The 49,732-nt window shown below is 41.1% G+C and carries 48 protein-coding genes, 2 pseudogenes and 1 riboswitch; of the genes and pseudogenes, 21 read left to right on the top strand and 29 right to left on the bottom strand.

Going from position 1 to position 49,732, the window contains the following annotated elements:
• Positions 1–475: 475 nt before the first annotated feature.
• A complete protein-coding gene (locus F0227_RS19940; RefSeq protein ID WP_171755009.1) occupies positions 476–922 on the top strand; it encodes an RNA-binding protein in 447 nt (148 codons plus the stop codon).
• On the opposite strand, the gene murI is transcribed toward F0227_RS19940, so the two are convergent.
• Positions 891–1,691, bottom strand: coding sequence for a glutamate racemase (gene murI / locus F0227_RS19935; protein ID WP_171755008.1), 801 nt, complete (start codon positions 1,689–1,691; stop codon positions 891–893). The two genes, F0227_RS19940 and murI, sit on opposite strands and share 32 nt — an antisense overlap.
• Before the next feature lie 99 nt (positions 1,692–1,790).
• On the bottom strand, positions 1,791–3,746 hold the full coding sequence (locus F0227_RS19930) for a TonB-dependent receptor (protein WP_171755007.1): 1,956 nt from the start codon (positions 3,744–3,746) through the stop codon (positions 1,791–1,793).
• Between the two features lie 34 nt (positions 3,747–3,780).
• A riboswitch (cobalamin riboswitch) is annotated at positions 3,781–4,003 on the bottom strand.
• A 235-nt stretch (positions 4,004–4,238) separates the two neighbouring features.
• Here F0227_RS19930 and trmA point away from each other — a divergent pair.
• The gene (gene trmA / locus F0227_RS19925; RefSeq protein WP_171755006.1) at positions 4,239–5,348 is read left to right on the top strand and encodes a tRNA (uridine(54)-C5)-methyltransferase TrmA; all 1,110 of its coding nucleotides are present in this window, start codon (positions 4,239–4,241) and stop codon (positions 5,346–5,348) included.
• Positions 5,349–5,410: 62 nt separating this feature from the next.
• Here the strand turns inward: trmA and F0227_RS19920 are convergent, their stop codons facing one another.
• Positions 5,411–5,788, bottom strand: coding sequence for a YijD family membrane protein (locus F0227_RS19920; protein ID WP_171755005.1), 378 nt, complete (start codon positions 5,786–5,788; stop codon positions 5,411–5,413).
• 2 nt (positions 5,789–5,790) lie between these two features.
• Complete coding sequence (gene fabR / locus F0227_RS19915; RefSeq protein WP_171755004.1) at positions 5,791–6,414, bottom strand: HTH-type transcriptional repressor FabR; 624 nt, start codon at positions 6,412–6,414, stop codon at positions 5,791–5,793.
• Between the two features lie 214 nt (positions 6,415–6,628).
• On the opposite strand from fabR, the gene sthA reads away from it, so the two are divergent.
• On the top strand, positions 6,629–8,029 hold the full coding sequence (sthA, locus tag F0227_RS19910; RefSeq protein WP_171755003.1) for a Si-specific NAD(P)(+) transhydrogenase: 1,401 nt from the start codon (positions 6,629–6,631) through the stop codon (positions 8,027–8,029).
• Between the two features lie 163 nt (positions 8,030–8,192).
• On the opposite strand, the gene F0227_RS19905 is transcribed toward sthA, so the two are convergent.
• The 3 genes from F0227_RS19905 to F0227_RS19895 form a co-directional block, all read right to left on the bottom strand.
• Positions 8,193–9,026, bottom strand: a complete 834-nt coding sequence (locus tag F0227_RS19905) for a class I SAM-dependent methyltransferase (protein ID WP_253822140.1) — start codon at positions 9,024–9,026, stop codon at positions 8,193–8,195.
• An 82-nt stretch (positions 9,027–9,108) separates the two neighbouring features.
• Entirely contained in the window at positions 9,109–9,732 is a 624-nt protein-coding gene (gene lexA, locus F0227_RS19900; protein WP_171755001.1) for a transcriptional repressor LexA, read from the bottom strand.
• A gap of 125 nt (positions 9,733–9,857) precedes the next feature.
• A complete protein-coding gene (locus F0227_RS19895; RefSeq protein WP_171755000.1) occupies positions 9,858–10,334 on the bottom strand; it encodes an Lrp/AsnC family transcriptional regulator in 477 nt (158 codons plus the stop codon).
• A 114-nt stretch (positions 10,335–10,448) separates the two neighbouring features.
• Between F0227_RS19895 and F0227_RS19890 the strand changes: the two genes are divergently transcribed.
• Both F0227_RS19890 and plsB read left to right on the top strand, forming a co-directional pair.
• Positions 10,449–11,399 (top strand): nucleoside recognition domain-containing protein, encoded by a 951-nt coding sequence (locus F0227_RS19890; RefSeq protein WP_171754999.1) that lies wholly within the window; start codon positions 10,449–10,451, stop codon positions 11,397–11,399.
• A 268-nt stretch (positions 11,400–11,667) separates the two neighbouring features.
• Entirely contained in the window at positions 11,668–14,097 is a 2,430-nt protein-coding gene (gene plsB / locus F0227_RS19885; protein ID WP_171754998.1) for a glycerol-3-phosphate 1-O-acyltransferase PlsB, read from the top strand.
• Positions 14,098–14,246: 149 nt separating this feature from the next.
• Here the strand turns inward: plsB and ubiA are convergent, their stop codons facing one another.
• Both ubiA and F0227_RS19875 read right to left on the bottom strand, forming a co-directional pair.
• The gene (gene ubiA, locus F0227_RS19880; RefSeq protein WP_171754997.1) at positions 14,247–15,101 is read right to left on the bottom strand and encodes a 4-hydroxybenzoate octaprenyltransferase; all 855 of its coding nucleotides are present in this window, start codon (positions 15,099–15,101) and stop codon (positions 14,247–14,249) included.
• Complete coding sequence (locus F0227_RS19875; RefSeq protein ID WP_171754996.1) at positions 15,102–15,641, bottom strand: chorismate lyase; 540 nt, start codon at positions 15,639–15,641, stop codon at positions 15,102–15,104. It abuts the gene before it with no gap.
• A gap of 127 nt (positions 15,642–15,768) precedes the next feature.
• Between F0227_RS19875 and F0227_RS19870 the strand changes: the two genes are divergently transcribed.
• The gene (locus F0227_RS19870; RefSeq protein ID WP_171754995.1) at positions 15,769–16,182 is read left to right on the top strand and encodes a flagellar basal body-associated protein FliL; all 414 of its coding nucleotides are present in this window, start codon (positions 15,769–15,771) and stop codon (positions 16,180–16,182) included.
• A gap of 20 nt (positions 16,183–16,202) precedes the next feature.
• Here F0227_RS19870 and glpG read toward each other — a convergent pair whose 3' ends face one another.
• From glpG to ftsY, 6 genes and pseudogenes are all read right to left on the bottom strand, one after another.
• The gene (gene glpG, locus F0227_RS19865) at positions 16,203–17,030 is read right to left on the bottom strand and encodes a rhomboid family intramembrane serine protease GlpG (RefSeq protein WP_171754994.1); all 828 of its coding nucleotides are present in this window, start codon (positions 17,028–17,030) and stop codon (positions 16,203–16,205) included.
• Entirely contained in the window at positions 17,031–17,351 is a 321-nt protein-coding gene (gene glpE / locus F0227_RS19860) for a thiosulfate sulfurtransferase GlpE (RefSeq protein ID WP_171754993.1), read from the bottom strand. It lies immediately after the preceding gene.
• Positions 17,352–17,742: 391 nt separating this feature from the next.
• A complete protein-coding gene (rpoH, locus tag F0227_RS19855; RefSeq protein ID WP_171754992.1) occupies positions 17,743–18,600 on the bottom strand; it encodes an RNA polymerase sigma factor RpoH in 858 nt (285 codons plus the stop codon).
• Positions 18,601–18,775: 175 nt separating this feature from the next.
• Positions 18,776–19,720, bottom strand: coding sequence for a permease-like cell division protein FtsX (ftsX, locus tag F0227_RS19850; protein WP_171754991.1), 945 nt, complete (start codon positions 19,718–19,720; stop codon positions 18,776–18,778).
• The gene (ftsE, locus tag F0227_RS19845; protein WP_171754990.1) at positions 19,710–20,384 is read right to left on the bottom strand and encodes a cell division ATP-binding protein FtsE; all 675 of its coding nucleotides are present in this window, start codon (positions 20,382–20,384) and stop codon (positions 19,710–19,712) included. The genes ftsX and ftsE overlap by 11 nt, the downstream gene beginning before the upstream one ends.
• A 46-nt stretch (positions 20,385–20,430) precedes the next feature.
• Positions 20,431–21,872 (bottom strand): annotated as a pseudogene (ftsY, locus tag F0227_RS19840) (signal recognition particle-docking protein FtsY).
• 180 nt (positions 21,873–22,052) lie between these two features.
• Between ftsY and rsmD the strand changes: the two are divergent.
• Positions 22,053–22,652 carry a 16S rRNA (guanine(966)-N(2))-methyltransferase RsmD gene (gene rsmD, locus F0227_RS19835; protein WP_171754989.1) on the top strand — a complete coding sequence of 200 codons (600 nt, stop codon included), beginning with the start codon at positions 22,053–22,055 and terminating at the stop codon, positions 22,650–22,652.
• On the top strand, positions 22,649–22,915 hold the full coding sequence (locus F0227_RS19830; protein WP_171754988.1) for a DUF1145 domain-containing protein: 267 nt from the start codon (positions 22,649–22,651) through the stop codon (positions 22,913–22,915). Before rsmD ends, F0227_RS19830 begins: the two co-directional genes overlap by 4 nt.
• Positions 22,916–22,943: 28 nt before the next feature.
• Here F0227_RS19830 and F0227_RS19825 read toward each other — a convergent pair whose 3' ends face one another.
• The 9 genes from F0227_RS19825 to F0227_RS19785 form a co-directional block, all read right to left on the bottom strand.
• Positions 22,944–23,528: a YhgN family NAAT transporter gene (locus F0227_RS19825; RefSeq protein ID WP_171754987.1), complete on the bottom strand. Its 585-nt coding sequence runs from the start codon at positions 23,526–23,528 to the stop codon at positions 22,944–22,946.
• Positions 23,529–23,598: 70 nt separating this feature from the next.
• Positions 23,599–23,835, bottom strand: a complete 237-nt coding sequence (locus tag F0227_RS19820) for a YecH family metal-binding protein (protein WP_171754986.1) — start codon at positions 23,833–23,835, stop codon at positions 23,599–23,601.
• A gap of 159 nt (positions 23,836–23,994) precedes the next feature.
• Positions 23,995–24,618, bottom strand: coding sequence for a lysoplasmalogenase (locus F0227_RS19815; RefSeq protein ID WP_171754985.1), 624 nt, complete (start codon positions 24,616–24,618; stop codon positions 23,995–23,997).
• 207 nt (positions 24,619–24,825) lie between these two features.
• A complete protein-coding gene (locus F0227_RS19810) occupies positions 24,826–25,191 on the bottom strand; it encodes a DUF4145 domain-containing protein (RefSeq protein ID WP_171754984.1) in 366 nt (121 codons plus the stop codon).
• A gap of 122 nt (positions 25,192–25,313) precedes the next feature.
• On the bottom strand, positions 25,314–26,330 hold the full coding sequence (locus F0227_RS19805; protein ID WP_171754983.1) for an acyltransferase family protein: 1,017 nt from the start codon (positions 26,328–26,330) through the stop codon (positions 25,314–25,316).
• Between the two features lie 131 nt (positions 26,331–26,461).
• A complete protein-coding gene (gene arsJ, locus F0227_RS19800; protein WP_171754982.1) occupies positions 26,462–27,688 on the bottom strand; it encodes an organoarsenical effux MFS transporter ArsJ in 1,227 nt (408 codons plus the stop codon).
• Between the two features lie 56 nt (positions 27,689–27,744).
• Positions 27,745–28,248: a cyclin-dependent kinase inhibitor 3 family protein gene (locus tag F0227_RS19795; protein WP_171754981.1), complete on the bottom strand. Its 504-nt coding sequence runs from the start codon at positions 28,246–28,248 to the stop codon at positions 27,745–27,747.
• Between the two features lie 11 nt (positions 28,249–28,259).
• Complete coding sequence (locus F0227_RS19790; protein WP_171754980.1) at positions 28,260–29,261, bottom strand: ArsJ-associated glyceraldehyde-3-phosphate dehydrogenase; 1,002 nt, start codon at positions 29,259–29,261, stop codon at positions 28,260–28,262.
• A gap of 46 nt (positions 29,262–29,307) precedes the next feature.
• Positions 29,308–29,646: a metalloregulator ArsR/SmtB family transcription factor gene (locus F0227_RS19785; protein ID WP_171754979.1), complete on the bottom strand. Its 339-nt coding sequence runs from the start codon at positions 29,644–29,646 to the stop codon at positions 29,308–29,310.
• A gap of 201 nt (positions 29,647–29,847) precedes the next feature.
• Between F0227_RS19785 and F0227_RS19780 the strand changes: the two genes are divergently transcribed.
• From F0227_RS19780 to F0227_RS19765, 4 genes are all read left to right on the top strand, one after another.
• On the top strand, positions 29,848–30,786 hold the full coding sequence (locus F0227_RS19780; RefSeq protein WP_253822139.1) for an alpha/beta fold hydrolase: 939 nt from the start codon (positions 29,848–29,850) through the stop codon (positions 30,784–30,786).
• Positions 30,787–30,860: 74 nt separating this feature from the next.
• A complete protein-coding gene (locus F0227_RS19775; RefSeq protein ID WP_171754977.1) occupies positions 30,861–31,679 on the top strand; it encodes a Cof-type HAD-IIB family hydrolase in 819 nt (272 codons plus the stop codon).
• A gap of 129 nt (positions 31,680–31,808) precedes the next feature.
• Positions 31,809–32,849 carry a hypothetical protein gene (locus tag F0227_RS19770; RefSeq protein ID WP_171754976.1) on the top strand — a complete coding sequence of 347 codons (1,041 nt, stop codon included), beginning with the start codon at positions 31,809–31,811 and terminating at the stop codon, positions 32,847–32,849.
• Positions 32,842–33,474, top strand: a complete 633-nt coding sequence (locus tag F0227_RS19765) for a DTW domain-containing protein (protein ID WP_171754975.1) — start codon at positions 32,842–32,844, stop codon at positions 33,472–33,474. The genes F0227_RS19770 and F0227_RS19765 overlap by 8 nt, the downstream gene beginning before the upstream one ends.
• A 127-nt stretch (positions 33,475–33,601) precedes the next feature.
• Here F0227_RS19765 and F0227_RS19760 read toward each other — a convergent pair whose 3' ends face one another.
• The 4 genes from F0227_RS19760 to hemC are packed head-to-tail and all read right to left on the bottom strand — an operon-like array spanning position 33,602 to position 37,800.
• The gene (locus F0227_RS19760) at positions 33,602–34,783 is read right to left on the bottom strand and encodes a heme biosynthesis HemY N-terminal domain-containing protein (RefSeq protein ID WP_171754974.1); all 1,182 of its coding nucleotides are present in this window, start codon (positions 34,781–34,783) and stop codon (positions 33,602–33,604) included.
• Positions 34,783–36,072, bottom strand: a complete 1,290-nt coding sequence (locus F0227_RS19755) for a uroporphyrinogen-III C-methyltransferase (protein ID WP_171754973.1) — start codon at positions 36,070–36,072, stop codon at positions 34,783–34,785. The genes F0227_RS19760 and F0227_RS19755 overlap by 1 nt, the downstream gene beginning before the upstream one ends.
• Positions 36,062–36,859, bottom strand: a complete 798-nt coding sequence (locus F0227_RS19750; protein WP_253822138.1) for a uroporphyrinogen-III synthase — start codon at positions 36,857–36,859, stop codon at positions 36,062–36,064. The genes F0227_RS19755 and F0227_RS19750 overlap by 11 nt, the downstream gene beginning before the upstream one ends.
• A 5-nt stretch (positions 36,860–36,864) precedes the next feature.
• Positions 36,865–37,800 (bottom strand): hydroxymethylbilane synthase, encoded by a 936-nt coding sequence (hemC, locus tag F0227_RS19745; protein WP_171754972.1) that lies wholly within the window; start codon positions 37,798–37,800, stop codon positions 36,865–36,867.
• Positions 37,801–38,144: 344 nt separating this feature from the next.
• Here hemC and F0227_RS19740 point away from each other — a divergent pair, with 344 nt between their 5' ends.
• The gene (locus tag F0227_RS19740; RefSeq protein WP_171754971.1) at positions 38,145–40,676 is read left to right on the top strand and encodes a class I adenylate cyclase; all 2,532 of its coding nucleotides are present in this window, start codon (positions 38,145–38,147) and stop codon (positions 40,674–40,676) included.
• Between the two features lie 9 nt (positions 40,677–40,685).
• Here F0227_RS19740 and cyaY read toward each other — a convergent pair whose 3' ends face one another.
• Complete coding sequence (gene cyaY, locus F0227_RS19735; RefSeq protein ID WP_171754970.1) at positions 40,686–41,000, bottom strand: iron donor protein CyaY; 315 nt, start codon at positions 40,998–41,000, stop codon at positions 40,686–40,688.
• On the opposite strand from cyaY, the pseudogene F0227_RS19730 reads away from it, so the two are divergent.
• The 8 genes and pseudogenes from F0227_RS19730 to yiaY all read left to right on the top strand — a co-directional run bounded on the left by F0227_RS19730 (position 40,980) and on the right by yiaY (position 48,288).
• Positions 40,980–41,196, top strand: a pseudogene (locus F0227_RS19730) (lipoprotein). The gene cyaY and the pseudogene F0227_RS19730 sit on opposite strands and share 21 nt — an antisense overlap.
• 18 nt (positions 41,197–41,214) lie before the next feature.
• The gene (lysA, locus tag F0227_RS19725) at positions 41,215–42,468 is read left to right on the top strand and encodes a diaminopimelate decarboxylase (protein WP_171754969.1); all 1,254 of its coding nucleotides are present in this window, start codon (positions 41,215–41,217) and stop codon (positions 42,466–42,468) included.
• Between the two features lie 9 nt (positions 42,469–42,477).
• Positions 42,478–43,308 (top strand): diaminopimelate epimerase, encoded by an 831-nt coding sequence (gene dapF / locus F0227_RS19720; RefSeq protein ID WP_171754968.1) that lies wholly within the window; start codon positions 42,478–42,480, stop codon positions 43,306–43,308.
• Between the two features lie 30 nt (positions 43,309–43,338).
• A complete protein-coding gene (locus F0227_RS19715) occupies positions 43,339–44,046 on the top strand; it encodes a DUF484 family protein (RefSeq protein WP_171754967.1) in 708 nt (235 codons plus the stop codon).
• A complete protein-coding gene (gene xerC, locus F0227_RS19710) occupies positions 44,018–44,956 on the top strand; it encodes a tyrosine recombinase XerC (RefSeq protein WP_171754966.1) in 939 nt (312 codons plus the stop codon). The genes F0227_RS19715 and xerC overlap by 29 nt, the downstream gene beginning before the upstream one ends.
• Positions 44,957–44,959: 3 nt before the next feature.
• Positions 44,960–45,676, top strand: a complete 717-nt coding sequence (yigB, locus tag F0227_RS19705; RefSeq protein WP_171754965.1) for a 5-amino-6-(5-phospho-D-ribitylamino)uracil phosphatase YigB — start codon at positions 44,960–44,962, stop codon at positions 45,674–45,676.
• A 138-nt stretch (positions 45,677–45,814) separates the two neighbouring features.
• A complete protein-coding gene (locus F0227_RS19700; protein WP_171754964.1) occupies positions 45,815–46,789 on the top strand; it encodes a sensor domain-containing diguanylate cyclase in 975 nt (324 codons plus the stop codon).
• 350 nt (positions 46,790–47,139) lie between these two features.
• Positions 47,140–48,288, top strand: a complete 1,149-nt coding sequence (yiaY, locus tag F0227_RS19695; protein WP_171754963.1) for an L-threonine dehydrogenase — start codon at positions 47,140–47,142, stop codon at positions 48,286–48,288.
• Positions 48,289–49,732 lie beyond the last annotated feature (1,444 nt).

Genomic DNA, 49,732 nt, shown 5'->3' with positions numbered 1-49,732 from the left:
ATTGAAACCGTTGTTGATTTCGTGCCCGAAAGCAGAGAATCATCTTCGATTGTCATCAACGAGTGCCCACACAGATTGATAGGTTTAAATTGTTAAAGAGCGTTTAACTGAACATGCTATTTCTCAAGCCTGAAGCAGTTAGGGATGCGTATTCTACGCTTCCAATTTTGTGAGTCAAGAAGTTTTTAAAACTCTTTTCTCAACCTAAACAAGATAATGAATTTAATCGCTCATCTCGTGTTGGTGTGGCGCATTATAGGGAGGAATTTATTACTAGCAAGATCTTTTTGCGAAATAATTTTTAACTGCTGAAAAAAACAGCAAACCAATATAATTTGAATAAAATTTCAACATTTGAACACCGTCACACCAATAGGTTGGCAATTAGTCAGGGTTAAACGTAAGATTCAAAAGCTATTTAATAAATCATTAAAAAGCTTTTATTCTATTAACTCACTAAATGTTGTATTCATTTATGGACTCTAAAAAAACTATTTTCTTAATTATCACTGTTGCCATATTAGGAACCGTTGTCTTTTCTCAAATAATGGTTTCTCCGGCAATATCTTTTATCATCGGTGTAATTGCTACTGCTGCTGTGCTAAATATTTCTAGTTCTACTTCTTCTACAGTATCAAAAGGCAAACCTTCTACAAAAACACTTTACGTAGGAAACCTCCCTTATAAGGCAAATGAAGCAAACGTGCGCCAGTTATTCTCGGAGTATGGTGAAGTATTTGCAGTTCGCTTAATGAAAGATAAGCGAACAGGAAAAAGACGTGGTTTTGGTTTTGTTGTTGTCGCAAGCAGTGACGCAGAAAAAACCATCTCTTCTTTAAATGACAAAGACTATATGCAACGGACTTTAAAAGTTCGTATTGCTAATGATCCTAAGCATCCAGAATCGGAAGCGTCTCAATAATATCAAAACCTAATTTTGATAGTGTTAAATTTAGTGCAGCCTCTTCAAAGGGGGTTGCACTAGAATATATTTTGTTCTTCTCTCTATTTTCTATTTCAGTTGACGACGATATTAGTGTCACCACTCTTCGTGCGATAGCATCCCCAGAGTCAACCAATTTAGTACTCTCTCCTAATACTTGAGATATCTCTTCCTTAATCAAAGGAAAATGTGTGCAACCTAGCACGACCACATCAACACTATTTTTTAATGGCGATAATATCTGTGTCAGCAAATGTATGTTTACTGAATGTCCTCTCAACTTCATCTCTGCCATATCCACCAGTTCAGTAGAGCCAATAAGTGTTACTGGTATATTCTGCGAAAACTGAGCAATGAGTTGATGGGTGTATTCTCTCTCTACTGTTGCGGGAGTGGCTAAAAGACCAATTGCTGTTTTTGCTAGGATTGCGGCCGGCTTAATTGCAGGAACAACACCAACAATAGGTATTTCAAATTTTTCTCTGAGGGTTGGCAATACCACTGTACTTGCTGTATTACACGCAATCACCACCATATCTATCGAATATTGCTTGATAACATAAGAGAGTAAATTCTCTACCCTTTTAATCAGCGTGTGGCGAGAAAGTTCTCCATATGGATAGCCTTGATTGTCAAATACGTATAGGTAGTTGCAATTAGGTAACGACTTTTGGATTTGTTGATATACAGAAATCCCTCCCATTCCAGAATCAAAAATAAGGATCGTAGGGTTTGGATGATCTGTCATGCGAATTTCATTTAAAAGAGAAGAATGGCGTCATAATACTGAATCGTATTGCCATGACAAGAAATAACGAGAAGCCACCTAGGTGGCTTCCATAAATGATTAAAACTGATAAGCGGCTGTTACCAGAAACTTACGACCATCACCTGCGTAATAAGAAGTATGGCCATACGCTTGAGAAACGTACTGTTTATCCAAAACATTATCAATACGAAGGCTGGCAGTCCATGCATCAAGGGTATAGTTTAATGCCAGATTTGCGAGCCAGTATGACGGCAGTTTTTTATCGCTGTTGCTATTATCGCTGCTGTGGAAGCGCTCACCAACATACGCACCTTCAATATAAGTTTGTACATCCTCGGTGATATCGATGTCTGTAAAGAGCCTTCCAGTATGTTCCGAAACCCAAGGAACCTTTTTGTCTTTGTTTTCACCACCGATAAACTTGGCATTCACATAGTTATATTCAGCCCCAACAAGAATCGAGTCTATTAGATACTTATCAAAATAGAGCCCTACGCCATTTCTCTCTGATTTAGCAGCATTAACATTGGCACCATTACCGCTAGCTCCTGTCGGTTTCTCCGCGTTGCGATCATAAACAATTTCATCTTTTAATCGCAAATTATAGGCATCAAACTTTACCAGGTAGTCATCACCGATATGGTTCCAACCTGCTTCAAAAGAGTAACCTAGTTGTGGTTTTAGTCCTTTAACACTTGCCGGTGTTCTGCCCTGTTCATCCGTTTTAGCAAAGCGATAGTTAGATTCAGCTCTAACGTAATAACGAGTATTCGCAGTTGGACGAATATTGATCCCCAGTTCCGCTGCGGTTGCATCTTCGTTCAGTTTTTCGCCACTGACATAAGTTTGTGCATCGGTAATATCATCCTGTACACGCCCATAACGACCACCAGCAACGACCGCAACATGATCGGTCATTTTATAGTTGAACTGGCTATAGACACTAGTTAGTAACTGTTCAACTTCTCTGCTAATAGAGGAGCTCTTATATTTGTAATCATTTCGACCTACATCTAGTCCTATAAGAGTATTGAGTTTTTGCCCAATAATACCTTCTAACTTAAATGCTCCAGAGATATTGTCGTTACTGGTATTAAATCCGCTATTCCAAGAGACACCTGTGGCAGACATCCTATCCAGACTCACATCAGCATTGGTCGCCCATTTTTCAGATACGTCTTGTCCATAACCAATACGAAGTGCTCGAGTAATTTCATGGCGATGGTCATCAGGCTTAGTTTCATCAGCTTTGGTTGGATCTTTATGAAACTGCTCCTCAGTCATGCTACCAGCGTACTCTCTGTTGTTGTCGTAATAGCTAACTTCGCTGTAAAAGGCCTTGTCACTATTTTGGTAGTCCAACCTTCCCAGCAACATACCCGACTTTCTGGCATTGTGATCACGATAATTATCACTGTTATCCTGACTTGCTGAAACTGAATAACGCCAGTTATCCACTAAAGAGCGAGAAATAGAAACACTACCAGCACGGGAGTTCATGTTGCCTGCAGATAACGAAATATCTCCACTGTCACGGCTGTTATTTAGAGTGATAATGTTAATTACACCACCAACAGCCTGATCACCATAAAGAACGCCTGCACTACCAGATAATATTTCTATACGTTCAACTTGATTGAGCAGTATGGTATTTAACTTCGGGCTAGATAAGTCTTGTTTGTTAAGACGGCGGCCATCCACCAAGATAAGCGTATTGTGTGCAGCTTGACTGCCGCTAAACCCTCTTATTGAAAAAACTGGCCCGCTGTTGCTATCCGAAACTTGTATTCCAGCACGTGAGCGCAACAAACTATCAAGAGATTTAGCACCACTGCGCTCTATCTCTTCTTTACCAATCACTTGAATATTGGAGGGAATATCCGCAATGCTATTAATATTGTCACTTTTTCCAATGATAACCATGGTTTCTAGAGCGTTTGTTGTAGAAGTTGAAGTTTGAGTCTCTTCAGCGTGTATTTGAGGGGCGAGCAAAAGCAGCGACACTACTTCCGTCGCAATCAACGTTTTTTTCATTATTCTGTCCTAAATCGCGTATATCCTAATTAGTGATCACTCACTACTTACTGGCAGGTATTCGGACTTTAGAGCATGATATTGTGACAACATCGCCTTACATCTCACTTCCCGCTATTTCCTTAATTAGCAGTGTGTGGGTTTCCCCGTAGATGCTCGTTCTCTATTACCGCTGCGCGTCAGTTCTGGAGTTTCACCAGATTCCCTTAAAACAGTTACTTGATAGTAAACTGTCTACCAGCGGACATGATAATAAGTATCAATACCGTTACTGTCTAGTGTTAAAATTGACAACAACAACTTAATTGGCCAAATAAGGTTTAGCTTCGCGTTGCTATACTAAAGTTCAGCGGCACAAAATCGTTACCCATAAAACGGATCATTTAGAACCGCTTATTGAGGTCACAAGGCTATAGAATTTAATATCAATACTGGACAAGTGATAAAGATTGAATAAAATCTGCCCTCCTTGTAAATGTAAAAGGCATATCTATGACCACGCTTGACGTAAATCCAAAAAGCTATCAGCAGCAATTATCTGAAAAGGTCGCACGACTAAATCAACAGTTTGCCCCATATGATGTGCCGAACTTAGAAGTGTTTGACTCTCCAGAGCAACACTACCGCATGAGAGCTGAATTTAGAGTTTGGCATGAGGGCGAAGAGCTTTACTACATAATGTTCGACCAAAAAACTCGTGAAAAATATCGCGTTGATCAGTTTCCTGCCGCCAGCCGTTTAATTAATGACTTGATGCCGCTACTTCTAGAGGCGATGAAAGGAAATGACACTCTTAGACGCAAATTATTTCAGGTTGATTTTTTGTCGACACTTAGTGGAGAGATACTAGTATCACTGCTTTATCACCGCCAGTTAGACGACGTTTGGCTTGAAGCGGCTCAGGAATTGAAAAAGCAACTCAACAATGAAGGGTTTAACTTAAACATCATTGGTCGAGCTCGTAAAATGAAACGGGTACTGGATAGAGATTACGTCATTGAAAAACTAAAGGTTCATGGCGAAGAGTTGATCTATCAGCAAGTCGAAAACAGCTTTACTCAACCAAATGGTATCATTGCACAAAAGATGTTGGAGTGGGCAGTAGACTGTACTGATGATAGCCACGGAGATTTACTTGAGCTCTATTGCGGTAATGGTAATTTCTCTTTAGCACTAGCCAAAAACTTTGATCGCGTGCTAGCTACTGAGCTGGCAAAACCATCGGTAGACTCTGCACAATTTAATATTGCAGCCAACAAAATCGATAATGTGCAAATCATTCGAATGTCGGCTGAAGAGTTTACTGAGGCAATGGAAGGGAAGAGAGAATTCCGTAGGCTAAAACAGCAGAACATCGATTTGAGCAGTTACAACTGCAATACTATTTTTGTCGATCCCCCTCGTTCTGGAATGGACATTGATACTTGTAAGATGGTTCAAGGCTATGAACGAATTGTGTATATCTCATGCAATCCAGACACATTAAAAGAGAATTTGGATTTGCTTAGCAAAACTCACAACATCACTCGTTTTGCTCTGTTCGATCAATTTCCTTACACCCACCATATTGAGACAGGTGTTTTTCTTGAGAAAAAGGCTTAATACTCAACAAAAAAACGAGCTCTTATGAGCTCGTTTTCTACATTTGTTTGATTCTTATTCTGCTACTTCTGTTCTTTACGATTTAAATAGCCCATTTTTTTTCCAACCCACATCAATAGCAGCATGGTCACCAAAATAGCAAAGAAATTTGAGCCTACTTCTGGGTACTTTGCTTTTAAAAATGCAGAGTGACCAAAAGCACCGACAAAGAAACAAGCCAATCCCAACAAAGGAATATCTTCTGCAACTGGATTGGTTAGGTAGTTTTGATAGAGCATTTGCGCCGCAAGGGCCAGTGCGATAAGTGGAAAAATAGAGAATGAAACTTCACTCAGTGTTACTGAAGATAACAGCGCATTGCCACACATACCGGCAATAACAGCCAACAGTAGAGTTTTTCTTTCTGAATATTGATTTACGGGTGTTGAGTCACTAGACATAATTATATCCTATTCTTTTGTCGTTCACGTTCTTTTCTATACCAGTATGCGCCTTTAGCTACCATACGTAACTGCATAACAAGCCGCTCGGTAAGTTCTTCTCTTTCATGCTTATTAAGATCTAACGCTTCTGCTCCAGAGCTAAATACTAGAATAACCGAAGCCTCTGCCTGAATGCTTGCTTCTTCTTTATTCATGCCAGTGCTGATCAAATATTCAGTCATCTCAGCAACAAAATGTTGCATTTCTCTGGCTACCGCTGCACGAAAATCGGCAGAAGTCCCTGAGCGTTCTCGAAGCAATAATCGAAATACATTTGGGCTACTTTCAATAAATTCCATAAAGGTCTCTACTGAAGTCCTTATTACACTCCCTTCTTTAACAATTCTCTGTCGAGCTTGTCGCATAAGTTGACGAAGAAGTAATCCTCCTTCATCAACCATGGTCAAACCAAGTTCATCCATATCTTTAAAATGACGATAAAAAGAGGTCGGCGCTATGCCAGCTTCTCTCGCCACTTCTCGTAAACTAAGATTAGAAAAACTTCGATCGGCACTCAATTGACTAAAGGCGGCATCGATTAATGAGCGGCGGGTTTTTTCTTTTTGCTGAGCACGTATTCCCATAGCTTTATTAATACCAAATTAACCAATGACAGTCGGATACTATAACTCGAAAAACCCGTTTAGAAAAATGACAAACAAATTCATTGCGGCTAAGAGCTTGATTTCGTGAACTCCGTGATCATTACCACTGTATAACGTGCTGAGCATTTACCTAAACGATTATTAGGTTAATATCTCGCTATAACAATGTTAAAAATCATGGAAGAACAAGATAATGACTCAATCAACTCACTTTGATGTAATTGTAATCGGTAGTGGTCCAGGCGGTGAAGGGGCAGCGATGGGATTAACCAAAGCTGGATTGAATGTCGCAATCATAGAAAAAGAATCAAGTGTTGGTGGTGGTTGTACCCACTGGGGAACGATTCCTTCAAAAGCACTAAGGCATGCAGTTAGCCGAATTATTGAATACAACGGCAACCCTCTGTTTTCTCATAACAATTCCAGTTTACACTCTACGTTTTCCAATATATTAAGTCATGCAAAAACCGTTATTGATAAACAGACACGTTTAAGACAAGGTTTCTACGATAGAAATCAGTGCAGCCTGATTTTTGGTAAAGCGCAGTTTATCGATGACAATACAGTTTCGGTTATGCAAGCAGATGGCAGCCTTGATTACTACAGCGCTGATAAATTTGTCATCGCGACTGGATCACGACCTTACCAACCTGATGATGTCGATTTTAATCACTCTCGTATTTATGACAGCGATACGATTCTCTCTTTAGAGCATGATCCAAGGCACATCATCATTTATGGTGCTGGCGTCATTGGCTGTGAGTATGCTTCTATCTTCCGGGGTCTAGACGTTAAAACCGACCTCATTAATACTCGAGATCGCTTACTCTCTTTTCTTGATAATGAAATATCCGACGCGCTTTCATACCACTTCTGGAATAGTGGCGTCATTATTCGTAATGATGAAACATATGAAAAAATTGAAGGAACGGATGACGGCGTCATTGTTCACTTACAATCAGGCAAGAAAATGCGCGCAGATTGTATCCTATACGCGAATGGAAGAACCGGTAATACAGACAAGTTAAACTTAGAATCCGTTGGGCTGACTCCAGATTCTAGGGGATCACTACAAGTTAATAAAAAATACCAAACAGGCAAAGAACACATCTATGCTGTGGGTGATGTCATCGGCTATCCGAGTTTAGCAAGTGCTGCCTATGATCAAGGTCGTTTTGTTGCACAGATTATTACTAAAGGTAAAGCAGACAACCACTTAATCGATGATATTCCAACCGGTATTTATACCATTCCGGAGATAAGTTCCGTTGGTCGTACAGAGCAAGAGTTAACTTCGGCTAAGGTACCGTATGAAGTTGGACGTTCATCATTCAAGCATTTAGCTAGAGCTCAAATTGCTGGAAAAGATATCGGCAGCTTAAAGATACTGTTCCACCGAGATAGTAAAGAAATCCTTGGTATTCACTGCTTTGGTGAAAGGGCTGCGGAAATCATCCATATCGGCCAAGCCATCATGGAACAAAAAGGTGAAGCAAATACCATAGAGTATTTTGTCAACACCACATTTAACTATCCAACAATGGCAGAAGCTTACCGCGTAGCAGCGCTAAACGGTCTCAATCGACTGTTTTAACAGTTATAGAGCTAAGCGCGACATTGTGCTTAGCTCTATCATTCAATCTATTTGTCATCGACGTCTATCAGGCGATGACATAGCAAAAAATGACTGTCGCTCAAGTAAAATATCCATCTAAATAACCAGACTTAAACGTTCTACCACTTCTGAGATAGGTAACCTACCAACGGAATTCGATCAAACTTGGCGTAAGCCTATGCTTTAAAGACGGGAATTTCGCAATGACTTTATGCCATAACTTCCAGCGGCCACACTCTTGATCAACGGGAGAGAAACTTTTCGCTGACTTTATCCACGGCAGCCATTGTAGAAATGAGTCTGTCGCTGATCGAAAACCATGTTGATAATTAATAGAGCCCATTTTTTGCCCCAGTACCGTCGATGATTTATCCCCAGCAACAACAAAACACGCTTGAGCATTAACAAAGTAGCGACCTAAGACTTGAACAAATGAAGCAATTTGATTTATTGAGCAATCTAGCAGAGCTTGCTCGCAGACGATTAAGACGGGTGCTGAGTTAGGAATGACTAATGAGTCAAGCCAATCAAGGTGATCAACTGAGCCACAAATTAATTGATAACGTTCATTTTTATGAAAAAGCCGTTGTCGCCAAACAAGATTTTCAGAGACATCCAGTTCGATCCAGTGACATGAGCCGTTATCCAATCGATAAAAGCGAGTATCCAACCCCGCTCCAACATTCAATACCCATGCTTTGGGGTGCCGGCGCAAGAAATCATTAACTTTGTCATCACAGAGTTTTGTTAACGTCGCATGCAACAGTTGCTTTTGGTCGATATCTCCAGAAGTACACTCAGTAGAGAGCTGACATTGTCGGCACGCTTTGGCGGCAATTGGGTCATAAATCAGGCCGTTATCCACTAAACTCTCTCTGCTCCTCAACCACATTGGTTGCAACAGCCGAGTTGGAATCTGATAGTTTTGGTTGGATTCAGCCTTCGAAGATGAAGGCGTATTGTGTAATAAATTCATTATCATCTTCTTTAAACAAATAAAGCAGATGATAATGATTATTATTTAGAATTGCAACAGAAGAAATTTTGCTTTGTTACTATTACATCCAGTCAGTATTGCGAATAATACCAACGGCAATGCCTTCTATCGCTAGGTGTTGAGAGGTTAAATCCACTTTAATTGGAGAGAACTCTTCGTTCTCCGCATGCAACAACACGGTAGCACCTTGTCTTTCTAGTCGCTTAACCGTGACATCATCATCAACACGAGCAACAACAACCTGTCCATCGCGAACATCTTGAGTCTTATGCACAGCCAATAGGTCACCATCCATAATTCCGATGTCCTTCATACTTTCGCCACTGACTCTCAATAGAAAATCAGCTTGTGGGCGAAACATGTTCGCATCGACTTGGTAATGCGCTTCCACATGCTCTTGTGCAAGAATAGGTGAGCCAGCTGCTACTTGCCCAATTAATGGTAAGCCTGCGTCTTCGTTTGCTGCCTCATCTTGCAACAAAATTCGAATACCACGTGAGGCTCCCGGTATAATCTCGATCGCTTGTTTTTTTGCCAGTGCTTTCAAATGCTCTTCTGCAGCATTTGCAGAACGAAAACCAAGCTCTTTGGCAATTTCAGCTCGAGTTGGTGGCATACCTGTTACTTCAATTTTGTCTTTAATTAGCTCAAATACTTGTTGCTGTCGGGGCGTTAACGGCTTCATAAGTCACCTGTCTTTTTATACAGTTAACTGTGAGTATATCCAGTATTTATTATCTTGCAATGAAAACCTGTTATTTTTTAATCACATCATAAATTTGGGGTCGAACGAGGTGATCTATTTGCTGTTTATGACTCATCCCATGCGTAGACATTAGTTTGCGTTGTGTACTTCGCTCTATTCATTGAAATGTGCGTCTTAAATGAACGGACATTGTCATTGTTATAAAACACCTCTTCTCGTAAGGTATCAAAAGCCGCCATATTAGGTACTTCAATGATCAAAACAAAATCCACTTCGCCGGTCACTTGATAGCACTCCTTCACTTGCGGAATACCCTGTATATGCTTCATAAATGCGTTGTTAAGATCTTTTCGGTCTCTCTCCATATAAACCTCAATAACCATATGTAAGCATGAGCCGAGCTTTTCAGGGTTTACTATAGCGACTCGCTCACTTATTACTTGCTCCGCTAACAGTCTTTGTACCCTTTTTAGACAGGCTGGCGGGGATAGAGCAACACGCTCAGCTAACTCTACATTGGTAATGGAGCAATCCTCTTGCAACATCTTCAATATTGCCTTATCAATGCGATCAAGAAACATTATTAACTTTTCCTAACAAAAAATTGAATATATATAAATTATAGACCAACATAATTGCAATTATTTCTAACAAAGTCGCATAAAATAACCACAATTCATACAAAGGATTGGAATATGTTGTCGACACTAAACTACTCTAAATTTATCAGCTTCTTTAAAGAGGTCACTCATGTCTATTGGGTGCTGATAAAGGTAATGGTACCTGCCATTGTTATTGTTAAAATACTCGATCACTTTGGTGCGACAGAGTTATTGGCTCACTATTTATCACCCGTGATGCAATTGGTTGGACTACCTGAAGAGATGGGTATTGTTTGGGCTGTCGCACTACTGACTAATGTCTATGCCGCGATGATCGTCTTCTACAATATTGCGTTAAACCAGATGGTCACGGTCGCTGATATTACGGTCTTAGGAACCTTAATTCTTGTAGCTCACTCACTGCCGATTGAAGGTGCTATCGCCAAGGCACTCGGTATACGATGGCGTTATACGCTACTTATTCGTGTTGGCGGCGCGTTAGTGTTGGCTTTTATTCTTCATCACACTTACTCATATTTTCAATGGCAGCAACAACCCATTGATCTTATCTGGCAGCCCGGTTCCAGCCACTCTTTATCCATTGTTGAGTGGTGTATTGAACAGCTACAGCTGCTGGTTTCTATCTTTTTTATTCTTCTGGCACTGATTTCACTATTGCGATTGCTCCGACTACTTGGGATTGAAGCCCTATTACACAAACTGTTAATGCCACTGCTGCGCAGTTTGACTCTAGGGAAAGAAGCGGCAAACATTACCGTTATTGGCATGACATTGGGAATATCATTTGGCGCAGGGCTTCTCATTGATGAAGTTAAAAAAGGACATATTAGCAAACGAGATACCTTATTGGTGATGGGCTTTTTAGGTCTATGTCATAGCATCATTGAAGATACCATTTTAATTCTATTACTGGGGGCAGATATTAACGCTATTCTCTGGGGAAGATTGATTTTTGCGGTGGTGGTGGTCGCCATATGGGGAAGGCTATTAAAACAGAACAACGCTTCTATCCCTCTTACCTAAATCCGTTCCTTTCATGACATCACAATGCGTACCACTCTATCGATGCTGGTACGCTTTCAAACAAAATTATTCTCATCAACTGCTGTTTTTCGTGCTAATAGACAAAATTGTGATTAAAGATTCATCATCATGCTATTTTCTAATAAAAGGTTAGACCAGTTTCTGATATCCTTGCAGCGCAAAAAAGCTTGCTATAAAACGCAATCTCTAGAAACCCCTATAGTAAGTGAACCATCGGCATACTGAATATACTTGAGGCGAAAAGCACATGTCTTCTGAACGAATCATTCCCCGTTCGCTATTGAAACTTCCTCTTTCTGTTTTTGTAAAGAGTACCGTGATCCCATCACAGCCTATTAACGACTTAAAGATAGATATCAATAAGCCGATCGTTTATGCACTTCCGTTTCGTTCCAATATGGATTTATTTACTTTAAGAAGAAAAGCACTGGAACTTGGCTTGCCCGATCCTCTATCTCCTCTGGAGATTAACGGCAAACAGATGGGACGTTACGTCAATATCATTTCTCGCCCACGCGTACTGCGAAACGATAAACATGTGCCTAGCGCTTCTATCGAGCTGTTTAGTGAACTGCTCGCGATGCATGATGAAGACCCAGATTTGGATGTTCAACTGATCCCAATTACGGTGATGTGGGGACGGAAACCAGGTAAGGAAGAAGATTTACGCCCCTATCTCAAAGCGATGAACGCACCACAAAAAGCGATGTCACTGTTGCTAGCAGGTCGCGACTGTATGGTTCGTTTTAGCCCAGTAGTGTCATTGCGGTACATGGCAGATTCTCACGGAACGGACAAATCCATTGCTCACAAGTTAGCACGAGTCGCCAGAATTCATTTCTCTAGACAGAGAATGGCGGCGTCTGGCCCTAACTTGCCAGTTAGAGGTCAACTATTTGATCGCTTACTAAATTCAGAAGTGATACGAAATGCGATTGCCGATGAGGCCGCAAGTAAAAACATTAGTCTTGAAAAAGCACAAAAAGAAGCTCACTCCATTATTGATGAAATAGCCGCCAACTTCTCTTATTCCCTAGTAAAAAAAGGCGACAAGATTCTAGGCTGGTTATGGAACAAACTCTACCAGGGTCTAAATATTAGTAATGCAGCAACGGTGCGAAGGTTAGCTCAAGACGGTCACGAGATCGTCTATGTTCCTTGCCATCGTAGCCATATGGACTATTTACTACTCTCTTATGTGTTGTATAACGAAGGAATGGTCACTCCGCATATTGCAGCAGGTATCAACTTAAACTTTTTCCCTGCTGGCTTTATTTTCCGTCGAGGTGGTGCATTCTTCATTCGTCGCAGCTTTAAAGGTAACCGACTCTACTCAACTATCTTTCGTGAGTATCTTGCCGAACTGTTTAGTAAAGGCTATTCCGTTGAGTATTTTAGTGAAGGTGGCCGTTCGCGTACTGGGCGTTTACTGCAGGCTAAAACCGGCATGCTCGCTATGACCATTCAAGCCATGTTAAGAGGCCTAGATAGACCTGTAACACTGGTACCGGTTTATATCGGTTACGAACATGTCATGGAAGTTTCAACCTATGCGAAAGAGCTTCGAGGTAAAAGAAAAGAGAAAGAGAATGCTGGCCAAGTGATAAAAACGCTTCGTAAGCTGCGTAATTTTGGCCAAGGTTATGTCAACTTTGGTGAACCGATTCCTTTGAATCAATACCTCAATGACCACGCACCCGAATGGACAAAAGATATTGATCCATTAAATGCGCCACGACCTGAGTGGATGACACCTGTAGTTAATCAACTTGCGGTTAAGATGATGACTCATATTAACAATGCTGCTGCTACAAACGCACTTACCCTTTGCGCGACAGCACTGTTAGCTTCTAGACAACGGGCTTTAGCAAAAGACACCTTGGTATCGCAAATTGATTCTTACTTATCACTGCTTAAAAATGTCCCTTACTCTGATACAACTACACTGCCAGAGAAGAGTCCAGAAGAGCTGGTAAAACACGCGCTCACGTTAGATAAGTTTGTGGTTGAGTCCGACACCATGGGGGATATTATCTCTCTAGATCGTCAACAATCAATTTTAATGACTTACTACCGTAATAATATTATTCACCTGTTTGCCCTCCCTTCACTCATTGCACAATTAATTGTTCAGAATGAAAGCTTATCGGTTGATGAGATTAAAACATCAGTAACACAATTATATCCATTCCTTAAGAAAGAACTGTTTTTGCGTTACGACACTGAACAAGTGACTGAAGTCGTTGAGTCCATTATTGAAGAGTTAGCTAGACAACAGTTAATCATCGCAAAAGATGGCCAAGTCACACTTAACGACCTGAACATTCAATCGCTAATGTTGTTAGGTAGAACAATTACCGAAACACTGCAACGTTACGCCATTGCCATTAATCTTCTCGGCTCCAATCCCGATTTAGATAAGTCTCAGCTAGAGAAGAAAAGTCAGGAAGTTGCCCAGCGCCTAGGTAGGCTGCACGGTATCAACGCCCCTGAATTTTTTGATAAAGGGGTATTTAGTTTCTTGTTCAATACCTTAAAAGAAGAGAAGTATATTGATATAAGTGGTAAGTGTTGCGTTGAAAAAACGCAATCACTGGCAGATATGCTTTCTAATCTGGTTTCTACTGAGGTAAAACTAACCATTCAAGAAAGTCTTTACCAAGAAAATGAAGAGTGATGGCATGTACTGAGGAGCTCTGCTCCAATTAGCCGTAATTTATCGTCGCACATAGAAAACAAAAAGGTTCTGAATATCAGAACCTTTTTGTTTATATAAACGTGTGAACGAGACTATTTAGCCGCAACTCGAGATAAATGAACAAAGCACTAGAACGTACTCACCAATAAGCTGGCCGCCATAACCAAACCAACCTGGTTATTATTAAGAAAAGCTTTAAAGCAGTTATCTCGTTCTCTTTGTCTAATTAAGAATTGCTGATACACAAACAACCCTGCAGATACCAACACTCCCCAATAGAATGCTTGGCCGAGCTGTAACCACATACCTAAGCAGATAAAGAGAATTAAGGTAATAAGTTGCAATAAACCGATGATCATTTTATCAAAACGACCAAATAGAATGGCAGTAGACTTTAACCCCACCACCACATCATCATCTCGATCCACCATCGCGTACTGAGTATCGTAAGCTACCGTCCAGATGGCATTGATAATAAAGAGCAACCACACCTGAGGAGGCAATTCATTGGCTTGAGCCGCCCATGCCATTGGAATCGCCCAACTAAACGCCAAACCAAGAAACAGCTGAGGTAAATGGGTAAACCGCTTCATAAAGGGGTAGATAAAAGCGAGAACAATACCAATGAAAGAGAGCTTAATCGTCAAAGCATTCATGGTGAGTACAAGCAGAAAGGAGATAACCGCCAATAAGACAAACAGGATAATCGCTTCTATTGGCGTCACAGCACCAGAAGGTAGTGGTCGAAACTGCGTGCGTTTTACATGACCATCAAAATCTCGATCAGCAAAATCGTTAATGACACACCCTGCAGAGCGCATCAATACAACGCCCATAACGAACACCACCAATACATCCCAGTTTGGTAATCCGTTGGCAGCTATAATAAGAGACCACAATGTTGGCCACAACAGTAGCAAAGACCCTATTGGTTTATCCATTCTCATTAATAACCAATAAGATCGTGCCTTGGCAAAGCTCATCTATACTTTCTCCTTTGAATAGATGGGGGCATGAGGCAAAAACAGTTCCGCCACTAACATCGGTTTATCGTTCATCCATAATCTCGATCGTCTTGCAATCAGTTTACCAGAAGGGGTATCAACCCAGCCGACCTGTAATGCATCTCTAGAAACATTATCAACACTAAAAACCGTCAACCCTAAAGGTATATCACCCTGTTCTGCTAAATCATAAGGTTGCTTATCCAGTGAGCTGGCAGGAATGAGAGTTCTACCGACAACCCACTCTTCTTCATCACCAAACAAAACCACTTCGCGAAGCAGACATTGATCATCTGACAGCAGTGTTTTCTCACTCTCAGATATAGATTTAGCGGGAATCATAATGTTGTTTAATAAATTAACGGTGAGTTTTTCACATTTTTTTTCTAAACGACGAGACAAAGATCCCTTTTCAAGCAACCAAGGTAGCGAAACTTTATCAGAGGGTTCAAACTGGTTAATATCTTGCCAATCAATTTTTCCGAGAGCAGCAATGTAAAGCGAAATCAGCTCATTCATAGTTGTTTTTATTAATTAATGCTTGGGTTTTAGTAAAAGAAGCCGCAAAATACGATCATACCTTTGCGCTACATTGTAGCAGAACAAAGGGATTCGATAATCGGAATAAAAATAAAGAATCATAAATATGCTGACACGTTACCTCGTACTATTCATTTTTGCCTGCAGTTCACTGTTTTCTCTCTCCGCTTTAGCGGAAGAAGAAGCTGACCAAGGGCCTACTTTTGCCTATTATACGCTTGAACCAGATATGACGACCAATATTTATACTAAGGGAAAAGTCCTTAGTTATCTTCAAGTTCGTATTGATCTGATGGTTGCGGATAACAGTTATATTGCTGATCTGGAAGCTCATGATCCTCTTATTAGAGACACGATTGTTGAGATCATTGGAAAACAGTCAGCAGATCAGGTCAAAACCCTTGCTGGAAGGGAAGAGCTTCGTAAAACTCTATTAGATGAACTCAATAGTCTATTATTGGTGGAGACTGGACGAACGCTTATTGCCGATCTACTTTTTACCAAGTACTTATACCAGTAACTGCATTCGACAGCCAGTTATCACGACGATTTTTGGCTGTCTAACCATCCTAGTACTACACCGGATAACAAACCCACCAAATGCGCGGTATTGGCAATCGCCATATAAGGTTGAACGTAGCCCAATACCAACCAAACCAGCATAAAGACGACGATTGGTTTCGGTACGGCCAATCCTTTTTGCGGTGCACGACTGCCTAAAAGCCAAGTGTATCCAAGCAAGGCGTATACTACACCAGATAACCCACCAAAATTAGCATCCTCGACCCAATACTGGCCTGCTCCAGACAATGCGGCAGAAACCAAAAATATCTGCAATAGCTTTAGTGTTCCAAGCCGTTTTTCAATATCGCCACCAAGCTGCCACCACCAAAGAAGGTTAAAGGCAATGTGCATCACTGAGAAATGAAGTAATGCGTGAGAAACCCAGCGCCAAAGTTGCCATTTCTGACTGTCGTATGCAGGAAAATGAAGAGAAGAAAATATCGCTTGAGCCAAGCCTATCTGTTGCGCAATGAACAATACAATAGCAACCGTCATTAGCAGTAATGTTAACGGGCCAGCTTTCGCTTTTATCATATTCAACATACTGGGTGTATGATAAGAAAACTTACGGGTACGACTATCGGCCATCTCCCAAGATGCCGCTAGGTACTTCCTGTCTGCTGGATTTTGCAGAAACTGTTTCAGTTCAGACTCAGCTTCAAGTTGAAACTGATCCTCTTTGAGCCAAAGTGCAACTTTGCCTCCTTCTTCCGGCATCATATCAATATCAATATGTCGTGACGCCATATAATCTATGAACGCTTGAGCAACCCTAGGGTTATCAATCACCAATAACTTAAGCATTTACCCTCTCTCTGTTGGAAGACCTGCCATATGCCATGCAGAAAAGCCACCAATCACACTATACACGTCTTCGTATCCTTGATTCACCAAGTATTCTGCTGCACCTTGGCTGCTGACACCGTGATAACACATCACAAGTACCGGCTGTTGGTAATCAATTTCATTCATAAACTCAACGATATTGTCGTTAGTAAGATGACGGGCCGACGCAGCATGGGATGTGGCGAAAGAACCCATATCTCTAATATCAACCATGACAGCATTATCTTCATTCAATAGCTGCTGTGCTCCCTTTGAGTCTATTTGCTTGAAACTACTCATGCCTTATCCTTTTTAATGGTCAAAATGTTATATGCAAAATGGCAAAATGTATGTTCACCATTTTATCCACTTACTGATCAATAAATCATCATCTGTGGATAAATTTGTGGATTGCGTTGATAAAGTGTTTTTGATATCAAAGATCCACAATATGTAGTAATGATCTTTCTTTATCTGTGAGTATGTCCATAATTATCCCCAATGGAATAATGGCTCTTAAACCAGTCTATACTACAGTTCCCTACAGCTCGTTGAACATTTTCCCACAGAGTTATACACAGATTGAAATGACATTTGATCTCAATTTATGATCATTTTCAACCCTAGTTATTGGGTATAAAAAAACCGAGATCAATCGATCTCGGTTTTTTATAAATACATTCGTTGGAGTTTAGAACTCACCTACAGCCAATTTCAATTTCTTCATGGCATTTTTCTCTAACTGGCGAATTCGTTCTGCTGAAACATCATAAGTTTCAGCTAACTCTTGCAACGTTGACTTGGTATCTGTCAACCAACGAGAACGTACAATATGCTGGCTACGTTCATCTAACGTTGCCAAAGCGTGGCTCAAACGGTTATTTGTATGAGCTTCCCAGTTGTCTGCTTCAATATTATCAGCCACATCGGAATGCTTGTCTTCCAAATACAACACAGGCGCAGCATAACCGGCACTTGAATCGTCATCTTCCGTTGGCATTTCAAACGTCGCATCCTGAGCGGCTAAGCGAGATTCCATCTCTCGAACTTCCGATGGCTCAACTCCCAACTCTCTAGCAACAGTTTCAACTTCACTATTATTAAACCAACCTAAACGTTTCTTAGATTTACGTAGGTTGAAAAATAGTTTCCGTTGAGCTTTGGTGGTGGCAATTTTTACAATGCGCCAGTTTCTCAATACATATTCATGTATTTCTGCTTTAATCCAATGCACTGCGAACGAAACCAGTCGAACACCAACTTCCGGGTTAAAGCGTTTTACCGCTTTCATTAATCCAATATTACCTTCCTGAACAAGGTCAGCCATTGGCAATCCATAACCGGAATAACCACGTGCAACATGAACAACAAATCGAAGATGAGAAAGAATAAGACCTTTCGCCGCTTCAATTTCACCTTTGTAATGTAATCGTTCGGCCAGCTCACGCTCTTCATCAGCAGTTAGCATTGGGTAGCTGTTTGCTGAACGAATATAGCTATCTAAGCTATCTTGTGAAACTAAAGCCATTTGATACGGTTGCTTTGCCATTCAATTCCTCAATAATCTTACCAAGAGTAATATTTTACTTCTAAACCCATCAATATTGAACCTAATCAAAGAAAGTTTCAATAAGGGGATGCTAATTATCCATAGATATTTCAGCTTAACAAGGCCGAAAGTGAATATCTTATATGGATAACACCATCTTTATGACAAATTACGGTTAAACTGGTTCAATTTCTCTTAAATGTTTACGTGCAGACAATTTAGCGGCAATAAAACCAAGAAAAGTGCCTAGCATGAGTAGCAACAAAGATTCATCCCAATTTAATCCCATCAAGCGGAATTGGCTGTCATACAGTAATGCCAAGTCTTCCACAGCACCATTTAACAAAACAGTGATAACCGCCGTTAACACCCATGCACATAAAGCACCAATTGAGCCAAACCACATACCAGAGTAGAGATACGGACGTAAGATGAAGCTGTCAGTCGCACCTATCAGCTTCATGACTTGAATCTCATCTTTATGCGCTAACACTGTAAACCTAAGGGTATTCCCCACAATCAAGAATACCGATGCCAACATTAATACAGCCAAAGTAATAGCAACCGTGGTCGCCAAATTTTGGATGGCGGTTAATCTCGCTAACCAATCTTCATCCAATCGTACATCGGTAATATCATCTAATTGCTGACTTAACTGAGCGATGTTACGAATATCGCTATTTTGCTCGCTGGCGGGTTGTATAACGAGAACAGCAGGCAGCGCATAGTCACTCAATATAGAAATGGCTTGCTCAAACCCAGAATACTCACTTAAATCATTAAGACCTTGCTGAGAAGAGATATATTGCACACTAGCGACATTTTCCCAGCTTTCCATTTGGTCTTTTATCACCATAACTCGCGCTTCAGAGATACCTTCTGCCACATAAGCACTTACACGAGATGGTGTTGTGACACCTTCAGCAACTTTAGCGATATTCTTACCCACCAAATAGCCGCTAGCAGGTAGAGCCAGCGCCATCGCGATGACCGCTAATGTCAATATGTTACCTAAAGGCCTAAGCCACAAACTTGCCAGCGATGCTTTCGCTTGTCGAAAATGAACTTTAAAAAATCCGTCATGTTCAATAACAGACTTGGCGCGATTTTTATTGGCCATACCCTTCAACCTCGCTCATAAAGCCTTGATTAAGTTCAAACCTGCGATGCTGAGGCCGGCTATTCACTAAGCTAATATCATGAGTCGCGATAATGATAGACACACCTGCGCGATTAAACTCTTCAAATATCTGCATGGTACGATTAGAGAGCTCGGGATCTAAATTTCCTGTTGGTTCATCTGCTAATACGAGTGCAGGTCGGTTAACGACCGCTCTAGCGATACCCACCCTTTGCTGCTCACCACCAGACAATTGGCTTGGCAGACATTTTGCCTTATCGAGCAAGCCAATTTTATCCAGTGCCGCGGATACCCTATGTTTAATGTCTGTCTCTCTTGCCGACTCAATTCTCATAGGTAAGGCGACATTTTCAAAGACAGAACGATCCATTAACAGTCGGTGATCCTGAAAAACGATACCTATGTTTCGCCTTAAAAAAGGAATGTCTTTGCTAGAAATCTTAGTGATGTCATGACCATTAAAATGAATACTTCCGTCAGAGGGACGTTCCATAGCACAAATCAATTTCAGTAAAGTACTTTTTCCGGCACCAGAGTGCCCACCTAAGAAAATCATCTCACTTTTCCTTAGATGAAAATCCACCTTTTGTAGTGCTTGGCGGCCTCCGCGATATGCTTTACTTACTTGTTGAAATCTAATCACCCATCTTTCCTCTGACGTAATCTATAACCTACAGAATTTGACCCAATTACTCTTCTCGGCTAAACAAAGCTTCTATAAAGTCATCTGTATTGAACGGTCTTAAGTCGTCGATACCTTCACCAACACCAATATAGCGAATTGGAATAGTGAACTGATCAGCAATGGCAAAGATAACACCACCTTTTGCTGTGCCATCCAATTTTGTCAACGTAATACCCGTTATAGGAGCCACATCACTAAATAGCTTGGCTTGGCTAATGGCATTTTGGCCTGTTCCGGCATCCAGAGTTAACATGATTTCATGAGGTGCTGAATCGTCAATCTTTTTCATTACACGAACAATTTTTCGCAGCTCTTCCATCAAGTTGCTCTTGTTCTGTAATCGACCTGCTGTATCCGCAATAACAACATCAACACCGCGTGCTTTCGCAGCTTCAATTGCGTCATAAATAACAGATGCGCTATCTGCGCCAGTATGTTGAGCAATAACAGGAACATCATTTCTCTCTCCCCACACTTGCAGCTGTTCAACGGCTGCAGCTCGGAAAGTATCTCCGGCGGCAAGCATTACGGATTTACCTTGAGCTTGGAACTGTTTTGCTAACTTGCCAATGGTCGTCGTTTTACCTACGCCATTAACCCCTACCATCAAAATAACATAAGGGCTCTTTTGAGTATCAACAGTCAACGGTTGATCTACATGAGACAGTATTTCACTCATCTCTTCTTTTAATAGGCCGTATAACGCTTCACCATCTTTAAGATCTCTTCGAGAAGCTTTTTCAGTTAAGTTTGAAATGATTTTTAATGTTGTATCCATACCAACATCGGCAATCAAAAGCTGCTCTTCTAGCTCTTCAAATAGGTCGTCATCTATTTTCTTTCCTTTGAACAAACCAAAGAAACCGGCACCAATATTTTGCTTGGTACGAGATAAGCTGCGTTTAAGACGGGCAAAAAAGCCTTCTGTTGGCTTTTCTTGTTCTACCACTCGCGGAGATGACTCTTCTGACTCTACTCTTCTGACTCTTCTGACTCTTCTGACTCTTCTGACTCTTCTGACTCTTCTGACTCTTCTGACTCTTCTGACTCTTCTGACTCTTCTGACTCTTCTGACTCTAGGGCAGAATGAGCGCCATCTTGCTCAGATGCAACCTCAACCTCTTCATTACTGACAGACGTTTCATTGATATCATCTTCAGAATGCAACTCTTCAACCACCACAGAGGACTCAGACTGATGCTCAATTTCTTGTTCATCAGCCGCTAACTCACTATCTGCTTGTTGTTCGAGTTCGTTATCGCGAGTGCTATCCTGCTGCTGACTCGGTTCTATCTGTTCTAGATCCGTCTGCTTAACTTCGTCCTGCTCAACTTCAACTTGCTCTTGCTGATCCGTTGTTTCATTCTGAGTTGTCTCTTGGTCTTGCTCATCTTTATCACCAAAACCAAGCCATGAAAATAATCCGCGTTTTTTCTTTTCCGTCATCTGGAGAAATCCTAGATTTTACTGCTACTGTTATGAGTCTTAGTTTCAACTCTTGACTCTGCTTCTTGCTCTGTTTCGTTATTGAAACAGAATTAATGCACAAAGTACTGAAATCTTTTGACAATGATTGGTACACTTCGAACTGGTTATAGTATCACTTTATTCGCGGTCAAAAAATCTATGGTAAGACGTCGTCCACAAAACTCTCTCACAAAAAAGGCATCTATCGGCTCTGTTCGTATAATTTCTGGGCTCTGGCGCGGTAGAAAACTTCCCGTGCATAATGCTGAAGGCTTACGCCCCACTACCGATAGAGTAAAAGAAACAGTATTTAACTGGCTTTCACTCGATCTCCCTCACGCAAAATGTCTTGATCTATTTGCGGGCTCTGGAGGTTTAGGCTTTGAGGCCGCGTCAAGGCAAGCAGAGCAAGTTGTCATGCTAGAATTAAACTCCGCAGCGCATCAACAGTTACTCACTAATATTGCCCTATTGAAAACAGATAAAATTACAGCAATACAAACAGATGCTCTACACTATTTAAACCAGCAAGGCACAGCCCATGATATCGTGTTTATCGATCCTCCGTTTAGGCAGGGTCTGCTAGAAGAGACCATACAACGCCTTGAAGAGAATGGATGGCTAAGTGATGAAGCCATGATATACATAGAAACAGAGAAAGAACTTACCTTGCCAGCCATACCCGTTCACTGGAGCTTATACAGAGAAAAGGCCGCAGGACAGGTAAGTTTTAGACTTTATCAAAGGAACAGCAAATGAAAATACTAATTATGTTGGCAAAGATCTCCATTGCCTTTGTGTGGATGGTTCTAATTCTAAATTTATTTATGCCTTTTCCCGGTAAAGCAGCCATCGCTCTTTACATTATGACGGCATTTTTATTTATGATGCATGCGGTGCAAATGCTCATTTTCATCGGAGCTTTTGGCGACAAAATTGAGATCAGTGGATGGGAAAAATGGTCCATATTAATTTTTGGTATTTTTTCGCTGCTTGATATCAGACGAAAACATATGATGTAAAAAAAGCGCATAATAAATGCGCTTCTATCTATCCCATATAATCTTTAATACCGTCTAACAACATTTGCATAGAGATCATTACTAACAATAACCCCATTAAGCGCTCAACGGCTTTTAAGCCTCGTTCCCCCAGTAACTTATGGAAAAAGTTGTAAAACATAAGAACAACGAAACTCGCTCCCCATGCAATCAACAAGGCTGCCGCCCAATCACCTAAGCGGTCGGGCTCTTGGCTGGAAAGTAACAATAGAGAAGCCATGACCGATGGTCCCGCGATCATAGGGATTGCCATAGGAACAATATAGGGCTCTTCACCAGCGGCGAGTCCTGTAACCCCACCCGGTTGAGGAAAAATCATTCTGATCGCAATAATAAACAAAATGACTCCACCAGAGATACTCAAGGTTTCAGGCTGAACATGTAAGAAATTAAGTACTGTCTGACCACCAAATAGAAACGCCATCAATATCACCAAAGCAATACAGAGCTCGCGAACCAATATAATTCGGCGTCTTTTAGGGTCAATATGTTTAAGAATGGAAAGGATAACTGGTAGGTTTCCTAAGGGATCCATAATTAAAAACAGCATGGTTGCTGCTGACAATAATTCCATCGCTATTTACATCTCAACAATTAATGGTGGTATGAATTTAATAATACTCATAAATCCGTGTTGTTAAACATCAATGTGCGCATTTGTTAGCAGCACAAGAAGAGAACTTACCTGCTACGCAGGAAACTTTCTGTTTACTGATAAAGAAATCAAACAGGGTATCAAAGTCTAATCCTTCACTTTGACAAGTATGGAAAAGCACATCTTTACCATACTTTTCAGTAAGGTAAGATTTTAGTTCTTCTCTAGTAAGGGAGTTTTCAGAAAGAATATCGAGAACAGTGTGCCCATGAATTTGCTGTGCCATTAAAACCTCCTAGCATTAAAGCATAGAGAATACAGCGAATAGCACAAAATATCTTCTATTTACGAAAAGATAAGATATTTCAACTCGCGTTTATTTTAAAAATAAATATAAAACGGATATCAGTTAGTAACAAGCCACACTAAAAAGTGTCGACAAGTCTTAAATGATAACGGAAGCAACCATAAATGCGTGGCCAAGGAAAAGCCCAGCGGTAGAAAGTATATCTGCCCGAATGGTTGAACGTCGATAGATGTTGAGCGCCCTAATCAATGTCGCAATAATGAAGACTGAACAAGAAACGCAAGCAAACAAATTATTTGCTGTTGGATCGACTAACCATACTGCGATTGAAGCCCATACCATTTGCACAAGAATAAGCCCCATAACAGATACAGGGAGCACCACTTTATCCAGTCGAGGTAGCAGCATTAATACCACCATTACTGCTGCTGCAAATAAAATAGAGGGTAACCACCAGCTAATTTCTCCGTTAAAGGGCAGCCATAACGCTTTGCTATAACAGAGAAAAGCAATGATGAACATGCTAAAGGCAGCTTTAACTTTTGCTTTAGAGAGCGACCAAAAAAAATCAGCACAAATGGAAAGTAATAAACCGAGGGCAACCCAAACAAATTGTGGCTTTTCACTACCTGATACCACTAGGGTAGCGAATAAAAAAAGAAGCGTGATAGGCTTAGAGATGTAAGACAGTCTTTTATTCTCATGATTGACCGTTGAGATATGAATTAAACCAGACAGTCCGACGATTAGCCAGCTCCACATAGTGCTTCCTCTTTGTTACGAAGGTCGCCAGTGTAGGAAAATAGATATGTTAGTCCAGTAACTAATCGCAATAGTTGGATCTAAGCAGCTAAATTACTGGCTAGCTGAAACCAATTAGATCGAACAAGTAACATGGTTAACATTTAATTAACCATGAGAGCATTGGCTAAAATGTTTTTAACGCATCATCGCATCGATGATGCGTCGTTATAAGTGTGCAGAAAGTTTGTCCCAATGAGCGTAATAAAAACCTAACGCAGCAAGAGTAATTAGTGCCATTAATGACACAGCAATGCACCAAATAAACCGACCAGCTCGTGGGGTTAACTCTTTCTCACAGGCGTCGCACACAGATAAAAACGCCTTTCTATCATCTAAACGAAAATCATCTTCATGCACGATCTTATTTCTTATTGTCGCAATATAACGCAACCGACTAATAACATCATGAGGCAATCTCTCTTCAGTACTGGTAATCAGTTGATGAAGCCCTTTACCTTCAGCATGATATTGAACTCTCAATAGTTTCTCTATCCGACGAGTGCGCTTAACGACTTTTTCAATATCTGACATCGTAATATCCCTCTACACTCAAGTTTCCATTCCATAACTTAAGTATAAGTAAATTCTCATAAATACGGGAACATCTTTACAAAAAATAACAAAAACCGGCTACTCATAGAGAGCACATGCCCCTATGGAAGCAGCCATCGCGTTTTTGATGAGCGTGACAATAACCAGCTGCTCGCTAGAGCTAAACTTCCGCTGACCGCTACCCACAGAGGGATTTCCCATGCCGGATGACCTTGATCCCAACCAAACGCTTTTACTGGCCATAAGAAAAGTGGATGAAGTATATAAATCCCTAAACTATGCTGGCTAATAAAACATACGGCTTTATTAAATTTGTCCGGCAACTGACGGTTGGCAACATATCGGCACAACATAAACAACATTGACGCTATCACAACGGTATTAATCGTTTTGTAAGATAGCCATCTTGCTACGGTGTACTGGCCGGCGTCCAAACTTAGTGAGGTCACCATCGCTATCGTCAATAACCCAGCGACTAACCCAGCCAAAGTGATTAATACCACATTGGCTCTCTTTAATGGCACCTTTTGATACAACAGGTAACCAAGAGGTAAGTAACCACTATAGAGCCACATCTGATTGCTCCAAGGCCCATCAATTTTTGCCAGATACAACACGGTTGTGAACAGCCATAAACCAACGTAGAGCACTAACCAAGACTCATGCTGCTTTTGTACTGCTGCTTGAAAGAAAGGGATAACAAAATAGAGAGGAATAAAGTAATAGAAAAAACCAAGATGGTAATAGGTAGCGGAGGTCGCACTATTTAGTAGAGCACCTTCTACCTCTTGAGCTATAAAGCCTTGCGCAGTCCAACCTGACAAATAAGCATAAAAAAGCGACCAAACCAAGAAAGGCAACAGTACTTTCCCTAAGCGTCGCTTTAAATAATATGGAAGATTAAACTCTCTTCGATCACTCAACATAAGCGCCCCTGTAATCAAAATAAATACAGGGACAGCCCAACGACTTAAACTGTTAACAGAAATTGCGGTAAACCATTCATCAAATGAAATAACACCAAGCTCATGCCGGTATGGCGCTAAAACATGAATAGCTATAACCGCTATCGCAGCAACACAACGTAATAGATCAAAAAAGAAAACACGCTCTTTCATAAATTCACTTAAGCAATAGTACTCGCCTAACTATAACAACTTATGCATATCATTGGTCAGAACCAAGTAAGAAAATAGTCATGCAGCTTATCGTGATAATTAGTGTGTCTCCGCCAAAATAAAAGCACGCGTTATGATCTTACCTCATGAGATGAATGCGAATTAGGCAGATACAAAGAGATAAGAGTAGTAACAAGTAGGAATGCAAAAGAGACCCACAAACACGCCGCTAACCCTGCAATCTGGAACACCCACCCGGACAAAATGGTGCCAATTAATCGACCCATAGCATTCGCCATATAGTAGAAACCGACATCCAAAGAAACCCCATCACCTTTCGCGTAGCTAACAATCAGATATGAATGTAAGGATGAGTTAACAGCAAAAATAGCACCAAATATCAGTAGTCCAACAACGATAGTAAATTCTGCTTGCCAGCCGATTTGTACCCCATACGCAATGGCTGCTGTTACCACCGTAAGTAATGCTGCCCATCGCATCGCCACTGAACCATCAGGTACCTTTCCTTCTGCTTTGCCTGTTATTTTGGGCGCCACCCCCTGAACAACACCATAAGCAATCACCCACGATGCCAAGAACCCGCCGACCCATAGATGATCCCAACCAAAGACTGATCCTAAATAAATAGGCAAGGCCACAACAAACCAGACGTCTCTAGCGCCAAATAGAAACATTCGTGCTGCTGACAAAATATTTATGCTGCTCGATTTGGAAAATATCTGTTTAAACTTTGGTTTGCTTTTCGCTTTCCCTAGGTCTTTTTCTAAACTTATAAGGCTGGCAATAAACACCACGATGAGTACTGCCGCCATTGAGAGAACAGCATACTGAAAGCCGAAATAAGAGAGCAATAAACCGCCGATAAAGAATCCCATTCCTTTAAGGGCGTTTTTCGATCCCGTAAGAATAGCAATCCACTTATATAAAGCGCCCTGCTGCTCATCTGGAACCAAGGTTTTTATGGCACTCTTGGCGCTCATTTTATTAAGATCTTTAGCGATTCCCGACACCGCCTGCGCTGCCATTACCCAAGGAATTGTTAACCATACATTAGGCACAGCAAGCATCATTAAGGCCACAATTTGCATTGCCAAACCAATGTTCATCGTTCGGTTTAAACCGAGCCGAGCCCCTAACCAGCCCCCAATAAGGTTGGTAACAACACCAAAAAACTCATAGAACAGAAAGAGCGAAGCAATGGCAAGGGTGCTATAGCCAAGATCGTGGAAATATAACACCACCAGCATACGAAGCGCGCCATCTGTAATGGTGAAGTTCCAATAGTTAAACGTCACTATCATGTACTGACGAATACTTTTATCGAGATTTGAAAACATTTCTCTACCTAGTTTGTACAGCGATCAAAGCATTTAGATCATCATGATCCAAATGCTCATTTATCTCTTAGGGTCTCAAGATACTCAACCTGAACAGGCTTGGTGTATGCGCCGGGTCTTAATGTTTGAACCTCATTGACTATGGAGTCAATTTCCCACCCTTTTTCTAATAGTAAATGAGCGGCAAGAAGCCCTGTCCGACCAGACCCACCCATACAATGCATAACAACTTTGCCATTGTTGTCCAATATGGCATGTAACTCTGGAGAGACTGCACTCCATTTCGTAGCAAAGTCGCTTTCAGGAGCGCGATCATCTTCAATAGGCAAGTGAAACCACTTCATCGCCAAAGAACGACTAACCTCTTCTAACTGCTGTACATCTTTACTAACCATTTCATCCATTGTCAGTGCCGTTACTATCGCTTCTGCTCCTTGCTCTTTCAACTGCATTAAAGAGTCACGCAACGAAACACCTTTGGTTCCGGGGCAAGGTGTTAAAATAAGGGCCGCTTCATCGTCGGTTTTATTAACCTTTAACTGCCAAATTGGGTGTGTCATATCATTCATCCTTAAGCTAAACCTACATTACGTACCAACTCAGATGTACGAGTTGCATAGCCCATTTCATTGTCATACCAAGCATAGATCTTCACCATTCGCGTTCCTACCACCATAGTTGATTGAGCATCAACAATGGTTGAACGCTGATCACCTTTGTAATCAATGGAAACTAAAGGTCGAGTTTCATAACCCAAAATCCCTTTTAGCTCGCCTTCCGACGCTTCCTTTAATAAAGCGTTAACTTCTTCATGCGTAGTATCTCTTTTCACGTCAAAGATAATGTCTGTCAATGAGGCATTCGCTAATGGAACTCGAACAGCGTGTCCATTGATCTTATCTTTTAGCTCTGGGAATATTTCTACAATGGCAGTCGCCGAACCTGTAGTCGTAGGAATTAAACTGGTGCCGCACGAACGAGCACGACGTAGATCTTTATGAGGGGCATCCAGAATAGTTTGTGTATTAGTCAGGTTGTGAATCGTGGTAAATGATGACTGTTCAATACCAAGTTTCTCATGAATAACTTTTACTACCGGTGCAATACAGTTAGTGGTACAAGATGCCGCCGTCACTATTCGGTGAATACTTGGATCGAAAATATGGTCATTTACACCCACAACGATATTTGCCACACCTTCTTCTTTCACCGGTGCAGAAACAACCACTCGCTTAACACCTTGTTCTAAATATTTATTAAGAATCGCTTTTTTACGATGAACACCTGTCGCTTCGATCACCACATCACAGATAGACCAGTCAACATCGTCAATATCGGACACTTGCGTTGTTTTTATCTTCTGCTGATTAATAACAATATCACTTCCATCCACATTCACTTCATGCTGCCAGCGTCCTTGAATAGAATCAAATTCAAGCAGATGAGCCAATGTCGTTGTGTCTCCAGCAACATCATTTATCATGACAAACTCAATTTCAGGCCAGTCAAACGCTGCACGCATTGCCAAACGTCCAATACGACCAAAACCATTAATACCAACTTTAATAGGCATAATTGTTCCTTTTAATTAGGTTACTATTTGTATAAATTTCATTTAATTAACATACCGACGGTCTGTTCTGCATAGCAGCTAGGCGGTCGATATCTTGCTGATAGGTTTGCTTCAAGCAGTTTGATGCGCTTAAGTTCTCAATAATCTTTCTCATCCAGCCTGGCAATTCATCTGATACTCGGTATTTGATCCACTGACCTTTTCGCTCATCAATGAGCACACCAGACTGTCTCAACTTAGCGAGATGGCGAGATATTTTGGGTTGGCTCTCTTCAAGTGCCTCTGTTAGTTCACATACACACAGCTCTTGCTCTCGGCTAATAAGTAGCATGCACCTTACTCTCGTCTCATCCGACAGTAATTTAAAAAACTCACTTGGGATCATAATACAACTCATACATATGGATATGCGTATATATTAACAACACGATAAGATAGTGCAAGAGCCAATGTGGATTGTAATCAAATATTCATAAACTGGTTGCGCGGTTAAACCGTCTACTCACAAACCATTATCGGTGTTACTCTTACGGGAAATTCAGATATCAAATTGATGCTAATGCAAGAAGAATGGTATTCAAATAAAATGGAAAATCAGGTTGCCAAACTTTGGCAACAGCGAGACGAAGGCTATATCCAAGGCTGCGCTGACAAGCAGCTTTACTGGGTTTCTTTAACAGCACCTCACCACACTAAAGCAGTAATAGTGGTAAATGGGCGGATTGAATCTGCATGGAAATACCAAGAACTGTTTTATGATTTATACCAGAAAGGTTTCGACGTTTATTCGTTTGATCATAGAGGGCAAGGACTTTCTGAGCGTCTTATTGAGAACCCGCAAATGGGCTATGTGGATTACTTCGATGATTACGTAGACGACATGGCATCCGTGTTAGCGAACGTTGACCTGAGTGGTTACCAACAACGTCATATTCTCGCCCACTCAATGGGTGGAGCAGTTGCGACACGCTATCTACAACGTTATTCAACTATCTCATTTAATAGCATAGCCTTAAGTGCTCCCATGTTTGGTGTTGATATAAAATGGTACCTAAGGCCAATCGTCACTTATCTAATCCCTGTGATAGTGACTCTTTATACCAAGCCATTTTATCTCACAGAAAACAGAGATTATTACCCTAAACCGTTTGAAATAAACCCATTAACCTCTAGTTCACTACGTTATCATTGGTTTCGACAATTATATGAAGCCAAACCTGAAATGAAACTTGGGGGGCCGAGTGCTCGATGGATATGGCAAGCACTCTCTGCTGCTAAGCAGTGTACTTTTGAAGCAAAAAAAATCGATATTCCACTATTACTACTCCAAGGTTCACAAGACAAAATCGTCAGCAATAGCGCCCAAGACACATTCATAACGGCTTTAAAAACAACCAATAATGATAGTGAGCTAAAAATTATAGATGGGAGCAAACACGAGATCTTGTTTGAATCAGACACGATTCGAGAGAGCGCCTTGGAACAAGTGTTCGCTTTTTTTGAGGACACTAAAAGAGGAAAGTAATATTTACCCTCTTTTCTACGATTTCTTTCACGTACACTGTGTGCGTCAATTAACTCTCGCTATATGAGGCAATTATGTCCAAAGATTCTCACTCACATTTTACTATTGTTGCATCCGACCTTGATGGCACACTCCTTTCTCCAGACCATCAGTTGAGTGAAGTCAGTAAGCAGACACTTAAAGCTCTGCATCAACAAGGATACCATTTTGTTTTTGCTACAGGTCGTCACCATATCGACGTAGCAAATATGCGCGAACAAGTGGGTATACCTGCTTATATGATTACCTCAAACGGTGCACGAGTTCATGATGTGAACGATCAGCTTATGTACAGTAAAGATATTGAAAGCGATTTGGTGCAGCCTATTCTTGATTTGGTGAAACACGATAGCGATTTACGCATCAACCTTTACCACAATGACCAGTGGTTGATTAACCAAGAAGATAAGCTGCTGAAAGAGTTCCACAAAGAATCAAAATTTAGTTACTCGCTGTTCGATATTGACCATGCACCTGAACAAGGTATCGCTAAAATTTTCCTTATTCATACTGATCACGACCATTTGGCTAAATATGAAACTAAGATAAATGAGAAATTCTCAGAGGTGACTAGTGTGGCGTTCTCTACACCTAACTGCTTAGAAATTATGGGTAAAAGTGTCTCTAAAGGCGCTGCGCTTGATGCTGTGGCACAAACATTAGGCTTCACATTACAACAATGTATCGCCTTTGGTGATGGTATGAACGATGCCGAAATGCTTTCTATGGCAGGAAAAGGCTTGGTCATGGAAACCGCTCACGAAAAAGTAAAACGCGCTCTTCCAAATAATACCGTCATTGGTTCTAACGCCGACAATGCCGTCGCTCACTATCTCAACTCAAACTTACTTTAACCTCACAAAATAGTAGAGAGTCACTTACCGTGGCTTTCTACTCCTTACTTGCTCAGATAGAATAACCATCAACAAGATCATCAAAATACATAGCCATTGCTGGTTGTGGCTAATATAAGGACGACCTTTATGTCTCTGAACATTCGACACCTTGTCGTGACGGCCTGCGTGTTTCTTCAGGCTTGTTCATTATTTCCCTTTACCGAAGAAAAAGAACCGCTTGAAACTCATCCAGCCCCACTGCCGATATCAGAGTTGACCAAACAACAGACAAAGACCGCGCCATTTATGCTTAGAGGAAAGTTAGTTATGAGTCATGATACTCAGACTTTTACTCCTTGTAACAGCAACCAGCAGTACTGGGCGGTATTTAATGACCTTCAGCAAACTCTTATAAATAATTCTATACCAGCATCATCAGAGCCTTTATACGCTGAGCTAGTCGTCACTTTAAGCGAAACGAGCCCATACGGTGTTGATAGAGATTACACCGCAAAACTCAATGTCTCTATGATCAACCTTATTAGTACCGAAAACCCTAATCGCTGCTCAGCTTCTCCACAGTCAACTAGAGCGTTTGGAACGGAACCTTTTTGGTCATTAGCGTTATCCAAAAATCAAGTGACCTATCGCACCCCTGAACAGAGCCGTGTATTTGATCACCTGTCGAGCAGTATAAAAGAGAAGCGTCGCGATTATCAGTTTGAAGATGGTCAACTGACCTTAACGCAATCCGATTGCAATGATGGTATGAGTGATTCGTTATACGGATGGAAATCCAAACTTTCACTAATGAACAACCAACTGAAAGGTTGCGCTACATTAGCAAATGTAGATAACACCGTTAGCTGGGCAGGTGTTTATCAAGCCACTAGCACACAACCACAACCGTTCTCAGTGACCGTTGAGCTTAATGACGATCACAGTGCAAAAACCTATTACCGCTACCAAGACAACCAACCTGAAAGAAGAGAGATGGGATATTGGCAGCAGATAAATCCTGATCAGGTTCAGGTGGTAATGACTTCTCATCAAGGGCAACAACTGATTGCAGAACGTATTTTCACTAGAGAAGAAAACCGTATTTCGACTGATAAAGAAAAAATAAACGGCCATATTTATACCATTGCTAACCAAGGTTTAGTCCTATACAAAACTGACAATGACTAATTCACCTCAACATGGCGACCAACAGTGTCCTCAATGCGGTTTCCGTTATCAATGTGTTTGCCATTTATGGCCATCTATTGATAGCTCATTATCTATTGTGCTCATTTCGCACCCTAATGAACTGGCTAGAAGCACAAATACAGGCAAGTTACTTCAGCACAGCCTAGCAAACTGTCGTACTTTTATCTGGGATAGAAAACAGCCAGATAGTGAGTTACTCGCTTGCTTACATGAGAGTCCTAAAATTCCACTGGTTCTTTTTCCTTCTGATGACAGCATTGAACTAGATAGGGTCATAAGTAAGCACTCACAAACAGATATTTATGATAAATATCTGTTTGTGATACTAGACTCCACTTGGCAAGAAGCCGCTAAAATGATGCGAAAAAGTCCATGGTTAAATAAGCTGGCAAAGGTACATTTAAGCAGTACACAGCTATCCAAATATTCATTAAGACGAAACCAACAGCCAGGTCACTTATGCACTTGTGAGGTGGGAATAGAGTTACTGTCACTATTCCAAGACGATCAAAATGCCAATACACTTTGTGACTTCTTTCAGCATTATCTCTCTGTTTTTAAAGCAGATAAAAGTGGTCATCGCTACCTACCCCCCACTAAGTAACCTCAGCTCGGGATAATTAGCTTTAACTTGAAATTAGAGCATAAAAAAACCAGCAGGCATTACCCACTGGTTCTAAATTAACCGCGCTGTCTTATATTAAGACAACGCACACCAACAGTACGTTGATTTAGTTTGCTTCAAGTAACTTCAATGCTTGCCTTGAGACATCATTTGCAGCATGAGTGAGTTCTTGTTTTTCCAATGTATCTGCTAGATAAGCATAATCTGAGACATTGGCACGAACAGAGAGCGCATGTTCTAAATGCTTTTGAGCTTCTGTCCATTTTTCTGCACGGAAGTAAAACTGCCCTAACGCGCTATGCGCGGCCGCATTATCCGGCTCTTTTTTAATGATACCTTCTAAAAGCACTATCGCTGGATGTTCATCGTTCAGGTTCATATTAGGAAGCAGAGCGATAAGATCGTCATGACGATTTTTCTTTAGCGTCTCTTTAACAACAGTAAATGCTTCACTGTCCGCTTTTCTTTCCATCAATTGTTTAACAAAACAGGCGATTAAAGCCGTATCTTTTCGCACCTTTCTTGGCAGTTGATTCCAGTGCGCCATCAGACCTTCACTGCCTTTTTCCTGAGCAACATCAGCCAACATGCCACACTGAGCTTGGTGAGCAAGAGCCACTTGCTCTTTTGCGTCCAGACTGTTCATTTTCGCTAGCTTAGGAAGAATCGCCAATAATGGTTGCCACATTCTTAAATTGAGATAGGTCGTTTTAAGAAGGTTTAACACCATAGCATTATTTGGATAGTCCGCTTTTAAGCTGGATAACGTTTCGTTAGCTTGGCTATATTTCTCTTCTCGTACTTGTAATCTTGCTTTGGTTAATAGTACAGCCAAAGTGGAGTTATCCTGCTTATCGGCAAGCTCCAAGTAGTGATCTCGTTTTTGCTCATTGCCCATCTCTTGAGCGGCTTCAGATGCAATCAAGTAACAGAGTAATGGCATGTCATGATGGTTAGCCCATCGAGTCACTTTCTTCTCTGCTGCCTGCCAATCACCTTCTAATAGTTTTACGATACCTTCATTGGTATAGCGGCGTGCTCGTTTAAGCTTACGCACACTAAACCAGTTCCACGTTGTGCTACTAACTCGTAGCGCCTTTTTAATGATGTACTCGAGCCCAAACAGCGCAGCAAGTAACGCTATGATCAGCACCACCAGCGTTGTTACGCTCATTTCAACGGTTTTATCCGCTATGGAGATCAGCACATAACCCTGTTGTCCGGCAAATTGGGTTCCAACAAAGAGTCCTATTCCAAGTACTGCGAAGAGGAAAATCATCCTAATCATTATTTTTCCTCCACTGTCATACTTGTTACTTGACGACGTAAGCGCTCATTGATCACATCAGAAAGTGCTTTTTGTGAAGAGAGCTTAACTGGATATTTGACTGAAATATTTTGGGTTGCCAGCTGTTGTATTGATTTGCTGAACTGCTCTACAGCGGGATCATCCAGTTTGAAGAACTGCATCGCCCACTTGTCTGCAACATCTAAAGACATTTTGTAAATCTCTTGATTCTCTTGGTAGACAGCACGCACAGCGGTTTCAATTTTACCTTTAATGTTCTCTTTCAAATAGTAATGCTGTTTTGGCGACAACAACGGAATCACATTACCATCACGAGTTCTAAAGGTAATAAATTGCTCAGAGAAGTCTTTCATAGAGGTCAATAAGTTCTCTTGCCAATCGTTAATGTCTTCAGAAACCACGGCTTTTTCGACCACTGGAGCATCCGGCAAAATAGCATTAGCAAGAGGTAATTGATCCACTTGCTGCTGCAAACTCATTAGTCGTAATGCCAAACCGTCTTTATCTATTAATGCGACCGATTTAAGAGCCGTAATATCTTTCGCCATCTCTTTACGTAATGGCACTAAACTTGGGTCATTCAATACTGAAATTCGTTGATCCGCACTCTCCATTAGCAGAGTGGCACTCTCAACATCTTTCTCTAGCATTAATTTGCGCCCAGCTAACTTAACCAAATAGTCTGACTCAGCTAATAACCAATCATTAGGACGACGACCTTTCACGTCTGCCAAAGCAACTTGTAGACTTTTAATGCTTTTCTGCTGTTGATCAATCGCAGTTTCAGTCTTGTTATCAACTTGCTTAATATCTGACTGAGTCGTTGCCTTCGCTGATGCTAATTTCTGCTCAAGCTGACTATTCATGTTGTTAATTTGCGCTTCTAATTGCGCGATTTGAGCTTGATGTTGCGTGTTTTGCTGATTAACCAGCACCGCTGCACCACCACCGACAAATAGAGTAAGGAAGATAGCAAAAGTACCTAGCTTCACGCCTCTTTTACCTTGCTTCTCTTCTAACTCAATAGGCTTAGTTGACGGCTGAGGTTTTGCCTTCGAAGACGGTTTGTTAGCATCAGTCGCCAATTTATCATTCGATGCCGATTTAGCATCTGAAGAGGGCTCTTTTACTGCTGCCTTTGACGCTTTTGATGATTCCGTTTTTTTCGGCTTATCATCTTTTGCTTTTTGATTATCGGTTGATGAAGTTACTTCTGTTTGAGAGTCTTTTTTTTCAGGTTCAGATTGCCCGTTATTCTTACTTGTCATGCGCTTGTCCTGTTGTACACTGCGGCAGAATTGCAGCTAATAAGTCGGGATTCGATGCGCTTCCCGAAACCAATACGTTATTAAATCCTAATTCATTTGCCAAGTACGCTATACGCTTACTCGGAACAATGACCCATCTATTACATAGCCACTGTTTGTCTGGCACTTGCTGAAACAAGTGCTCTAATTGTTCTCCACTCGTGGTGATAACATGAGTGATGTTTTTTTCTTGCCAGTCATTGAGTATAGATTGGCCATCAAAGGTCTGTTTGTGACGCTGGTAGACTTCACAATAATTCACTGTGGCTAAGCGTGTTGTCAATGTAGAGTAAATTAACTCTCTGCCACCGTTGCCTCTTAAGATAACAACACGTTTATGCTCTATATTTTGTAATGCGCTCAGTTGTAAAAAATGCTCGCTATCACTGACCTCGGGATAGCATACTTGCTGGTGAGACACTGAGCCTAACTTTTCTGCTGTTTTTTGACCAATCGCAAAATAGAGTGCTGTACTGGGCCAATTTTCTTGCTGCGATTGCAAAATTTTGTCGGCCCAAAGTACCGCTTGTTTACTTACAGCAATAATAATATCTGCTCCACTTAATAAGGGAAGTAACCCCTCATTATCTTTTCCGGGCAAAAACCGGATAAGAGGATAATGGTGAGCAGTTATGCCTTGGGCCTGTACCAAACGACACAACTCCTCTCCTTCACCTTCGGGACGAGTAATCAAAACAGCCATAGCCGAAGAAGAATGGCTTAAAGCAGATTTAGTCATCTCAGACATAGATATTAATGTTCGTTATATAACTTATCTAAAATCTCTTTCGCACCGTCATCCAACAGTTGCTCTGCCAACTCAACACCTAATTTTTCTGCATCATCTCTGTGCCCATGGATTTCACCACGAACGACTTTTGAACCATCAGGTTCGCCAACCAGTGCTCTTAGCCAGATCTGATCACCGTCTAATAACGAGTAACTGCCAATAGGAACCTGACAACCGCCTTCTAAACGGATATTCATTGCGCGTTCACAACGTACACGATCTGCCGTATCTTTATGGTTAAGAGGCTCAAGTAACTCGATTAAACGAGCATCATCAACTCTACACTCGATGCCTACCGCGCCTTGACCCACAGCCGGTAGTGACTGTTCTGGCTCTATAAAGCTTTTAATGCGATCTTCCATTTCCAATCGCTTTAATCCTGCAGCAGCAAGAATAATAGCGTCATAATTTCCCGCATCCAGTTTAGCCAAACGAGTATTCACATTGCCTCGCAGCTCTTTAACTACAATATCTGGACGCGCTTCTTTTAATTGACACTGACGACGTAAACTACAGGTACCAACAACTGACCCTTCAGGTAACTCGTCTATCGATTGATAGGTATTCGATACAAACGCATCACGCGGATCTTCTCGTTGACAAATAGTGACTAAATCCAAACCTTCCGGAAACGCAACAGGCACATCTTTCATAGAGTGAACCGCTAAATCTGCGCGGCCTTCTAACATTGCAACTTCCAGCTCTTTAACAAACAGTCCTTTACCACCAACTTTTGCTAGAGGTGTATCGAGAATAATATCCCCTTTGGTGACCATCGTAACCAACTCAACTTCCAGTCCGGGATGCGCAGACTGAAGGGCATCTTTAACAAAATAAGCTTGCCATAATGCAAGAGGGCTTTTACGGGTAGCAATACGAATTGGGGCTGTATCTTTCATGAATATTCCGACATTATTTTTATTGGTAATCGCTCAATCCTACCATTCTATTAGCATGACTAGCACCCATTGTTCTAAGCTGTGATAAATTGTTCAGGTTTAAACAGGATTAGTGAAAAATAATGTGACCTTCATCTCAATACTAGTGAGCACCTCACGGAAAAATCATCTGCCAAATTGCATTCTTTTTTCATATCTATTCATAATCCCTTAATAAGCATGGCGACAAATGTCCTATTCTTTCATCTTTACCTTACAATAAAAAAGTGTTAAATTGATCACGTTTTGTAGCGCTATTAGAATAAAAACCAAGCGAAACCGAATTAATCAATCAGGGAAATCCCTTGCAATCATATATCCAAACGATAACAAAAAGAGTCGACACTCTAAACCAACAGCGAATAGAACGCGCGTTGGCAGTTATGGATCTACAAGGGCAACATGTTTTTCATTTAATCCCAACACTGCTTCATTTTAACCACCCTTCTCTTCCCGGCTATTACGCCAAAGCCGTACCATTCGGTATTGATAATTATCAAGCAAATGCAGTTCAACAAGATTACGTTGACCAACTTTGTCATGATAACGACAACCGCATCACCAATCATAACAACGCTGATATTCTTGCCTTATATACCATGGGAAGTACCTCTTCTATTGGTCAAAGTACATCCAGTGATTTAGATGTTTGGGTATGTGTATCACCGTCAATGGAAAGTGAGCAACGCTCCCACCTCAGCAATAAATGTATGCAAATTACTGAGTGGGCAAAAGAGCAAGGGGTCGAAGCTAACTTTTTCCTGATGGATGAAGAGAGATTCCGTAGCAATCGCTCAGAAGAGATGACAGGTGACAACTGTGGTTCATCGCAACATTTGCTTCTGCTGGATGAATTTTATCGCTCTGCTGTTCGCATTGCGGGCCAACGACTGTTATGGCAAATAATTCCTCCTGAAATGGAAGAGTGCTACGACGAATATGTCGAGCAACTATGCCAGTCTAATTATATTGATTGTAATGAATGGATTGATTTTGGTTCGTTAAGTCGCATTCCTGCAGAAGAGTATTTTGGCTCTAATCTCTGGCAGCTATATAAAAGTATCGATTCTCCTTATAAATCCGTTTTAAAAGCGATACTGCTTGAAGCATATTCGTGGGAATACCCTCATACCCAGTTACTCAGTATTGATGGCAAACGACGTTTTTTTGCTTATGAGCCAGATCTATACAGCACTGACTCTTATTATTTAATGCTAGAAAAAGTCACGCTTTATCTTGAAGGCATTAAAGACTTTAAACGGTTAGACTTAGTGCGTCGCTGTTTCTATTTAAAAACCCATGAAAAGCTTTCGCGGGAACCGGGTGCCGGTTCTGTCCAGTGGCGTCGAGAAGCGCTAACCGAGATGATAAAGAGCTGGAACTGGGATGAAAACACCATTAAAGAACTTGATAACCGCCGTAATTGGAAGGTTGAACAAGTAAAAATCGTCCATCTTGGTCTGCTTGATGCTTTGATGCTCAGCTATCGAAACTTGATTCAGTTTGCCCGTAAAAATGATATTACTTCTGCGATCAGTCCTCAGGATATTAGTATTCTGGCGCGAAAACTCTACGCAGCATTCGAAGTATTACCTGGCAAAGTGACTTTGCTAAACCCTCAGATTTCTCCCGATTTACATGAAGGAGACCTTAGCTTTATTCAAGTAGAAAAAGGACGTGCGAATAAATCAGGGTGGTACCTGTACAAAAAGCCTTTAGTTGCTCGCGAACTTATTGGCAGTAAACCCCTTGAGCACAATGAATACTTGAGCAAGTTGGTCGCATGGTCATTTTTTAATGGCTTAATTACTGAGTCCACTCGTCTTCATTCTGTTATTCACAATGCCAATTTGGATATTGATAAGTTCTACCAAATGGTAAGTGACTTACGTAATACCTTCTCATTACGTAAGCGAAGACCAACAATGCAAGCACTAGGTAGCCCTTGCGAAATCAGCCAACTGGCTATGTACATCAATTTCGAAAACGATCCAAGTGCTGAACTCAATACTCGTTCATTTAAGATGGACTTAAAAAACCCAGATATCTTTAGTTTTGGTGACACTCAATCTTGCTTAGTCGGCAGTGTCGATTTGGTGTATCGAAATTCATGGCACGAAGTAAGAACTCTGCACTTTACGGGCTCAACGGCCATATTAGATGCTTTAAAAACCATTCTGGGTAAAATGCATCAAGATGCGTTACCACCTGAATCCGTTGATGTATTTTGCTACAGTAAAAACTTGCGTGGCATTATACGAAACACCGTTTATCAGTTATTAGCAGAATGCATTGAAATGCGTTTGAAGCCTGTTGAACAGCAAAATCGCCGACGTTTTAAAGCCATAAAAGTCGCCGACCAAACCTTTGGGCTGTTTTTTGAGCGTCGCGGAGTATCGCTGCAGAAGTTAGAAAACTCGGTAGACTTTTATCGTAGTATCTCGGTAAATAAGTTGAATGGTTCTCCTCTTTCTAAATTGGATAAAGAGCAAGATTATCATTTACCCGATGTAATTGATGGCTTTGCCAGTGAAGGATTGGTGCAGTTTTTCTTTGAAGACACAAAAGACGGCTACAATATTTATGTGTTAGACGAAGAGAACTCTGTAGAGGTTTATCATCAGTTTAATGGTGGTAAAGATGAAATGATCAATAACGTCAATCATTTCTATACGTCTAGCCAACAAGAGTCGATGGAAAACCACACTCTTATCAATTTCAACCTTCCTCAGTACTATCAAATAGTGCATCCTGAAGAAGGTACCAATAGCTATGTGGTTCCTTACCGCAATGACAACTCATTGAGCTCTAAGCCATCAAAAGCGGTAAACGCTTAAAAACGAGATTTATGGCCAGTCGTTTGCTTCACCGCTATGCTTGTCACACTCCTGTTTAACCATTTCAAATAATTCCATCTCTGTTTTCGAACATAACCACTGTTCATTTTGATAAGAAAAATGAAAGCCTCCAGATTTAGAAGCAAGCCAGATCTCTTTCATCGGTTCCTGACGATTGATAACTATTTGACTTCTATCATCAAATTCCAAAGTCATCACATTTCCTACTGTCTCGTAATCGATGTCTGCACCCGATTCATCAATCGCTTCTTCCAATTTAGTAAACTGCTGATCGACCAATTGATGGTATTCAGTATCATTCATCCTGCTCTATCCTATTGCTTTTCTTATTAGTAGTGCGATTATAGGGGGCATTGAATCAATAATCACGATATGCACAATGAAAAAGATCATTATTATACTCAGTTTTTTATCAATTCTCGGTTTAGCTGGATGCGGAAATACCGGCCCGCTATACATGCCACAAGATGAAACACCAAGTGAAACCGCACAATCGTAATTTTTAGGGAATACAAAATTGGATTATTTTAACTATCAGGATGATGGCCAATTATGGGCCGAAAATGTCTCTCTCATTGAGCTAGAACAACAATTTGGCACACCACTTTATGTCTATTCACGCGCAACACTAGAAAGACATTGGAACGCTTTTGACAACGCGGTTGGTGCTCATCCGCACCTTGTATGCTATGCGGTGAAAGCTAACTCTAACCTAGGTGTGCTCAATACATTGGCACGACTTGGTTCCGGCTTCGATATTGTTTCAGTCGGAGAGCTTGAACGTGTAATTCAAGCCGGTGGTGATGCAAGTAAGATTGTTTTTTCTGGTGTTGGTAAAACAGCAAAAGAGATGAAACGTGCTCTAGAGCTGAATATTAAGTGTTTTAATGTCGAATCCGAACCCGAGTTAAAACGTTTAAATCAAGTCGCAAAAGAGATGAACGTTGTCGCGCCAATTTCGCTAAGAATCAATCCAGATGTAGACGCTAAAACTCACCCATATATCTCCACTGGGTTGCGTGATAACAAGTTTGGTATTGCCTTTGATCACGCTATTGACGTTTACCGCTACGCGAATGGGCTGGACCATCTAGATGTTCAAGGCATTGATTGTCACATCGGCTCTCAACTGACCGACATAGAACCGTTCATTGATGCTACGGATCGATTGTTAGCATTAATAGATCAACTCATTGCTGAAGGCATTAAAATTAAACACCTTGATGTGGGTGGTGGATTAGGCGTGGTTTATCGTGATGAACTTCCACCTCAGCCATCAGATTATGCAAAAGCACTGCTTTCTCGTTTAGCTAATCATCCAGAAATTGAGCTGGTATTTGAACCGGGACGTGCAATTTCTGCTAATGCTGGCATATTACTGACCAAAGTTGAGTACCTAAAACATACTGAACATAAAAACTTTGCCATTGTAGATGCTGCGATGAATGACTTAATGCGCCCGGCACTCTACTCTGCGTGGCAAGATATTGTTCCTGTCGTACCTAGAGAAGGTGAAACCACCACATATGATATTGTGGGACCCGTTTGTGAAACCGCAGATTTCTTAGGGAAAGATAGAACGTTATTGATTGATGAAAATGACCTACTTGCCGTAAGATCAGCAGGAGCATACAGCTTTGCTATGGCATCAAACTACAACGCAAGATGCCGCGCTGCAGAAGTCATGGTTGATGGCGATAAGGCGTACCTTGTTCGTCAAAGAGAAGAATTGGCCGATCTATGGCGCCATGAACAGATTTTACCGGAGTAACTAAAGAGTATGCATTTCCATTTTTCAAAAATGCACGGTTTGGGTAATGATTTTATGGTGGTCGATTGCATTACCCAAAATATCTTCTTCTCACCCGATCTCATTCGCCGGCTGTCTAACCGCCATACCGGTGTGGGCTTCGATCAATTACTGATTGTTGAAGCACCTTATGACCCAGATTCAGATTTTCATTATCGTATCTTCAATGCGGATGGTAGCGAGGTAGAACAGTGTGGCAATGGTGCACGCTGTTTTGCACGCTTTGTGAAAATGAAAGGGCTAACCAACAAGTTCAGCATTAATGTCAGCACCAAAAAAGGCAAGATGGTATTAAAGCTGGAGGATGATGAGCTGGTCACTGTCAATATGGGTGAGCCGGAGTTTGAACCCGGAAAAATACCGTTTAGAGCAAAACAGAAAGAAAAAACCTACATTCTACGAACACAAGACCAAACTCTATTTTGTGGTGCTGCCAGTATGGGTAATCCTCATGTTGTCACTGTTGTGGATGAGATTAATACAGCGGATGTGGCCACACTAGGACCAATGTTAGAATCTCACGAACGATTCCCAGAACGTGTTAATGCGGGTTTTATGCAAGTAATTAGTCGCAATGAGATTAACCTGCGCGTATACGAACGTGGGGCAGGAGAAACTCAAGCATGCGGTAGTGGTGCATGCGCAGCCGTCGCAGTAGGAGTCGTTCAAGGCTTATTGGATGACAAAGTCACTGTTCACTTACCTGGTGGTGATCTTACCATTCACTGGCAAGGGCCGGGTTCAAGCCTTTATATGACAGGCCCTGCGACTCATGTTTTCGACGGCCAATTATCATGTTAGATCCTCTAATTAAAATAATAAGGATAAATTTTGTCTCAGTTTGAAGCGGATAATTTGACCGCTGAAGTCGTTGCACAGTACCTTCGCGATTTTCCCGATTTTTTTCAAGAACGACGGGATTTGGTTGACCAACTTGCTCTTCCTACAAGAGAGCAAGGGGCTTTCTCTTTGGTAGAACTGCAAATAAAAAGGCAACGACAACGTATTGGTGAGCTGGAAGAGGAGATCACTGATCTCATGTCTATTGCCGCGAATAACGACCAGACCTTTCATCAGTTTATGGGATTACAAGAAAAAGTACTGAAATGCCAATCTGTTCAACAGGTCATCGAATGTATCGAAAAGAGTGCTAACCAGCTATCTTTAAAATCCCATGTGAAACTCATTGGCTCTCAAAACCCAAGATATTCAATGAGTCATGAGAACTGGCAACGTTTTGCGACGAATCATTTTAACGGTAAAGATGCGTATCTTGGACGTCTGAAGAGACAGGATAGGGAATTATTGTTTGGCCAAGAAACCACGACTGAACTTGGATCATACGTAATTCTGCCTCTCTCTCAATCCACTCCTCTTGGGATCATTGCTTTTTCTAGCGAAGATGGCGGTCATTTCCAACCAGCAATGGATACTCTGTTCTTGCGACATTTGGCCCTTGTGGTTTCACACTTGGTCAGTACGCTACAGTGGAACACCGAGGAATATCAGCATGTCATCAACCAAACAACCTCTGCCTAACTCGTTTACCGAGCCGTTAACTCGATTTTATCAATACCTCCGAAACGAAAGAGGGCTTAGCCCTCACACCATACAAAACTATAGCCTGCAATTAGACATCATTGCAGGCCAGTTTGTACAATTCGGTTTGCAAAATTGGCAAGAGGTCGATACGGCTTGGGTACGTCAGGTAACCAGCAAAGCCATGCGGCAAGGTATTAAGCCTAGCAGCATTTCAACGCGACTCTCTTCTCTGCGAAGCTTTCTCGATTTTCTTATTCTTCGTGGTGAACTCACCGCCAATCCAGCCAAAGGGGTGACTCCACCAAAAAAACAAAAAACATTACCAAAAAACTTAGATGTAGACGAAATTGGACAGCTGCTCGAAGTCGATGAAAACAACCCTTTAGCTATTCGCGATAGAGCAATGATGGAGCTAATGTATGGTACTGGTATCCGATTAACAGAGATGATCACAATGAACGTTCAAGATGTTGACTTAACTCGTGGAGACATCAGAGTGATTGGTAAAGGGAATAAAGAGCGCATTGTGCCTTACTCTGGAGAAGCCAAAATCTGGCTAGATAAATGGCTACGTGTAAGGTCAAGTCTGAAGGACACTGACAGCCCCGCTCTATTTATCTCCAAACTAGGTAAGAGAATTTCTGCTAGAAGCGTACAGAAGCGAATGAAGGAGTGGGGATTAAAACAGGGTGTCGCCAGTCATATCAGTCCGCACAAACTTAGACACTCCTTTGCCACTCACATCCTAGAATCTAGCGGCAACCTGAGAGCAGTACAAGAGCTATTGGGACACGAAAATATATCCACGACTCAAGTGTACACCCACTTAAACTTTCAGCACCTCGCACAAGAGTACGATAAAGCCCACCCAAGAGCGAAAAAACGTACCTCATCAGACAAAGAGTAGCTTATGCATATCTATCGTAACTTAAGAACCATCAAAGCACTCAGCTTTGATCTCGATGACACTCTCTATGACAACAAGCCCGTCATTCAATATGTTGAACGTGAAATGGTTAAGTGGTTATACGCGACACACCCAGTCTCTGCATCCATACCGTTAGAAACATGGCAAATTTTCAAGAAACAAGTTGTCATATCAGAACCTGAGCTGAGACACGACGTCACTCGATGGCGGAAAAAGCAGATCGAGTTTGGGCTTATACAACTAGGATATAGCCAGCATAACGCCGAGCAAGCGGCTAATGACGGTATTGAACATGCTCTTTGGTTAAGAAATCACGTTGACGTTCCTGATGAAACTCACAAAGTAATGTCGCTCTTGGCAGAGAAATGGCCATTAATTGCGATTACAAACGGCAATGTCGATGCGAATGTCATTGGTCTGGGAGACTACTTTCAGTTTGTACTAAGAGCAGGGCCTGATGGACGAGCGAAGCCGCATTCAGATATGTTTGATCTGGCAGCAAAAAAACTCGCCATTCCTTCCGGTAACATACTTCATATTGGTGATCATCCTGTATCAGATGTTCAGGGGGCAATCCACTCAGGGTGGCAAGCATGCTGGCTCAATGAAACCAACCCACCATCATGCTTTCCAGACAAAGGAAAAGTTTTACCTGATATAGAAATTACTCGGTTAGAAGAATTGATACTTTTGCTCTAAACTGTCCTTCATTTCAAGCTTCAATGCCACTGCCATCAAAATCTTGTGCAGTAATGTAAAATCCTTTCTTCCATATAGTTGATTAAATACTAATATATGAAATAGTAGTTACACTAATGGCAACGAGAGTATGATTGTATGGATAGTGACGTTAAGCATCCACTTGAGCTAGAACTTTTTAACCGATTATCCAATGACCCCAGCATATTTGAGTTTCTTCATTCTAAATGCCTAGACGGCTTGTTCTTCCGTGATATTGACTCTTATAAAGAAGAGTGGATGAGTGACAGTTTCTGGCAACTGTTAGGCTATGACCCTGAAGAACTAACAGGTTCAATTCAAGAACGAAGAGAGAGAATTCACCCAGACGATCTTCTTGTAGCCATGCACAACTTCAAAGAGCATTGCAAAAACCCTCATCATCCTTACGATCAAATTGTCCGCTATAAGCATAAAAAGGGGAAATATATTTGGGTTCGCTGCCGAGGCATGGTGATCAGAGATAGCAACGGAAAACCAACGAGAATGTTGGGTGTTCACAATGACATCACTCAATTAAAAGATACAGAAGCTCTACTACAGCAAAAAAACAGAGAACTAGAAAAACTGGCTCGTCACGACTTTCTCACCTCACTGTTTAATCGATATGCCTTTGGGGAAATATTTGAGCAGCAAGTTTTGTTAGCAACCAGAGAGCAAGTTCCAATTTCACTCGCCATTGTAGATGTCGACCATTTTAAAAACATTAACGATAGTTTAGGTCACCAAGCCGGTGATAACGTACTGTTGGACATTACAAAACAGCTACAGTACTTAGTTCGAGACAGCGACATTCTAGGACGATTTGGTGGAGAAGAGTTCACCATATTGATGTTCAATACCGATCATTCTGAAGCTCGTCATGCTGCTGAAAGAGTTCGATTAGGTATTGAGAAGAAAGTCCATGCAGGCAATATCTCCGTGACAGTCAGCATAGGTATTTCAACATTTGGCGAAAAAAGCATGGCAGGGATTGATCTCCCCCCCAACAAAATCTATGACAAAATGCTTTCTAGTGCTGACAAAGCACTTTATAGAGCAAAACAAACTGGCAGAAATAAGGTTTGTGATTAACAATTCTTACCATTATAACCAAAGTCATATTTCCGTCAGACTTTGGTTTTTCTCTTTCAAAGCTATATTAGTCGGTTAAGTCCTTTATATTTAACGTAATCGTTTTCTTTTTTAAACACTACAAAATCAAGTTATTACTAAATATGTTGGTCAAGCGATTGCTATCTTCATTTATTGAAATTACCCATTAAACAGATTTCGTTATAATCATATTTCGTTAGCGATCAGCTTCACGATATTGCTTATAATTAGAGTAATTACTTTTTAAATTTGTTCTAAATCAAATTAATTAAACACATTGATATGCGAATCTAATTAAAGAATTTAATAACTATGAGTGGAATATATAAATGACTAGTGCATTTTTCATCCCAACGGTAAACCTAATGGGCGCTGGTTGCTTAAAAGAAGCAGCTGATAGCATTCAATCGCAAGGCTTTAAAAAAGGCTTAATCGTTACTGATAAGATCCTTAATGAAATAGGTATTGTTAAGCAAGTTCAAGACCTTCTTACCGAGCGTACTGTTAATACTGTCGTATTTGACGGAACTCAACCTAACCCAACTATTGGTAACGTAGAAAACGGCTTAGCACTTCTACAAGAGAATGACTGTGATTTTGTGATCTCTTTAGGTGGTGGTTCACCGCATGACTGTGCGAAAGGTATTGCTCTAGTTGCTGCTAATGGTGGCAAAATTGGTGATTACGAAGGTGTTGACCAATCAGCTAAGCCTCAACTTCCATTAATTGCTATTAATACGACAGCTGGTACAGCATCTGAAATGACACGTTTCTGCATCATTACGGATGAAGAACGTCACATTAAGATGGCTATCGTTGATAAGCACACTACACCGCTTATCTCTGTAAATGATCCTGAGTTAATGCTTGCCAAGCCAGCATCTCTAACTGCAGCGACAGGTATGGATGCATTAACGCACGCCGTTGAAGCTTATGTATCTATTGCAGCAACGCCGGTAACTGATGCTGTAGCGATTAAAGCTATCGAACTGATTCAAGCTTTCCTACGCAAAGCAGTAGAGCACGGTGACGACATCGAAGCTCGTGAGCAAATGGCATACGCTCAATTTATGGCGGGCATGGCATTTAACAATGCTTCATTAGGTTATGTACACGCTATGGCGCATCAGCTAGGTGGATTCTATGACCTACCACACGGTGTTTGTAACGCGATTCTACTTCCGCACGTACAACGCTATAACGCTCAAGTATGCCCTGAGCGTCTTAAAGACGTTGCTAAAGCAATGGGTGTGAATGTTGAAGCGATGACAGCTGAGCAAGGTGCTGAAGCCGCTTTAGAAGCTATCATTAGCCTATCTAAAGATGTTGGTATCCCTGCAGGACTCGCTGAGCTAGGCGCGAAGAAAGATGATATTTCTGTTCTAGCTGATAACGCACTAAAAGACGCATGTGGTTTCACTAACCCGAAACAAGCGACACATGAAGAGATCTCTGCAATTTTTGAAGCTGCTTTATAATTAGTTATTAAGCACTCTTTCATCAATTTAAAAGGCGCTGGCTATCAGTGCCTTTTTTATTTTAGAATATTAGATAATTAATATGATTTTAATTTATTAAACAATAAATAATATTTATTTATCACTTAGTATGCTCAACATAATGAGATAAAAATCAGTTCAATAACACGATTAATATAATTACATAAATATCAATAATACGTATTTATATATTCCAAAGTACAAAACAGAACAATATAATCGATTGCGTAAATTATTCTAGTCATTCCTGCCTCTGTAAATAGACTTTCCTTATTTTTACTTTATTGACAGCTTTCTAATTGACGAATTTTTCTTAATGGTTTCTATACGAGTTTCGAAATAATCTCAGGGAGCCAACACTCTAGGTGTTTTGAAGCCTAATTAAAGCTAGGCAAAAGATTAGCTATGCATGTCGGCAAAAGAGCTCTCAATAGGCAGAGATAGGACGTGTAGAAAAATTGAGGAAAACTCTGCCAGAATGCTAAATATGGACTGTAAGCATCGCTGTAAAGCTCCCTATGCTACTTAAAGCTATCTTTGCAACATCTCATCATACTTACTGCTATTTAGCATTAGTGACCAATTAAGTGAGACATAAGACTCTTGGCATCACAACCATGATCTCAGCGTGATGAACGACCACGCATATGGATACACTACTTGCCGCTATGACGAAGAAAGGACTCAGGTGGCAATCTTACAGACATAAAAAACCTCAGCATTTCTGCTAAGGCTTACTGTTCTTATTCCTAAGAATAAATGGCGGAGTGGACGGGACTCCCTGCTCGTTGAAAACAAGGTCGATCCCCGGCGTGACAGTCCACTTTCTCTAACAAAGAGGCTAGAATCTCCATGGACGGAGTGAATGCCAATCAATGTCGGGAACATTGTTGGCACAACTGAGCTACCGCGCTTAAATGCAAAAAAACCTCAGCATTTCTGCTAAGGTTTACTTTCTTATTCCTAAGAATAAATGGCGGAGTGGACGGGACTCCCTACGCCTTGAAAACAAGCGCGACCCCCGGCGTGACAGGCCGCTTTCTCTAATAAAAAACTAGAATCTCCATGGACGGAGTGAATGCCAATCAATGTCGGGAACATTGTTGGCACAACTGAACTACCGCTCCGCTGCCCACTCTAATAGAACTAACCATTGGTATTTTTATAACCGCTAAAACACAAAAATGCCTTAACATCTCTGCTAAGGCTTACTTTCTTATTCCTAAGAATAAATGGCGGAGTGGACGGGACTCCCTATTCCTTGGAAACAAGCGCGGCCCCCGGCGTGACAGGCCGCTTTCTCTAACAAAGAGGCTAACCAACTGAACTACCACGCTTAAACGAAAAAAACCTCAGCATTTCTGCTAAGGCTTACTTTCTTATTCCTAAGAATAAATGGCGGAGTGGACGGGACTCCCTACTC

Source organism: Vibrio sp. 99-8-1 (assembly GCF_013114595.1).
GTDB lineage: Bacteria > Pseudomonadota > Gammaproteobacteria > Enterobacterales > Vibrionaceae > Vibrio.
Note: the sequence above shows the minus strand (reverse complement) of the source record. Positions and strands in the feature narration are given on the sequence as shown.

Bases quoted from the DNA above. Each gene is read 5' to 3' on its own strand.
- glpE (WP_171754993.1), bottom strand. From the start codon at position 17,351: ATGAGTAGTTTCAAGCAAATAGACTCAAAGGGAGCACAGCAGCTATTG.
- glpG (WP_171754994.1), bottom strand. From the start codon at position 17,030: ATGCTTAAGTTATTGGTGATTGATAACCCTAGGGTTGCTCAAGCGTTC.
- F0227_RS19890 (WP_171754999.1), top strand. From the start codon at position 10,449: ATGTTGTCGACACTAAACTACTCTAAATTTATCAGCTTCTTTAAAGAG.
- F0227_RS19760 (WP_171754974.1), bottom strand. From the start codon at position 34,783: ATGATTAGGATGATTTTCCTCTTCGCAGTACTTGGAATAGGACTCTTT.
- arsJ (WP_171754982.1), bottom strand. From the start codon at position 27,688: ATGTTTTCAAATCTCGATAAAAGTATTCGTCAGTACATGATAGTGACG.
- F0227_RS19790 (WP_171754980.1), bottom strand. From the start codon at position 29,261: ATGCCTATTAAAGTTGGTATTAATGGTTTTGGTCGTATTGGACGTTTG.
- cyaY (WP_171754970.1), bottom strand. From the start codon at position 41,000: ATGAATGATACTGAATACCATCAATTGGTCGATCAGCAGTTTACTAAA.
- yiaY (WP_171754963.1), top strand. From the start codon at position 47,140: ATGACTAGTGCATTTTTCATCCCAACGGTAAACCTAATGGGCGCTGGT.
- murI (WP_171755008.1), bottom strand. From the start codon at position 1,691: ATGACAGATCATCCAAACCCTACGATCCTTATTTTTGATTCTGGAATG.
- hemC (WP_171754972.1), bottom strand. From the start codon at position 37,800: ATGAAAGATACAGCCCCAATTCGTATTGCTACCCGTAAAAGCCCTCTT.
- F0227_RS19810 (WP_171754984.1), bottom strand. From the start codon at position 25,191: ATGTCAGATATTGAAAAAGTCGTTAAGCGCACTCGTCGGATAGAGAAA.
- F0227_RS19825 (WP_171754987.1), bottom strand. From the start codon at position 23,528: ATGGAATTATTGTCAGCAGCAACCATGCTGTTTTTAATTATGGATCCC.
- F0227_RS19930 (WP_171755007.1), bottom strand. From the start codon at position 3,746: ATGAAAAAAACGTTGATTGCGACGGAAGTAGTGTCGCTGCTTTTGCTC.
- rpoH (WP_171754992.1), bottom strand. From the start codon at position 18,600: ATGGCAAAGCAACCGTATCAAATGGCTTTAGTTTCACAAGATAGCTTA.
- F0227_RS19805 (WP_171754983.1), bottom strand. From the start codon at position 26,330: ATGAAAGAGCGTGTTTTCTTTTTTGATCTATTACGTTGTGTTGCTGCG.
- F0227_RS19700 (WP_171754964.1), top strand. From the start codon at position 45,815: ATGGATAGTGACGTTAAGCATCCACTTGAGCTAGAACTTTTTAACCGA.
- F0227_RS19755 (WP_171754973.1), bottom strand. From the start codon at position 36,072: ATGACAAGTAAGAATAACGGGCAATCTGAACCTGAAAAAAAAGACTCT.
- F0227_RS19895 (WP_171755000.1), bottom strand. From the start codon at position 10,334: ATGTTTCTTGATCGCATTGATAAGGCAATATTGAAGATGTTGCAAGAG.
- dapF (WP_171754968.1), top strand. From the start codon at position 42,478: ATGCATTTCCATTTTTCAAAAATGCACGGTTTGGGTAATGATTTTATG.
- F0227_RS19770 (WP_171754976.1), top strand. From the start codon at position 31,809: ATGTCTCTGAACATTCGACACCTTGTCGTGACGGCCTGCGTGTTTCTT.
- fabR (WP_171755004.1), bottom strand. From the start codon at position 6,414: ATGGGAATACGTGCTCAGCAAAAAGAAAAAACCCGCCGCTCATTAATC.
- plsB (WP_171754998.1), top strand. From the start codon at position 11,668: ATGTCTTCTGAACGAATCATTCCCCGTTCGCTATTGAAACTTCCTCTT.
- trmA (WP_171755006.1), top strand. From the start codon at position 4,239: ATGACCACGCTTGACGTAAATCCAAAAAGCTATCAGCAGCAATTATCT.
- F0227_RS19830 (WP_171754988.1), top strand. From the start codon at position 22,649: ATGAAAATACTAATTATGTTGGCAAAGATCTCCATTGCCTTTGTGTGG.
- sthA (WP_171755003.1), top strand. From the start codon at position 6,629: ATGACTCAATCAACTCACTTTGATGTAATTGTAATCGGTAGTGGTCCA.
- F0227_RS19785 (WP_171754979.1), bottom strand. From the start codon at position 29,646: ATGATCCCAAGTGAGTTTTTTAAATTACTGTCGGATGAGACGAGAGTA.
- F0227_RS19920 (WP_171755005.1), bottom strand. From the start codon at position 5,788: ATGTCTAGTGACTCAACACCCGTAAATCAATATTCAGAAAGAAAAACT.
- F0227_RS19875 (WP_171754996.1), bottom strand. From the start codon at position 15,641: ATGAATGAGCTGATTTCGCTTTACATTGCTGCTCTCGGAAAAATTGAT.
- lexA (WP_171755001.1), bottom strand. From the start codon at position 9,732: ATGAAGCCGTTAACGCCCCGACAGCAACAAGTATTTGAGCTAATTAAA.
- F0227_RS19775 (WP_171754977.1), top strand. From the start codon at position 30,861: ATGTCCAAAGATTCTCACTCACATTTTACTATTGTTGCATCCGACCTT.
- xerC (WP_171754966.1), top strand. From the start codon at position 44,018: ATGTCATCAACCAAACAACCTCTGCCTAACTCGTTTACCGAGCCGTTA.
- F0227_RS19820 (WP_171754986.1), bottom strand. From the start codon at position 23,835: ATGGCACAGCAAATTCATGGGCACACTGTTCTCGATATTCTTTCTGAA.
- F0227_RS19795 (WP_171754981.1), bottom strand. From the start codon at position 28,248: ATGACACACCCAATTTGGCAGTTAAAGGTTAATAAAACCGACGATGAA.
- ubiA (WP_171754997.1), bottom strand. From the start codon at position 15,101: ATGAGCTTTGCCAAGGCACGATCTTATTGGTTATTAATGAGAATGGAT.
- F0227_RS19940 (WP_171755009.1), top strand. From the start codon at position 476: ATGGACTCTAAAAAAACTATTTTCTTAATTATCACTGTTGCCATATTA.
- F0227_RS19870 (WP_171754995.1), top strand. From the start codon at position 15,769: ATGCTGACACGTTACCTCGTACTATTCATTTTTGCCTGCAGTTCACTG.
- F0227_RS19780 (WP_253822139.1), top strand. From the start codon at position 29,848: ATGGAAAATCAGGTTGCCAAACTTTGGCAACAGCGAGACGAAGGCTAT.
- yigB (WP_171754965.1), top strand. From the start codon at position 44,960: ATGCATATCTATCGTAACTTAAGAACCATCAAAGCACTCAGCTTTGAT.
- F0227_RS19815 (WP_171754985.1), bottom strand. From the start codon at position 24,618: ATGTGGAGCTGGCTAATCGTCGGACTGTCTGGTTTAATTCATATCTCA.
- ftsX (WP_171754991.1), bottom strand. From the start codon at position 19,720: ATGGCCAATAAAAATCGCGCCAAGTCTGTTATTGAACATGACGGATTT.
- rsmD (WP_171754989.1), top strand. From the start codon at position 22,053: ATGGTAAGACGTCGTCCACAAAACTCTCTCACAAAAAAGGCATCTATC.
- F0227_RS19750 (WP_253822138.1), bottom strand. From the start codon at position 36,859: ATGTCTGAGATGACTAAATCTGCTTTAAGCCATTCTTCTTCGGCTATG.
- F0227_RS19765 (WP_171754975.1), top strand. From the start codon at position 32,842: ATGACTAATTCACCTCAACATGGCGACCAACAGTGTCCTCAATGCGGT.
- F0227_RS19905 (WP_253822140.1), bottom strand. From the start codon at position 9,026: ATGAATTTATTACACAATACGCCTTCATCTTCGAAGGCTGAATCCAAC.